Origin of the sequence: Actinomadura sp. 21ATH (assembly GCF_041951345.1) — a bacterium.
Classification (GTDB): Bacteria; Actinomycetota; Actinomycetes; order Streptosporangiales; family Streptosporangiaceae; genus Spirillospora.
Genome location: NZ_JBGNUR010000002.1, coordinates 112430 through 168859, shown reverse-complemented (window position 1 = coordinate 168859; position 56430 = coordinate 112430). Strand labels below are relative to the sequence as shown.

Annotated in this window: 53 protein-coding genes (2 of these 53 only partly in view); 34 read left to right on the top strand and 19 right to left on the bottom strand. The window is 73.2% G+C overall.

What is annotated here, in order from left to right; all coding sequences use genetic code 11:
* From ACA361_RS07440 to ACA361_RS07405, 8 genes are all read right to left on the bottom strand, one after another.
* Positions 1-516 carry the beginning of an SDR family NAD(P)-dependent oxidoreductase gene (locus ACA361_RS07440; protein WP_375011069.1) on the bottom strand. 6063 nt of this gene lie to the left of the window's left edge, so the window shows 516 of its 6579 coding nt (coding positions 1-516); the start codon lies at positions 514-516; its stop codon lies beyond the left edge, outside the window.
* Positions 513-4442: an amino acid adenylation domain-containing protein gene (locus ACA361_RS07435; protein WP_375011068.1), complete on the bottom strand. Its 3930-nt coding sequence runs from the start codon at positions 4440-4442 to the stop codon at positions 513-515. Before ACA361_RS07435 ends, ACA361_RS07440 begins: the two co-directional genes overlap by 4 nt.
* Before the next feature lie 276 nt (positions 4443-4718).
* Positions 4719-5162: a nuclear transport factor 2 family protein gene (locus ACA361_RS07430; protein ID WP_375011067.1), complete on the bottom strand. Its 444-nt coding sequence runs from the start codon at positions 5160-5162 to the stop codon at positions 4719-4721.
* A 198-nt stretch (positions 5163-5360) separates the two neighbouring features.
* Complete coding sequence (locus ACA361_RS07425) at positions 5361-6194, bottom strand: NAD(P)H-binding protein (protein WP_375011066.1); 834 nt, start codon at positions 6192-6194, stop codon at positions 5361-5363.
* Between the two features lie 191 nt (positions 6195-6385).
* Entirely contained in the window at positions 6386-6595 is a 210-nt protein-coding gene (locus ACA361_RS07420; RefSeq protein ID WP_375011065.1) for a DUF4287 domain-containing protein, read from the bottom strand.
* A gap of 30 nt (positions 6596-6625) precedes the next feature.
* Positions 6626-7459, bottom strand: a complete 834-nt coding sequence (locus tag ACA361_RS07415; RefSeq protein ID WP_375011064.1) for an alpha/beta fold hydrolase — start codon at positions 7457-7459, stop codon at positions 6626-6628.
* A gap of 48 nt (positions 7460-7507) precedes the next feature.
* Positions 7508-8185 (bottom strand): DUF998 domain-containing protein, encoded by a 678-nt coding sequence (locus ACA361_RS07410; RefSeq protein WP_375011063.1) that lies wholly within the window; start codon positions 8183-8185, stop codon positions 7508-7510.
* Between the two features lie 42 nt (positions 8186-8227).
* Positions 8228-8782, bottom strand: a complete 555-nt coding sequence (locus ACA361_RS07405; protein ID WP_375011062.1) for a dihydrofolate reductase family protein — start codon at positions 8780-8782, stop codon at positions 8228-8230.
* Positions 8783-8894: 112 nt separating this feature from the next.
* Here ACA361_RS07405 and ACA361_RS07400 point away from each other — a divergent pair, with 112 nt between their 5' ends.
* Positions 8895-9542: a winged helix-turn-helix transcriptional regulator gene (locus tag ACA361_RS07400; protein WP_375011061.1), complete on the top strand. Its 648-nt coding sequence runs from the start codon at positions 8895-8897 to the stop codon at positions 9540-9542.
* A 169-nt stretch (positions 9543-9711) separates the two neighbouring features.
* On the opposite strand, the gene ACA361_RS07395 is transcribed toward ACA361_RS07400, so the two are convergent.
* Positions 9712-11193: an MFS transporter gene (locus tag ACA361_RS07395; RefSeq protein WP_375011060.1), complete on the bottom strand. Its 1482-nt coding sequence runs from the start codon at positions 11191-11193 to the stop codon at positions 9712-9714.
* 58 nt (positions 11194-11251) lie between these two features.
* Here ACA361_RS07395 and ACA361_RS07390 point away from each other — a divergent pair, with 58 nt between their 5' ends.
* The 13 genes from ACA361_RS07390 to ACA361_RS07330 all read left to right on the top strand — a co-directional run bounded on the left by ACA361_RS07390 (position 11252) and on the right by ACA361_RS07330 (position 23934).
* Positions 11252-12223: a helix-turn-helix transcriptional regulator gene (locus ACA361_RS07390; protein ID WP_375011059.1), complete on the top strand. Its 972-nt coding sequence runs from the start codon at positions 11252-11254 to the stop codon at positions 12221-12223.
* A 242-nt stretch (positions 12224-12465) separates the two neighbouring features.
* Positions 12466-12783 carry a hypothetical protein gene (locus tag ACA361_RS07385; RefSeq protein ID WP_375011058.1) on the top strand — a complete coding sequence of 106 codons (318 nt, stop codon included), beginning with the start codon at positions 12466-12468 and terminating at the stop codon, positions 12781-12783.
* Between the two features lie 461 nt (positions 12784-13244).
* Complete coding sequence (locus tag ACA361_RS07380; protein WP_375011057.1) at positions 13245-13571, top strand: ArsR/SmtB family transcription factor; 327 nt, start codon at positions 13245-13247, stop codon at positions 13569-13571.
* Positions 13568-14518, top strand: a complete 951-nt coding sequence (locus ACA361_RS07375; RefSeq protein ID WP_375011056.1) for an SRPBCC family protein — start codon at positions 13568-13570, stop codon at positions 14516-14518. Before ACA361_RS07380 ends, ACA361_RS07375 begins: the two co-directional genes overlap by 4 nt.
* Positions 14519-14860: 342 nt before the next feature.
* Entirely contained in the window at positions 14861-15751 is an 891-nt protein-coding gene (locus tag ACA361_RS07370; RefSeq protein ID WP_375011055.1) for a phosphotransferase enzyme family protein, read from the top strand.
* A 158-nt stretch (positions 15752-15909) separates the two neighbouring features.
* Entirely contained in the window at positions 15910-16338 is a 429-nt protein-coding gene (locus ACA361_RS07365; RefSeq protein WP_375011981.1) for an NAD(P)-binding domain-containing protein, read from the top strand.
* Positions 16308-16556 carry a hypothetical protein gene (locus ACA361_RS07360; protein ID WP_375011054.1) on the top strand — a complete coding sequence of 83 codons (249 nt, stop codon included), beginning with the start codon at positions 16308-16310 and terminating at the stop codon, positions 16554-16556. The genes ACA361_RS07365 and ACA361_RS07360 overlap by 31 nt, the downstream gene beginning before the upstream one ends.
* 434 nt (positions 16557-16990) lie before the next feature.
* Entirely contained in the window at positions 16991-18217 is a 1227-nt protein-coding gene (locus ACA361_RS07355; RefSeq protein WP_375011053.1) for a PP2C family protein-serine/threonine phosphatase, read from the top strand.
* A 386-nt stretch (positions 18218-18603) separates the two neighbouring features.
* Entirely contained in the window at positions 18604-19080 is a 477-nt protein-coding gene (locus tag ACA361_RS07350; protein WP_375011052.1) for an RrF2 family transcriptional regulator, read from the top strand.
* Between the two features lie 43 nt (positions 19081-19123).
* The gene (locus ACA361_RS07345; RefSeq protein WP_375011051.1) at positions 19124-20335 is read left to right on the top strand and encodes an MFS transporter; all 1212 of its coding nucleotides are present in this window, start codon (positions 19124-19126) and stop codon (positions 20333-20335) included.
* A gap of 284 nt (positions 20336-20619) precedes the next feature.
* On the top strand, positions 20620-21036 hold the full coding sequence (locus tag ACA361_RS07340; protein WP_375011050.1) for a hypothetical protein: 417 nt from the start codon (positions 20620-20622) through the stop codon (positions 21034-21036).
* A gap of 321 nt (positions 21037-21357) precedes the next feature.
* Entirely contained in the window at positions 21358-22383 is a 1026-nt protein-coding gene (locus ACA361_RS07335) for a hypothetical protein (protein WP_375011049.1), read from the top strand.
* A 474-nt stretch (positions 22384-22857) separates the two neighbouring features.
* Positions 22858-23934 (top strand): tartrate dehydrogenase, encoded by a 1077-nt coding sequence (locus ACA361_RS07330; RefSeq protein WP_375011048.1) that lies wholly within the window; start codon positions 22858-22860, stop codon positions 23932-23934.
* On the opposite strand, the gene ACA361_RS07325 is transcribed toward ACA361_RS07330, so the two are convergent.
* Together ACA361_RS07325 and ACA361_RS07320 are read right to left on the bottom strand one after the other, a co-directional pair.
* A complete protein-coding gene (locus ACA361_RS07325) occupies positions 23918-24472 on the bottom strand; it encodes a LysR substrate-binding domain-containing protein (RefSeq protein WP_375011047.1) in 555 nt (184 codons plus the stop codon). The two genes, ACA361_RS07330 and ACA361_RS07325, sit on opposite strands and share 17 nt — an antisense overlap.
* A gap of 33 nt (positions 24473-24505) precedes the next feature.
* Entirely contained in the window at positions 24506-24847 is a 342-nt protein-coding gene (locus ACA361_RS07320) for a DUF5713 family protein (RefSeq protein WP_375011046.1), read from the bottom strand.
* Between the two features lie 219 nt (positions 24848-25066).
* On the opposite strand from ACA361_RS07320, the gene ACA361_RS07315 reads away from it, so the two are divergent.
* The 3 genes from ACA361_RS07315 (at position 25067) to ACA361_RS07305 (ending at position 27954) form a co-directional block, all read left to right on the top strand.
* Positions 25067-25549 (top strand): PH domain-containing protein, encoded by a 483-nt coding sequence (locus tag ACA361_RS07315; RefSeq protein WP_375011045.1) that lies wholly within the window; start codon positions 25067-25069, stop codon positions 25547-25549.
* A gap of 220 nt (positions 25550-25769) precedes the next feature.
* On the top strand, positions 25770-26993 hold the full coding sequence (locus tag ACA361_RS07310; RefSeq protein ID WP_375011044.1) for an NAD(P)/FAD-dependent oxidoreductase: 1224 nt from the start codon (positions 25770-25772) through the stop codon (positions 26991-26993).
* Between the two features lie 10 nt (positions 26994-27003).
* Positions 27004-27954: a sigma-70 family RNA polymerase sigma factor gene (locus ACA361_RS07305; protein WP_375011043.1), complete on the top strand. Its 951-nt coding sequence runs from the start codon at positions 27004-27006 to the stop codon at positions 27952-27954.
* A gap of 47 nt (positions 27955-28001) precedes the next feature.
* Here ACA361_RS07305 and ACA361_RS07300 read toward each other — a convergent pair whose 3' ends face one another.
* Complete coding sequence (locus tag ACA361_RS07300) at positions 28002-29639, bottom strand: amidohydrolase (protein WP_375011042.1); 1638 nt, start codon at positions 29637-29639, stop codon at positions 28002-28004.
* Positions 29640-29803: 164 nt separating this feature from the next.
* Between ACA361_RS07300 and ACA361_RS07295 the strand changes: the two genes are divergently transcribed.
* The 6 genes from ACA361_RS07295 to ACA361_RS07270 are packed head-to-tail and all read left to right on the top strand — an operon-like array spanning position 29804 to position 36317.
* Positions 29804-31288 (top strand): amidohydrolase, encoded by a 1485-nt coding sequence (locus ACA361_RS07295; RefSeq protein WP_375011041.1) that lies wholly within the window; start codon positions 29804-29806, stop codon positions 31286-31288.
* Positions 31285-31644, top strand: coding sequence for a hypothetical protein (locus ACA361_RS07290; RefSeq protein ID WP_375011040.1), 360 nt, complete (start codon positions 31285-31287; stop codon positions 31642-31644). The genes ACA361_RS07295 and ACA361_RS07290 overlap by 4 nt, the downstream gene beginning before the upstream one ends.
* Entirely contained in the window at positions 31641-32330 is a 690-nt protein-coding gene (locus ACA361_RS07285) for an ABC transporter permease (RefSeq protein WP_375011039.1), read from the top strand. Before ACA361_RS07290 ends, ACA361_RS07285 begins: the two co-directional genes overlap by 4 nt.
* The gene (locus tag ACA361_RS07280) at positions 32327-34261 is read left to right on the top strand and encodes a dipeptide/oligopeptide/nickel ABC transporter permease/ATP-binding protein (RefSeq protein ID WP_375011038.1); all 1935 of its coding nucleotides are present in this window, start codon (positions 32327-32329) and stop codon (positions 34259-34261) included. Before ACA361_RS07285 ends, ACA361_RS07280 begins: the two co-directional genes overlap by 4 nt.
* Positions 34258-35040, top strand: a complete 783-nt coding sequence (locus tag ACA361_RS07275; protein ID WP_375011037.1) for an ATP-binding cassette domain-containing protein — start codon at positions 34258-34260, stop codon at positions 35038-35040. The genes ACA361_RS07280 and ACA361_RS07275 overlap by 4 nt, the downstream gene beginning before the upstream one ends.
* A gap of 11 nt (positions 35041-35051) precedes the next feature.
* Positions 35052-36317, top strand: coding sequence for an alkyl sulfatase dimerization domain-containing protein (locus ACA361_RS07270; protein ID WP_375011036.1), 1266 nt, complete (start codon positions 35052-35054; stop codon positions 36315-36317).
* A 464-nt stretch (positions 36318-36781) separates the two neighbouring features.
* On the opposite strand, the gene ACA361_RS07265 is transcribed toward ACA361_RS07270, so the two are convergent.
* Both ACA361_RS07265 and ACA361_RS07260 read right to left on the bottom strand, forming a co-directional pair.
* Positions 36782-38281, bottom strand: a complete 1500-nt coding sequence (locus ACA361_RS07265) for a hypothetical protein (RefSeq protein ID WP_375011035.1) — start codon at positions 38279-38281, stop codon at positions 36782-36784.
* A gap of 6 nt (positions 38282-38287) precedes the next feature.
* A complete protein-coding gene (locus tag ACA361_RS07260) occupies positions 38288-39526 on the bottom strand; it encodes a cation:proton antiporter (RefSeq protein ID WP_375011033.1) in 1239 nt (412 codons plus the stop codon).
* Positions 39527-40086: 560 nt separating this feature from the next.
* On the opposite strand from ACA361_RS07260, the gene ACA361_RS07255 reads away from it, so the two are divergent.
* Complete coding sequence (locus ACA361_RS07255; protein ID WP_375011032.1) at positions 40087-40452, top strand: DUF1330 domain-containing protein; 366 nt, start codon at positions 40087-40089, stop codon at positions 40450-40452.
* On the opposite strand, the gene ACA361_RS07250 is transcribed toward ACA361_RS07255, so the two are convergent.
* A complete protein-coding gene (locus ACA361_RS07250) occupies positions 40449-40670 on the bottom strand; it encodes a DUF4396 domain-containing protein (protein ID WP_375011031.1) in 222 nt (73 codons plus the stop codon). The two genes, ACA361_RS07255 and ACA361_RS07250, sit on opposite strands and share 4 nt — an antisense overlap.
* Before the next feature lie 207 nt (positions 40671-40877).
* Between ACA361_RS07250 and ACA361_RS07245 the strand changes: the two genes are divergently transcribed.
* The 5 genes from ACA361_RS07245 (at position 40878) to ACA361_RS07225 (ending at position 45305) form a co-directional block, all read left to right on the top strand.
* Positions 40878-41318 (top strand): STAS domain-containing protein, encoded by a 441-nt coding sequence (locus ACA361_RS07245; RefSeq protein ID WP_375011030.1) that lies wholly within the window; start codon positions 40878-40880, stop codon positions 41316-41318.
* Positions 41319-41591: 273 nt separating this feature from the next.
* Positions 41592-43079: a protein kinase gene (locus tag ACA361_RS07240; RefSeq protein WP_375011029.1), complete on the top strand. Its 1488-nt coding sequence runs from the start codon at positions 41592-41594 to the stop codon at positions 43077-43079.
* Positions 43080-43274: 195 nt separating this feature from the next.
* Positions 43275-44393, top strand: a complete 1119-nt coding sequence (locus ACA361_RS07235) for a zinc metalloprotease (protein ID WP_375011028.1) — start codon at positions 43275-43277, stop codon at positions 44391-44393.
* Between the two features lie 14 nt (positions 44394-44407).
* Positions 44408-44692, top strand: coding sequence for a hypothetical protein (locus tag ACA361_RS07230; protein WP_375011027.1), 285 nt, complete (start codon positions 44408-44410; stop codon positions 44690-44692).
* Positions 44693-44822: 130 nt separating this feature from the next.
* On the top strand, positions 44823-45305 hold the full coding sequence (locus ACA361_RS07225; protein ID WP_375011026.1) for a peptidoglycan-binding protein: 483 nt from the start codon (positions 44823-44825) through the stop codon (positions 45303-45305).
* Between the two features lie 22 nt (positions 45306-45327).
* Here the strand turns inward: ACA361_RS07225 and ACA361_RS07220 are convergent, their stop codons facing one another.
* Positions 45328-47262 (bottom strand): DNA/RNA non-specific endonuclease, encoded by a 1935-nt coding sequence (locus ACA361_RS07220; RefSeq protein ID WP_375011025.1) that lies wholly within the window; start codon positions 47260-47262, stop codon positions 45328-45330.
* A gap of 150 nt (positions 47263-47412) precedes the next feature.
* Between ACA361_RS07220 and ACA361_RS07215 the strand changes: the two genes are divergently transcribed.
* Positions 47413-48300: a hypothetical protein gene (locus ACA361_RS07215; RefSeq protein WP_375011024.1), complete on the top strand. Its 888-nt coding sequence runs from the start codon at positions 47413-47415 to the stop codon at positions 48298-48300.
* A 13-nt stretch (positions 48301-48313) separates the two neighbouring features.
* Here ACA361_RS07215 and ACA361_RS07210 read toward each other — a convergent pair whose 3' ends face one another.
* Positions 48314-49408, bottom strand: a complete 1095-nt coding sequence (locus ACA361_RS07210) for a hypothetical protein (protein WP_375011023.1) — start codon at positions 49406-49408, stop codon at positions 48314-48316.
* Positions 49409-49854: 446 nt separating this feature from the next.
* Here ACA361_RS07210 and ACA361_RS07205 point away from each other — a divergent pair, with 446 nt between their 5' ends.
* The 3 genes from ACA361_RS07205 to ACA361_RS07195 are packed head-to-tail and all read left to right on the top strand — an operon-like array spanning position 49855 to position 54177.
* Complete coding sequence (locus tag ACA361_RS07205; protein ID WP_375011022.1) at positions 49855-52614, top strand: AAA family ATPase; 2760 nt, start codon at positions 49855-49857, stop codon at positions 52612-52614.
* Between the two features lie 48 nt (positions 52615-52662).
* Positions 52663-53556 (top strand): polysaccharide deacetylase, encoded by an 894-nt coding sequence (locus ACA361_RS07200; protein WP_375011021.1) that lies wholly within the window; start codon positions 52663-52665, stop codon positions 53554-53556.
* A gap of 30 nt (positions 53557-53586) precedes the next feature.
* Positions 53587-54177 (top strand): hypothetical protein, encoded by a 591-nt coding sequence (locus tag ACA361_RS07195; protein WP_375011020.1) that lies wholly within the window; start codon positions 53587-53589, stop codon positions 54175-54177.
* On the opposite strand, the gene ACA361_RS07190 is transcribed toward ACA361_RS07195, so the two are convergent.
* Positions 54156-55658, bottom strand: coding sequence for an FAD-dependent oxidoreductase (locus tag ACA361_RS07190; protein WP_375011019.1), 1503 nt, complete (start codon positions 55656-55658; stop codon positions 54156-54158). The genes ACA361_RS07195 and ACA361_RS07190 overlap by 22 nt on opposite strands.
* 149 nt (positions 55659-55807) lie before the next feature.
* Between ACA361_RS07190 and ACA361_RS07185 the strand changes: the two genes are divergently transcribed.
* Positions 55808-56170 carry an ArsR/SmtB family transcription factor gene (locus ACA361_RS07185; protein WP_375011018.1) on the top strand — a complete coding sequence of 121 codons (363 nt, stop codon included), beginning with the start codon at positions 55808-55810 and terminating at the stop codon, positions 56168-56170.
* A 7-nt stretch (positions 56171-56177) separates the two neighbouring features.
* On the opposite strand, the gene ACA361_RS07180 is transcribed toward ACA361_RS07185, so the two are convergent.
* Positions 56178-56430, bottom strand: partial view of a flavin-containing monooxygenase gene (locus ACA361_RS07180; RefSeq protein ID WP_375011017.1) — the final stretch only. The gene runs 842 nt beyond the window's last position; only the last 253 of its 1095 coding nucleotides appear in the window; the start codon falls outside the window, past its right edge; it ends in the stop codon at positions 56178-56180.

Here is a 56430-nt window from a genome sequence, read left to right as displayed (position 1 = left end):
GTCCGTCTGCGTCGCGATCGCCGCCTGGAGGCTGCCCGCCGGATCGGCGCCGCCGCCGGTCGGGTCCCACCGGTCCCACAGGTTGGAGGCCAGGTAGGAGCTCTGCGCCGCACCCGCGAACACGCCGACCGCGCCCGCTCCCCGGCCGCCGCCGTGACCGGCCTGCTCCAGCGCGTGCCAGGCGCACTCGAGGAAGAGGCGGTGCTGCGGGTCGAGCAGCGCGGCCTCGGCGCCGGTGAACCCGAACGGCCCGGGATCGAACAGGTCCTGCCCGTCGATCAGCCCGGCGACCGGGACGTAGGCCGGATCGCGGCGCAGCGCCCGGGGCACGCCGCGTTCGGCGAGATCGTCGTCGGTGAGACGGGTGAGACCCTCGCGCCCCTCGGTGAGCAGCCGCCAGAACGCGTCGGCGTCCGGGGCGCCCGGGAAGCGGCAGGACAGGCCGGTGACGGCGACGACCGTGTCCCGGTCCGGTGACAGGTCATGAGCCGGCGTCGTGTCCGGAGTGAAGGTCATCGGGCGACCTCCGCGGCCCGCCGGCGCGCGTGGCGCCGGCCGTCCGCGCGCCGCGCCGCGGAATCGGAGGGCGGTGCGGGCTCGGCGGACGCGGGTCCGCCTCCTCTCCGCCCGGCGATCCACGCCGCCAGCTCCCGGACCGTCGGCCTGGTGAACAGGTCCACCACCGACAGTTCGGGGTCGAGCCGTTCGACGAGCCGGGCATGCGCTCGTACGAGGGTCAGCGACGTCGCGCCCAGGCGGAGGAACGGTGTGTCGACCGCTACGGGGGCACCGTCGAGCAGCTCGCCGAGGGTCCGCGCGATGATCCGTTCGATCTCCGGATCCGGTGCTGCCGGAGGCTCCGGCTCGGAGGCCGGCACGCGAGGGGACACCGGCTCCCGTTCGGGCTCCGGCACGGTCGCGACCACCGGCGGCGGAACCGGCGCGGAGCCGGGGACGACGTTCAGCTCGATCAGCCCGTCCATCGGCAACCGCTGCTGAAGGGAGAGCCCGCGCCGCTCGGCGGTGCCGGCCAGACGTGCGGCCCACTCACCCGCGGCCGCCAGCGCCCGCACCGGGGCCAGGGCACCGCCGGAGACGCGCACCGCCACGTCCAGGCCCAGCTCGGCGGCCTGGCCCAGCAGCACGGCCAGATCGTCGCCCGCGGGAGCGGGCGCCGGCACGGCGGTGACCGCCTCAGGGGCGGTGGCCCGCGCGGAGGCGGCGGGCGGCGGGTCCGGCGGCGCCTCCTCGGCCGGACGGCGGTAGGGATCGGGCAGCGCCCTGTAATCGATCTTCCCGTTGTCGGTGACCGGGAACTCCTCCAGCCAGAGGACGCGGCTGGGCACCATGTAGTCCGGCACCCGCTCGCGCAGATGGACGATGAGCTCCTCGTCCGACGGCCGCTTCCCGCCTCCGGCCGCCACGAGGTAGGCGACCAGCCGCGGCCGGTCGTCGGGGCCGCGGACCGACAGCGCCACCGACTGGCGGACACCGGGCGCGCGGTTGAGCGCCGACTCGACCTCGCCCAGCTCGATGCGGTGCCCGCGGATCTTCACCTGGCGGTCCAGCCGCCCCAGGAACTCGATGTTCCCGTCGGTCCGCCACCGTCCCAGGTCACCGGTCTTGTAGAGGCGCCGCCGCAGGACCGGGTGGGTGACGAACCGCTCGCGCGTCTGCTCCTCGTCCCCGATGTACCCGCGGGCCAGGCCGTCGCCGCCGATGTGCAGCTCGCCCACCTCGCCGACCGCGCACGGCCCGCCCCGCTCGTCCAGGATGTGGAACGACTGCCCGCGGAGCGCGCGGCCGTACGGGATGCTCGCCCACTCCGGGCGGACCTCGCCGATCGGGTAGCAGATCGACCAGATCGAGCCCTCGGTGGCGCCGCCGAGGCTCACCAGCGTCGCGTCCGGCGCCAGCGCCCGGATCCGGTCCGGCAGCGTCACCGGGATCCAGTCGGCCGACAGGAACACCAGCCGCAGCGGTGCCAGCACCGCGCGGGCCCGTTCCGGCTCGATCTCGGCGTACTCGACCAGCATCTCCATCAGCGCGGGCGCGGTGTTCCAGACCGTGACGCGGTGCCGTTCCATCAGATCGAGCCAGTGCCCCGGATCGCGCTGCCGCCCCGGATCGGGCAGCACCAGGCCGGCGCCGGTGCCCATGACGCCGAAGACGTCGTGCACCGACAGATCGAAGCTGAACGCCGACAGCCCCAGCACCCGGTCGTCCGGGCCGACCGGGAAGCGGTCGATCAGATCGTCGATGGTCGTGCGGGCCGCCCGGTGCTCGATGGCCACCCCCTTGGGGCGGCCGGTCGATCCGGAGGTGAAGATGACGTACGCCAGCTCGTCGGGAGCCGGAACGCGCGGCTCCGCCTCGCCGCCGCCGAGCGAGCCGGACGCCGGCAGCCGGTGCACGTCCACGCCCGGCGGCCAGATGACGTCCGAGGACTCGGGGACCACGGCCCGGCGCACCCCGGCCTGCTCGCACACCGACGCGATCCGCGCCGCGGGCCAGGACGGCTCGACCGGAACGTAACCGGCGCCGCTCGCGCCGACCCCGAGCAGTGCCGTGACCTGCTCGATCCCCTTCTCGAACGCCACCGCGACCAGGTCGCCCGGCCCGGCGCCCGTTCCGGCCAGCTCCCGGCCGATCCGGGCCACCCGCTCGGCCAGTTCGGCGTGCGTCACCTCCCGCGCACCGTCCAGGAGGGCCGGGTTCCCCGGATGCTTCTCCGCGGCCCGGCGGAGCGGATCGTCCAGCAGCGGCCCGGCGTCACCGAACGGGCGGCGTTCCAGGGGCTCGTCCGGTAGGAAGGCCGGGTCCCAGCCGAGCCCCGGATCGGTCCACGCGCCGGGATCGTCGGCCAGGCGCCGCAGCAGCCGCAGGTGCGCGTCGCGCATCCCGGCCACGTGGCCCTCGGCGAACGCGCCGTCCGCCGCGTCCCACGCGATCCGCAGCCGCCCGCCCTCGTCGTGGACGATGTGGTCCAGCGCCACCTGCGGGGTCTGGGAGATGCCGAAGACCTCCTCGCCCAGCCACCCGGCCGGTGGACGGTCCTGGTCGGACAGGCCGAGCCCGCTGGTGAAGACGACCGGATGGGACGGCGTCAGGTCCGTGGCACCGGTCTCGCGCAGGACCTCGACTCCCGACACGGTCCGGTGGTCCATGTCGGTCCAGAAGCGCCGGTTCACCCTTTCGGCGAACTCGCCGAACCCCTCGGCGGGCTGCGGGCGCGGCACCTCGACCAGGATCGTCGAGGTGAAGTCGCCGACCAGATGCTCCAGCTCCGGATCGTCGGGCCGGTCGAACAGCGTGGTGTTCAGGCTGAACGGCGCCGCCGCGCCCCACCGGTCCAGCACGAGGCCGAACGCGGCCAGCAGCACGCCGGTCGGACTCAGGCCGTTCCCGGCCGCACGCTCCCGCAGCGCCCGCCACTGCTCGGCGGAGAGCTCGGCGGCCTCCCGGGAGAACCGGTGGCCGCGCAGCTCCGCCAGGTCGGTGGCCCACGGCAGGCGAGGGCCCGGCGGCAGGCCGGAGGCCCGTCGAGCCCAGTACTCCCGGTCCCGCTCGCGCCGCACTCGCTCCTCAGGATCGGCGGCGCGGCGCCGCATCACCTCGGCGAACGTCAGGGAGGCCCGGGGAAGCGCCGCCGACGGATCGACCACCAGCTCGCCCCACTCGGCCAGGATCTGCATCCAGCCGGCCAGGTCCAGGGCCAGCACGTCGATGCCCAGGAAGATCCTCGTCCGCCCGTCCGGCAGGAAGGCCGCGCGCACGTCGAACAGCGGCCAGCGTGCGGGATCGCGCACCTGGTGCGAGCACTCGTGACGCATCCGCTCCAGCACGGCGTCCGCGTCCACCGCGCCGCGCAGATCGGTCACGGCGATCTCGTAGCCGCCGACCTCGGGCAGCACGTGCTGCCGCCCCTCCGCGTCCACGATCATCCGGAGCATCGGATGGTGCGCCACCAGCCGGTTCCAGGCGGCTCCGAGCCGAGCGAGATCGTGCTCCGGGCCGGCCGGACCCGGCCACCGGTCGTACTCGCGGTAGTAGAACGTGGCCACTCCGCCCAGCGGGAACGCCGGATTCCGGCCGATCCAGTACGCGCTCTGCAACGGCGTCAGAGGAAAGGCCGCCTGCGGCCCTTCCTCCTCCGTCTCCCCGGCCGTGACCGGTGCCGGTGTTCCGGCCTCGTCCTCCTCGCCGCCGGACCGGGCCGCGACGCTGCGCACGGTGGCGGGCCCGAGGAACGTTGGTAGCGGCAGGTCGATGCCCAGGTCGCGCAGCCGCCGCCGCAGCCGTACGGCGGTGAACGACTCCAGGCCGAGCACGGTCAGCGCGGTATCGGGGTCGACGGCGGCGGGATCGAGCCCGAGGACTTCGGCGACCATCTCGCCTACCTCGTCGACCATCGCGGGCGAGGACGGCAGCACGTCACGCATGGGTCTCCCAAGAGCCGGACGAGTACGGACTTACGTGATAATGATTATCACAACCGTTTTCGAGAGAACAGTCCGTCTTGCCGCGATCGTGCGTGTGGAGGTCGGCTCTTGCGCGAGGAGGGCGCCCGCCGTGGTCCGCGCGAGGCCAGCGGGGCTGCCCGGCTTTGGGACGCGCGCGGTCGCGCACACTGAGCCTGAGGCCCGCAGCGTGGACGGGCTGAGGCCGGTTGTGCGCGACCGCGCGGCTTCTCGGTGGTTCGGTGGATGTGTTGCGTCTCAGGTGCGGGCGGCGGCGAGTGCGGGGAGGTTCTGGTTGCCGTCGGCCCAGGTGGCGGTCATGACGACGCCGGTGATCCGCCATCCTCCGGTGGTGTGGACCAGGTCGAAGCGGTAGGTGCCGCCGAGCGTCCACAGCGGGGAGCCGTGCGGGTTGGCCAGGCGGTGGGTGGCCTGGAACGCGGCGGTGCAGACGGCGCGGTCGCCGTCGATGTCGACGAGGTGGTTGGTGACCAGGTGCTGGGTGGCGTCGAAGCCGCCGAGCGTGGCCGACCACGCCTCGATGATCTGGCGCGGGGTCAGCACGGCCGGCTCGCCGCCGTTGAGGCTGGTGTAGTCGAGCGTGACCTCGTCGGCGAACACGGTCTCGAGCCGGTCCCACTCGCGCTGGTCGGCGTGCCAGGCCATGCGCGTGCAGGTCTCGATGATCTCCAGGGTGGACATGGGGTCCTCTCGTTGCTTCGGGGTGCAGGTGAACGGGGCGAGCGCGCGGTGGTACGTGCGGGGGACGGTCAGAGGGTGGCGGCGAAGGCGACCTGGGGTTCCCGGTCTAGAAGTCGGACTGGGCCCCGTCCGTCCACACGAGGTTCTCGGGACGGACCAGCCGCCGCAGACGCGGAGCCGGGGAGTCCAAGGACGCGGTCACCGGCGGAAGTCGGCGGCGTGCGCGTTCGCCCAGTCCGCGAACGTGCGGGGTGCGCGTCCGGTGACCTCCAGCACGGTCGGGCGGACGATCGACTCGTCGAGGGAGCCGTTGACGTAGAAGTCGAAGAACGCGTCGACGTACTCCACCGGCATGGCCGCGGCCATCTCGGCGCGGGCCTCCTCGTCCGACAGGCCCACGGCGCGCAGGTCGCGCCCGAGCACCCCGGCGAGGACGGCGACCTGGTCGGCGGGCAGCAGCGCCTCCGGCCCGGTCGGCCAGAGGATCTCGCCCCGGTACCCGCCGTCGAGCAGTGCCCGCGCCGCGACCTCGCCCAGATCGAACGGGTCCACGAACGCCACCGGCACGTTCGGGAACGTGACCCGGACCCGGTCGCCCGCCTGGATCTGCGGCAGCCACCGCAGCGCGTTGGACATGAAGCCGCTGGGCCGCAGGAACGTCCACGGCACTCCGGACTCCCGGACGGCCGCCTCGGACAGCACCATGTACCGCGTGACCGCGTTGGTCATGTCGCCGCTCGCGGCCGAGCCTCCCGACAGCAGCACGACGTGTTCGACGCCGGCCCGGCGGACCTCGGCCAGCAAGCCGGGCATGTCGGCGTACCCGGGCAGCAGGAACGCGGCGCGCACGCCCTCCAGCGCGCCCGTCAGCGTGTCCGGCCGATCGAGGTCTCCGGACACCGCCTCGACCCGCTCGGGCAGCCGGGCCTTCTCGGGGTCGCGTACCAGTGCCCGGACCGGCGCGCCGGCGGCGGCCAGTGCGCGCACGACCTCCGAACCCACGTTCCCGGTGGCGCCCGCAACAAAGATCATTTCGATTCCTTCCCGGTCCCCGTCCCGGCGGCCGGCACGAGGTCCCTTGCGGCGGCGTTCCGATGCGAAGCGCCGCTCGCCTCGATCATTACCGTGCCCAGGACCTCCGCTCCGCCCTTTTAGGCGGCCGGAGGCTCCGCGGGTCCCGTGGGCTTCCGATGTGTCGGGGGCCCACGGGAGGGACCGGTGGGCTATTTCCTGGCGGCGAGGGTGTGGGCGACCAGGGCGTTGGCGTGGCCGTGCCCGAGGCCGTGCTCGGTCTTGAGCCAGCCGACGAGTTCCATGTGCCTGGTCAGGGGCGAGGAGTCGATCAGGTCGATCCAGTCCTGGACGGGGCGGCCGTACCTGGCCTCGATCGCGGGGAAGTAGCTGGCGGGGTCGCCCTTGGCCGGTGCGGTCATGGTCTGGGCTCCGTTCTCGTGGTGGCGGGTTCAGGAGAGGGCGGTGTGGACGATGTCGGCGCAGGCTGCGGCGTCGGTCGCGAGACCCTGGTGGTCACCGGGGAACGTGACCGGCGCGACGCCGAGCCGCTCGGCCAGCACCCGGGCCGACTGGGCGGGGACTCCGTCGCCCGAGAACGCCCCGGCACCGACGGTGATCGGCATGGAACGCGAGCGCAGCGTGGCGATGTCGGGGGAGTAGCGCAGCACGGGCAGCAGCACGTGGGACAGGAAGTGATCGAGGTTGCCCTGGATGCGGCCCATCATCTCCAGCGCCTCGGGCGGCATGTGGGAGGGGTCGGGCATCGCCGGGGGCGCGCTGTCCTCCCCGTCGACCGTGGTGATGAACCTTCCCATCGCCGCGCCCGCCCCGTGGGCGCGGTAGGTGTCGTACACGTCCTGGAAGGCGGCGCGCCAGTGCTCGCGGTCGGGCAGCAGTTCGGGCAGCGGCGGCTCGTGGACGACCAGCGCGCGCACCTGCTCGGGATGGCGGGCCGCCAGGTCCAGGGCGGTGAGCGCGCCGCCGCTGTTGCCCAGCACGTGGGCCGGCTCGTCGTCCAGGGCGGCCAGCAGCCGGTGGGCGTCGTCGGCGAAGACCGCGACGCCGGTGTCGGCGGGCGGTCCGGTCAGGACGCTGCGGGACAGGCCGCGCTGGTCATAGGTGACGACGGTGTAGCGGTCGGCCAGGCACGCCGCCAGGGCGGTCAGCGCCCCGGCGTCGGCGGGCGCGCCGGGGATCATCAGCAGCAGCGGGCCCGTCCCGCGTACCTCGTAGTGCAGGGACGCGCCGGGAACCTGAAGCGTTCTGATCTCAGTGGTGTGCATCGGTGTTTCCGTTCTGGTGATGTGGGGTGGCGGTGGAAGGATCGGCGGTCACTGTCCGGCCGGCGGTGCGGTGGCGAGCCGCGCGGTGGTCGCGGTGAGCCACACCAGGCCCAGCGCCGCGCCCGCGAAGAAGATCAGCACGCTGGCGGCGGAGCCGGCGAAACCGGCCAGGACGGCCACCGGAACGATCCGGGAGGCGGCGGCCCAGCCGCGCCGGCCCTGGACCGAGAAGCGCCGGGCCAGCACCAGGAACGCCGCGCACAGCGCCAGGTAGCCGACCATGCCGCCGAGCATGTGGACGGCGCCGCTGGTGCTGAGCGAGGCGGCCGGGCCCTCGGCGGCGCCGGGCGGGAAGCCGGCGCCGGGATCGGCCGGGAACACCGCGCTGACCAGGAACGAGACCCCGAACACGGCGATGAGCCTGGGCGCCCAGGTGCCGCCGGGCCCGCCGTCCAGCGCGCGCCGCACACCGGCCGCGCCGGCGATGATCAGCACTCCGGTGAGCACGAAGCTGGTCTCCTGGATCCAGCCCAGGTCACCGAGGCTGAGCTGGCTGATGGCGTTGCGGGTGAAGTCGTAGCCGTCACGCAGCAGCCCCTGGGTGACGCCCACTGCGAGGAACAGCGGGCCCGCGGCCATCGCGCAGCCCAGCAGCGGCCGGGCCGCCGGACGGGCGGTGCGCGCGGGACTGACGGCCGCGGCCGGGGGACGGATCGTGTGGGTCATGGAAAGCTCCTTGATCGGTGGATTGCGCTCGCGGGAACGGGATCAGGCCGGCCGGTAGGTCAGATCGAGCACGCCGGTGGCGAAGGCGGCCGACCGGACCAGCTTCAGCGGCACGGGTGCGGTGCCGTCGGGGAACAGGCGCCGGCCCGTCCCCACCACCAGCGGGTGGACCAGCAGCCGCAGCTCGTCCAGCAGGCCGGCCGCCAGCAGGGTGCGGACCAGGCTGATGCTCCCCGCGATCGTGATCGTGCCGCCGGGCCGCTCCTTGAGCTCCTTGACCGCCGCGACCAGCTCGCCCTCGATGAGGGTGGAGTCGCTCCAGCCGAGCCGGGTCAGCGTCGTGGAGGCCACGACCTTGCCGATGCCGTTGATCGCGTCGGCCAGCTCACCGGTCCGCCGCGGCCACACCGCGGCGAACGCCTCGTAGGTCGCCCGTCCCAGCAGCAGCGTGTCGGCCTCGGCGTACATCGAGCCGACCGCCGCGCCCATCTCCTCGCTCAGGTACGGGAAGTGCCACCGCTCCGGGGCCTCCACCACACCGTCCAGCGAGACGAACAGCCCCGCCACGATCTTCCGCCCTGTCAGGCCGTCGGACATGCGATCACTCCTCACCCAGCACCCGCGAGCCCGGCCGGATGGCCGAACGAGAAGTGAGCTTGTCTTTTGCAAGCATGCTTTGTCAAGTGAAGTTCGCTGTAGGATGTGCTCCATGACGGCACGCGAGTACGGACAGTTCTGCGGCCTGGCCCGCGCGTTGGAGATGATCGGCGAACGCTGGACACTGCTGATCGTCCGCAACCTGCTATCGGGGCCCCAGCGCTACACCGACCTGCGCAAGGGCCTGCCCAGCATCCCGACCAACATCCTGTCGGCCCGCCTCAAGCAGCTCGAGGAAGCGGGCCTGGCCACCCGCCGCGCGCTGCCCCACCCCGAACGCGCGACCGTCTACGAGCTCACCGACTACGGCCGCGACCTGGAACCGGCACTGATCGCACTCGGCCGCTGGGGCGCCCGCACGATGACCGAGCCCCGCCCCGGCGAGACCATCACCGCCGAGTCGGTCGCCATGGCCTTCCGTACCACCTACCGCCCCGAGGCGGCCCGGGACACCACCGCCGGGTACGAGGTCCGCATGGGCGAGTTCACCCTCCGGATCCAGATCACCGCCGGAGTACTGACGGTCGGCATCGGTCCGCACCCGGCCCCGGACCTGGTCATCGAGAGGCGGAACGAGCAGGGACTCCACGCGCTGATGACCGGCGCCAAGACTCCTGAGCAAGCACTCGCCGACGGCAGCGTGCGGGTGGAGGGCGAGCCCGAGCTGCTTCCCCGGTTCGTCCAGGCGTTCCGTTTCTGACCGGCCACCCGGCGAGCGGCCCAAGGAGCGGATGGCGCCGACGATCTCACGGCGGGGAAGGGCCCGGGTCGCCCTCCGCGGGCGCCGTTGGCGGTGCGGCAGGCTCGGCCGGCCGGCCGCCGAGGGCAGGACAGCGCGCCGGATGGCGCGGTCCTGCCCTCGCACCGGTTCAGTGGTCGATGTGCTCGGCCGCGGTCTTGGGGAGCGCGAGCATCATCAGCGCGGCCACGACATAGAGCACCGCGGAGACGACGAGGACGATGCCGAGCGCGTGACCGTAGTCGGCCGGTCCGGGCGCGCCCGTCGCCGATTCGGTGACGGCGGTGAAGAAGACCGTGCCGAGGAGGGCGATGCCGATGGCGCCGCCGATCTGGTTCACGGTGGACAGCACGCCGCCCGCTGCGCCGGCGTTGCGGCCGGGGACGCCGGCGAGGACGACGTTGACGAGGATGGGCGCGGCGAGACCGAGGCCGAGGCCGCTGATGAGAAGGGCGAGGGCGAGGTGCCAGTAGCCGGGGTCGTTGCCGTCCCTGATGAACGCCCACAACAGGAGCTGGGACGCCGCGATGGTGAGCGAGCCCGCGATCAGCAGGGCCCGGCCGGCCCTGGCGGCCAGAGCGACGCCGAGTCCCGAGGTGATGATCGAGCCGAGCGCGTACGGCAGGATCACCAGGCCGGTCTCCCACGCGGTGCGGCCGGTGCCGTTCTGGAGGTAGACCGACAGGGTGAGGAAGAACGCCCCGATGCCGCCGAAGAAGAGCACGGACGTGCTCAGGCCGGCCGCGAAGGCGCGGATGCGCAGCAGAGCCGGATCGAAGACGGGTTCGTTCCCGCCCGCGGCGAGGCGGCGCTCGTAGGCGAGGAAGATCGCCAGCATGATGAGAGCGGCCGCGAGCAGGGCATGGCTGGCCCAGGTCCATCCCCAGGTCTCGGTCTGGATGATCGGGAGTAGCAGGAGCAGGATGCCCGAGGCCGCCAGCAGCGCGCCCAGCGGATCCGGCCGCGCGGTCGAGGCGGAACGGGACTCCGGCAGGACCTTCGCGCCGATGACGAGCGCCAGGATCGAGACGGGCACGTTGATCCAGAAGATGGTGCGCCAGCCCAGCCCGAACAGGTCGCCTTCGACGAGCAGCCCGCCCAGCAGCGGGCCGGCGACCGACGCCAGCCCCTGGACCGCGCCGTAGGCACCGAACGCCCTGGCGCGCTCGCCCGCGGCGAACGACGCCCGGATGATCCCGAACACCTGCGGGACCATGACTCCAGCGGTCAGTCCCTGCGCGGCGCGCATGCCGATGAGCGTTCCCGGATCGGTGGCCAGCGCGCAGAGGGCGGAGGTGAGCATGAACCCGGCCAGCCCGATCATGAACAGGCGCTTGCGGCCGTACTGGTCGCCCAGCCGCCCGCTGGTGATCAGGCCGGCCCCGAGGGCCAGGACGTAGGCGGCGATCATCCACTGGATCTGGGCGTCGCCGGCTCCCAGGTCCTGGGCTATGGCGGGGGCCGCGACGGTGACGATCGTCGCGTCGAGAAGGTCCATGAAGGAACCGAAGAGCACCACCAGCAGCGCCATGCTCGCGCCCGCGCCGGAGACGGGCGCGGAGGGAGCGGCCGGTGCACGCGTGCCCTCTTGGGGGATCTGTGAAGCGGTCATGCCGGCCACCATCACAGCTATAGTTGCCACCGAGTGACCGCTTTGTGGAGGGGGAGGGATGGCCGCCACCTCCGCGCGGGCCCTCAAGCTGCTTTCGATCTTCGGAGTCGGCGCGACCCTGACCGCCGAGGAGCTCGCCACCCGGCTCGGGGCGTCGGTGCGGACGGTGCGGCGCGACATCGACACGCTCAGGGAGCTCGGGTACGACATCGAGGCCGTGCGCGGAGCGGGCGGCGGTTACCGGCTCGGCAGCGCGACCCGGCTGCCGCCGGTCGTCTTCGACGAGGACCAGGCCGTCGCCGCGGCCGTCGCACTCCAGACCGCGCCCGCGATCCTGTCGGGCATCCGCGAGAACTCCGCCCGCGCCCTGGCCACGCTGCAGCAGGCGATGCCCGCCCGCAGCCGCGTCCACGCCGAAGCGTTCACCGTCTCCGCGGCGCGCAACTACTGGGAGTTTCCCGCCGCGCCCATCGACGCCGAGATCGTCCACCTCATCGGCGAGGCGATCAACCGGCAGCACACCGTTCGCGTCGACTACACCGGTCAAGGCGAGCCGGCGACGCTCACGCTGGAGCCGCACGACCTCGTCGTGTGGGCGGCACGGTGGTACCTCGTCGCGTTCGAACCGGCCGCGGACCGGTGGCGCGCGATGCGCATCGACCGCCTCCAACCGCGCATGCCCGCGGGCAGAGCCTTCGACCGCCGCGAGCTCCCGCACGGCGACCCGGTCGCCTTCGTCATGAGCACGCACGACCGCGGCGACACCCCGGCGGAATGGCCGTGCCGCGGATCGGCGGTCATCGCACTGCCCGCACCCGTCGTCGCACGCTTCGCCCCCGGCGGATCGACGGTCGAGCACGAGACCGACTCCAGCTGCCGGCTCACGCTCGGTGCGTGGTCATGGGCAGGGCTGGCAGGGCTGCTCCTGACGTTCGACGCCGATCTCACCGGCATCGAACCGGCGGAGCTCAGGCAGGCGCTGCGCTCCTTGCGCATCCGCATCGACCGCGGACTCGGGGACGCCAGGTGAGCCCACCGGGAGGTCCCGCAGCGCGGGGGTGCCGCACCGGCAGCGACCAAGAAGGCGGCTCATCTGGCCGACGGTAGCCGTGGCCAGCCTCCAGGCAGCCGATGTTGATCAGTGCCGCCGGGAGGGCTAGCCTGATCGCCGCCGGGGGACCGGGACGGGATGCCCGCGTCACGCGGGAAGTTGTCCCCGACTGCGGCAAGACCGCCCGATGACGCCGGCATGGGACTGGGAACCGTCTGACGATGAGCGCGGAAGAAGACTTCGAACAGGTCGGCGCCGAACTGGCCGACCTGGGTGTACGGGTCTCCAGCATGATGGGAAGGCCCGCACTCAAAGACCATGCGGGGAAGGTGTTCGCGAGCCTGCAGCGCGACCAGGCGATGGTGTTCCGGCTGGTCGAGGGCACCCCCGAGCACACTGCCGCGCTCGCGCTGCCCGGAGCGTCCCTGTTCGACCCCTCGGGGAAGGGCAGAGAGGTCAAGGACTGGGTGGTCGTGCCGCACTCCTCGGTCGAGCAATGGACGGATCTGGCCGAAGCCGCTCACAGCCGTCCCCGCTGATCGGCTGGCCGTACCCGTTCCTTCCGGGGTGGTCGGCGCTCACGGCGCGGACTCGCGCACGCGGAGGAGATGTTCCCCATCATCACCCGCGAGCACCGACCAGGCCGCGGGACGGCGGCCGCCGGCCGCCGCTGTCGGGCTGATCGCTCTTGATGGCGTGGCCCTGCTACGGGTGCGGTTCCTGCGGTATCTGAGCGGGTACTACCGCACCGTCCAAGAGGTTGCTGTGCTCCTGGAGCCGGCGGCCTGACGATGGCGCGCGTCGCGTCCATGAATACCAGCGACCGCCGGCGTGAGCCGGGGGACTGAGACCTCGGCACATGTGCGCACCTCCCAACCCTGGTCCGGTACCGTCACCGCTCCGGCCGCTGGCTGCGTGCCGAGGATGCGGCTGCCTACGCTCTCAGGAGGCCGTGCTGCTTCCGCTTGCGTCTATATTCCAAGCTAGCTATATTGCCGGTGTGGCATCAACCTTTGAAGTGCTGGCCGAGCCACGGCGCCGGGAGATCCTCGATCTGCTGCGCGACGGTGAACGGCTGGTCGGCGATCTCGTGGAGCACCTGGAGCTCACCCAGCCGACCGTGTCCAAGCACCTGAAGGTGCTGCGCGGCGCCGGGCTCGTCGAGGTCCGGCAGGACGCGCAGCGCCGCTGGTACCGGCTGCGCCCGGCGCCGCTCGCCGAGATCGACGCGTGGCTCGCGCCCTACCGGCGCATGTGGAACGCCAGCCTCGACGCACTCGAAGACCATCTGGACACCATGCCGGACGACGACGGGGGAACCCGATGACGAAGGACGCGACCCTGCGGACCATCGGCGGGGAGCCGGTGCTCCGCTTCGAGCGGCGGCTCGCCCACCCGCCCGCGAAGGTATGGCGGGCGGTGACCGACCCGGCGGAGCTGGCCCACTGGTTTCCCGCCAGGGTCGAGGCGGAGCTGCGCCCCGGCGCCCCGATGCGGTTCGTCTTCCCGGGGGAGCAGGCGACGGACGGGACGTCGGACGGCGAGGTGCTCGAGGTCGACCCGCCGAGAGTGTTCATGTTCCGCTGGAACATCGACGTGCTGCGCTTCGAGCTGATCCCGGACGGCGACGGCTGCCTGCTGGTGTTCACGCAGACCATCGGCGGCGGCCGGGTGGGCCTGCTGGGGGCCGGCCGCACCGCCGCCGGCTGGGACACGTGCCTGGCCGAGCTGGCCGGGCGGCTCGACGGCACGGCCGTGCCCGCCCGGACCGACTGGCTGGGGCCGATGGAGTACTACATCGACAGGTTCGGCCTCGCCGAGGGCACGGTCCGCGACGGCGAAGGCGGCTACGAGCTGAGCTTCGCCCGCGACCTGGTGTGGAAACCGGCCGGCGAGGTGTGGCGGCTGCTCACGGGGGACACCGCGCCGTCGATCGGCGGCGAACCGCCCGCGCCCGCGGCCAACGGTTACGTGCCGGCCGGCGACGTCACCGCGGTCGACGCGCCGCGGCTGCTGGAGTACCGGTGGCTGCAGGACGGGACGCCTGCCGGCACCGTGCGCTGGGAGATCGTCTCCGATCCCCGCCTGGGCGTCCGCGTCGAGCTGACCCAGACCCTGCCGCGGGAGCTGGCCCACCTGCGGCCGGCCGCGCTCGCCGCTTGGCACGTCCACCTGGAACGGTTCTTCGCCGTCACCCACGGCGAGCATCGCGGCCCGTGGCCGAAGGCCCGCACCGAGCGGCTGGTCGAGGAGTACGCGGCGCGGCTGGCCTAAGAGCGCGTTGAAGGACCATTGGTCTTCTGCGGATGACGCACCGATGGAGGCCGGAGACGGTGACGGTTGTCGGCCGCGCGCTGGTACGGAGTTCGGGGCGGCTTCATGGTGGTGATGTGCCCGTGACCAATGGGGGGTGCTGCCCCAGCCGTCGGGTTCGTCGCCGAGCAGTTCGGTGCCGATGCGAGCGTGTTCGGTGAGTACGGGCGGCGCGCGTAGGCGGTGTTCGAGCAGTACGCCAGCCCGGCCGCCCGCCACCGTCACCGATAGTGAGAGCGAAGGGGCGACGCGACCGACGCCAGCGCAGGTTCAACGCTGGAGTCCACCGCCTAGGCTGCCGGAATGATCTACGTTGAGACGCCCCTGTCCCGTGAGATCCGCGAAGCCGTGGCCCTGGCCTGGGGTGTCGCGGGAGAGGGCGAGGGCGAGCGGTTGCACGGCGGCGAGGAATCGGCCGCCTACCGCCTCGGCGACCACGTCGTCCGCGTCGGCCCGGCGCGGCGCACCACCGCCGAATCCGAGTGGTGCCACGCGGTCGCCCGGCACGCCGCCGCCGTCCTCCCCGAAGCCGTCGCCCCGTTGCCGACCGCCGAAGGGACGACAGTGATCATCGTGGCGGGCCGCCCGGTCTCCTGCTGGCCGCACATCGAGGGCACCTGGCCGGACTCCGACGTCCCGGCCCAACGCCAGGCCGGTGCCCGCCTGCTCGCCCGTCTGCACAAGTCACTGGCCGGCTTCCGTCCCGGCCCGCGGCCGGTGCCCGCCTTCCAGGAGTCCGGCCTGTACGGCGATCCGCCCCAGGACGCCGCCGAACTCAAGGACACCGCCCTGGACCGGTGGCTGGCCGCCTTCCACGCCGAGCACCCCGTGCGCCACCCCCTTCACGGCGACTACTACACCGGCAACACCCTGGCCAGGGACGACCGGATCGTGGCGGTGCTCGATTGGGACGAGACCTTCGTCGGCGCCCCCGAACTGGAGTTGGCCGCCGCCGCCCTGGAATGGGGTGAGGACCTGGCCGGCCCGAGCAAGGAGTTCGTGGCCGCCTACCACCAGGAGGGCGGCACGGCCGCCTTCCTGGACGAGGATTCGCTCGCCCAGCTCGCCAGGCACAAGCTCCGCAGGGAGTACGCCTACTTCCACAAGGCCGCCCGCTCGGGAGCGACACACGACCAGGAGGACATCGACTACCACCACGCCCGGATAGAGCTGTTCCACCGGTTGCGCCCCTGACAGCGGCCCAGCACGAGCTCGGGGCCCCTCGATCTGCACCCGTTTCCGCGCGGACTCAAGATCCGGGCCGGTGGGTGGGGAGACCACTGCGGCGGGAATGCAGCTCGCAGCAGTGGGGGCGCGTTCACCGATCTACCTGGGCGCGATGACCGCGTCGCATTCTCGGCAAGGGCCGGTCCCTGACGGTCTGGAACCGTACCGCCGCCAAGGCCGACGGCCTGGTGGCCGAGGGAGCGCACCGCGCGGCCACCGTCGCCGACGCCGTAACCGCGAGCCCGGTCACGATCGTGTGCCTCAACGACTACCCGACCATGTACCGGGTCTTCGAACCCGCCGGCGCACTCAGCGGGGGCACACTGGTGAGCCTCAACTCCGGAACTCCCGCGGAAGCCCGCGCGGCCGCCGGCTGGGCGGCAGAGCGCGTGCCGCCGCCTCTCATCGGGCACCCGAATCGGTTCTGCTGTACAGCGGAGCCCGCGACGTCCTCGACCGGCACCGGGAGACCCTGGCGGACCTGGGCGATCCTCGTCACCTCGGCACCGACCCGGACCTGGCGGTGCTGTTCAACACCGCGCTGCTCGGCATGATGTACGCGACCCTCAACGGTTTCCTGCACGCCGCTGCCTTGGCCGACTCGGCCGGCGTCCCCGTTGCCGCGTTCGCCGACAGCGCGCTCGGCTGGTTCATGCCCGTGGTCCTGGACCCCGCCGGCCTCGCCGAACAAGCGATCGCCCGCGGGCACGGCACCGAGAACTGTTTCGCCCTGTTCGAGATCTTGAAGAACCCAGCCGCCCAAGCGCCCTGAGAGCCATGCCAGTGCCGTCAGCAGGCTCTTGTGGGCTAGTGCGGGCCAGGCGGCGGGTCATCTGGATGATGGCCGACCAGACGACCATCGCCATCAGCTGCAGGCCGCCGCCGTCGACCACCAGGTGCCGTTCGCGGCCTTCGATCAGTCTGGCAGGGTCAAAGCCGCGGGTGCCTTTGCTGACGGTCTCGGAGCCCTGACCGTCTTGGAGTCGATGATGATGGCCACCGGGTTGGGGCAGCGGTCGCGGGCGGCGGCCTCTGCCGTTCGTGCCCGGGCGTCCGGCTCGCGTGATGTGGCCGTCCGCGATCCGTCCAGGAGCTCCTGTCGGAGCACCCTCCTCCGGATTCAGACCCAAGCGGCTTTGGGTGTTCTTTAGCTGCGGAACGGGATCCGGTGCTTCCGGCGCCAGAAACGGCACATACTGTGGTCAAGTGGAGCAGGAGGCAAGTGTCCCGGTGGATGCCGTCCGGCAGTTGGAGAACATCCGGGCGATCACCGACGAGGCGTTCATGCACATGGACGTCGAGGAGTTGCTGGACACCCTGCTCGAACGCGTGCGCCAGATCCTGCGCGTCGACACGGCGGTCGTACTGCTGCTGGACCGGCAGGCTCAGCAGCTGGTGGCGACCGCGGCGCGGGGCATCGAGGAAGAGGTCACCCAGGCCGCGCACGTGCCGGTGGGGCAGGGCTTCGCCGGGCGGGTCGCGGCGGAGCGGCAGCCGGTCTACATCGAGGACGTGCCGAGCGCCGGCGTGTTCAACCCCCTCCTGGTCCAGCGCGGCCTGCGCTCGCTCCTCGGTGTTCCGCTGGTCGCCGGCGGTGTGCTAGTGGGCGTCCTCCACGTGGGAACACTCACCACCCGCCGGTTCGACGACCAGGAGGTCGAGTTCCTCCAGATGGCCGGGGCGCGCGTCGCGCTGGCGGTCCGGTCCCTGCTGAGCCGGGCCGAGCGTGCCGGGGCGCTGGAGTTGCAGCGCAGCCTGGTGCCGGCCACGCTCCCCTCCGTCCCCGGCGCCCAGTTGGCGGCGCGCTACCGGCCCGGCGAGGCCAGCGTCGGCGGGGACTGGTACGACGTGTTCGACCTGCCGTCCGGTGAGATCGGCGTCGTCATGGGCGATGTGGCCGGGCACGGGTTCTCCGCCGCGGTGGTGATGGGCCGGATGCGCAGCGCGCTGCGGGCCTACGCCTTGGAGAGCGGCGACCCGGCCGAGGTGCTGGGCAAGCTCGACCGCAAGATGCAGCATTTCGAGCCCGATGCGACGGCGACCGTCCTGTACACGGTGTTCGATCCCGGTTTGGAGCGTGCCAGGGTGGCCTCGGCCGGGCACTTCGCCCCGGTGCTGGCGGTGCCCGGGCAGCCGGCCCGACCGGTCGAGATGAAGTCGGACGTCCTGATCGGGCTGGGCCTGGCGAACCGGCGCCCACCCACGATCGTGGAGCTTCCGCCCGGCGCCCTGCTGTGCTTCTACACCGACGGCCTGGTCGAACGGCGCGGGCAGTCGCTCAACGACGGCATCGACCGCCTGTGCGAGGTGGTGTACGCCGGTCCGCCCGAAGCGGTCAGCGCGCGGGTGATGTCGGCGCTCATCGGCCGCCAGACGACCCATGACGACGTCGCCCTCCTGCTGCTGCGCCGGGATTCCCGCGACGGGACCTGACGGCGCGCGGCAGGGCCGCTGAATCAGGCGGCACCCGCACTGGCGGCGCTCACCATGGGGGATGGAGCCGGCCAGGGCCGGATGGTCTCGGTTATCCGACCGTGGCCGCAGCGATGATCATCCGCTGCCGCCGACGGCGTGGCCCCGGGAGAGACCCCGAACTGATCACCTGGTTCCTCCGCGGTCGCCCACCGCCCCAGCCGACGAAGTCAGTGGAGGCGCGGGTGCCGGACGCGCCGGCCGCAGTGCCACCCGTTCCCCGCCGCTTGCGCGCGGGTGGCCGCGCTCTGCGCCTTCCTGCGGCTTGTGGCGCGTCGGTTGGCGGTGGCGCGTCCAGGGGCGTTTGCGCGTCCCTCACTTAACCGGGATGTGTATGATCCCGGTTCATGCGGATGGGGGAGGGTGTCGAGTGGGGCCTGCACTGCTGCGTGACGTTGGGCTGGCTGGAGGATCGGGCGCCGGTGTCGATCCGCAGGCTGGCAGCCTGGTTCGATCTCCCGCAGGAGTATCTGAAGAAGCGGCTCCAGGCGCTGGCGCGGGCCGGAATCCTGACCTCCGCCCCCGGTGTACGGGGCGGGTGGTCGCTGGCCCGGCCACCGGAGCGGATCACGGTGATGGAGGTCGTCACCGCGCTTGAGGGGCCGCTGGAGCCGTTCCAGTGCACCGAGATCCGGCGGCGCGGCGAGGGCGGTCGGGACGCCGGCGGCGAGTTCGACCAGCCCTGCGGCATCTCGAGCATGATGCGCCGTGCCGAACTGGCCTGGCGGCGTGAGCTGGCCGGCCACACGATCGCCGACCTGATGGAACGCGCTCCTGCGGGGGCCCGCCGTACCCGCCGCAATTACGACCGCCTGGTGGACTGACCGGGCTCACCGCCGCCCGCCGATTTCTACGGAAGGAACAGGGATGAAGAATATCCCGATACATCGCACGGAAGTCGAGCCCGAGTCCGGCCGGGAGGCCGCCGCCCCGCACGGGCTCGGGTCCACGTTCGTGCTGGCGCTCGGGACGTTCGCCGTCGGGACCGACGCCTATGTGGTGGCCGGATTCTTGCCCGGGATGGCGGGCTCGCTGAACGTCACCGAGGGCACGGCCGGGCAGTCGGCGACGGCGTTCGCGGTCGCGTACGCGCTGCTGTCACCGGTCCTGGCCACCGTGCTCGCCCGGATGCCGCGGCGCCCGCTGCTGGTGGGCGCCCTGGCGGTGCTCGCGCTGGCCAATCTGGGATCGGCCCTGGCGCCGAACTTCGCGGTCCTGATGGCGACCCGTGTGCTGGCCGCGGCCGGTGCCGCCGCGTTCACACCGAACGCGGGCGCGGTGGCCGCGTCGCTGGTCACGCCCGCGCAGCGTGCCCGGGCGCTGGCCGTCGTGATCGGGGGCCTGACGATGGCCACCGCCCTGGGCGTCCCGCTGGGGAACGTGGCCGCGAAGATGCTCGACTGGCGGGCCGCGCTGGGCCTGGTCGCGCTGCTGTGCGCGGTGGCCGGGGCGGGCGTGTACGCCGCGCTGCCCGCGCTGCCGGGCGGTCCGGCCGTACCGCTGAGGCGGCGGCTGGCCGCGCTGCGCCGGCCCGGCGTGGTCGCGGTGCTGCCGCTCACCGTGTTCGGGATGGCGGCCGGGTACGGCCTGTACGCCTACGCCGTCCCGATCATGCGCGCGCTCGGCACCGGAACCGCGGCGGAGACGTGGCTGCTGTTCCTGTACGGCGCCGGCGCGGTGGCCGGCAACCTGGCGTCCGGCACGTCGGTGGACCGGTACGGGCCGATCCGGGTTCAGCTCGTGGGGTTCACCGCGCTGGCCGCGACGCTCGCCGCGTTCGCCTGGGCCGCAGCGGCGGGCGCGCACCTTCTGCCGCTGACCGCGCTGCTGATGTCGGCCTGGGGCGCCGCGACGTGGTTCCAGACACCGGCGCAGCAGGTTCGGCTGATCAACGCGGCGCCGGAGGAGACGGCCGTGGTGGTCGGCCTCAACTCCGCGGCGTTGTACGCCGGGATCGCGCTCGGAACGGCGGCCGGCGGCGCCCTGCTCCCGGCCGGCGCCGCCGCGCCCCTGGGCGCCTGTGCCGTGCTGGCCCTGGGCTGCCTGCTCTACCTGGTGGCCACGCGCCGCTACCGCTGACCGACGAACACGGCGATCGGCCCGGTCCGGAACGGCGGGCGCACAGGCCAGGACCGGGCTCTTCGAGGTAAGCGGCCAGATGCTCAGGGAGTAGGACTGCACGACGCCGAAGCGGCCGTTGAGGTGGGCATCGCCCTGGTGGAGGCGGTGTCTGGTGTGGGGCCGGCTGGGCGAGACACCGTTCTGAAGCAGGTCTGAAGCATGTGGGCGGTTCACTTGCTTCTCCCAGGCATGCCTGGCGGGCGTGCCGACATAGGAACCGGAGAAGCGATATGCGAACCAGCATGTCCGGACGTTCCAAGCGCGCCGTCGTGGCAGGAACGCTGGCCACGGCGATGGCCGGCGGAGGGCTCTTCGTCACGGCGTCCGCCGCCCCGGCCAACGCGGCCCCGGCGGCCGAATACACGGTCGGCGCGGGCGTCGCCACCGACAGTGCGGCCAACTACGTCAGAGCCCAGGGCACGATCACCGATCACACCTCGGGCAACGACTCGGTGGCGGTGCAGACCTTCATCCAGCAGCTGCTGGACGTCGGCTCCTGGGTCACCGTGGCGACGGGTCCCCGCGTGACGGGCAACAACACCGCGGCCAGCGCCGTCAGCCCGCGCCCCTGCGTCAACGGCAAGTCCTACCGGGCCATGGTCAACACGAACTGGAACGGCCAGCAGAAGACCACCTACTCCGGCTCCAAAGTCTGCTGATCCAGACAATGCGAGGGGCCGCCGCGGGTTCCACGCCCCGCGGCCCCTCGCGGAGCGAGCCACGTGGCCGCCCCAGCCGTGGTGGAGACGCTCCCGACTCTCCGGGGACCAGTACGAGACCGTACGGGTCCAGCCTCCAGACGGCCGCGGGGCGGCATGCCGTTCCAGGCTGGCGGCGCCCGTCGGGTGCGCCGACGCCGCGCCGGGTGAGCGTTCCGGACAGCGACCGTGGAACGCCGCTGCGTCAGCCTTTCTTACGAACCCCGAACGTGGCGGCCGCCGCTCTGTCCGGCACGGATACCGGTCACTAGCTTCGGTCGCATGGTCCACTCCCCCCTCAGAAGACGCGTCGCGACCGGCGCCGTCGCACTCGCACTGCCCGTCGCGCTGGCGAGCCCCGTCGCCGCCGACACCACGCCCGTGGTCGCCTCGACCAGCGTCTCGCCCGCCGTCATCACCGGCGGCGACGAGACGATCCAGACCGTCCGGCTGACCGGCCCGGCGCCGGAGGGCGGGCTCGCCGTCGAGGTGATCTCCAAGGGCCACTCCGACCGCGCGTATCCCTACTCGACCGGCGGCGTGGTCAACGTTCCGGCAGGGAAGACCAGCGTCAGCTTCCCGATCCGGCTGGAGGCGTACCCGGAGCGGACGGTCGTCCCGCTGGTCGCGCGGCGGCACGCCGTGGGCGCGGAGACCGAGGTCACGGTCGTGCCGCCGGACTGGCGCGAGCAGACGGTCCACCGGATGGACCTGAACGTGCCCGGCGACGACCGGGCCGTGACCGCGGGCACGAAGGTGACCGGCACCGTGGACCTCGCCGCGCCCGCCAAGGTCGGCGGGACGTCGGTGGACCTGCGGATCGCCCACCATTCCGGGCTCCCGGACGGACCCGAGCCGAAGATCCCGCCGTACGTGGTCGTCCCGGCGGGCAGCACGCGCGGGACGTTCACGATGGAGCACCCCGGCGTGCCGGTGCAGGACATCGGGCTCACCGACATCGGCGCCGACCTCGGGCACCCCCCGCAGTGGACGGGCACGCTGCTGGTGCCGAAGGACTACACGGTCGGCGTCATCCGCAAGCTGCGCCGGGGACCGTACGCCGTGAACCTCGGGGCCGTCGGCCTCGGCAACCGCTGGCACCCGTTCGGCGCGGTCATCGAACTCACCAGCGACACTCCGGGCGTGACGGTGCAGCCGAAGGTCGAGATCCCGTCCGACGAGGTCGGGAAGCACTTCTGGATCAGGGTGGAGGAGTCCGTACCGGTGGGCACGAAGATCGGGATTTCCGCCAAGTGGGTGCTGTCCACCGCCGGGACGGTCACCACCGAGGCCGTCGTCGAGGAGTGACGCGGGCCGGCGGCGGCCGATGGGACGAGCGATGCAAGTGGCCGCTGGACGAACTTGGCCGGTGGTGTCGCAGGGCCTCGGGCGCCGTGCTCCGCCCGGGGTCCGTCCCCGCTCGAAGGAGCGCGATGGTCCGCGGCTTCGCCTGCCGGCCGCGCTCGCCGTGGACGCGACGCTGCTCGAACTCGGCACCCTCAGAGGCCACCGAAACACGAGCGTGCTCGCACACCACACCCAAGCCGGCACCGCCTTGACGGCTGGGATCCCGCCGCCGTGCGCGGCGACCTGGCCGGCCTCATGGCCGGGCGGACCCGCCCTACACAACGACGCCGCCGTGTCTGTCGGCCTGGCCTTCCGGGGATGGGACGTATAGGGGCTTCCTATGAATGGGATCGGCAGTCGGTCTTGGACGGGCGCGGTGGCGGCACGTTTGACTCGGAGGACGTTCGCTCGCCGATTCTCATTTGAGGAGCTCCCATGACACGTCAGCGCAGGTTTCGGATCGCCGCCATTCCCGCCGATGGGGTGGGAGCGGAGGTCGTCGCCGCAGGCCGCCTGGTGCTGGACGCGCTCGCCGCGGCGTCCGGCGGCACGTTCAGCTTCGAGTGGACCGAGTTCGACTGGGGCTCGGACCACTACGCCGAGCACGGTGTGATGATGCCCGGCGATGGGCTGGAGACCCTTCGGGACTTCGATGCGATCTACTTCGGGGCGGTCGGCTGGCCGAGCGTGCCCGATCACGTGAGTCTGTGGGGGCTGCGCCTGAAGATCTGCCAGGGGTTCGACCAGTGGGCCAACGTCCGGCCGGTGCACTTCCTGCCCGGGGTGGTCAGTCCGCTGCGCAAGGCCGACGACACCGAGCTGGACTGGGTGGTGGTCCGCGAGAACAGCGAGGGCGAGTACGCCGGTCTGGGCGGCCGTAACCTGTCGGCCCGTGGGGCGGGTGGCGAGGTCGCCGTCCAGTCCGCCCTGTTCACCGAGGTCGGCTGCGAGCGCATCATCCGCTTCGCCTTCGATCTCGCGCGCACCCGGGCGCATAAGAAGGTCTCCAGCGTCACCAAGAGCAACGCCCAGCAGTACGGCATGGTGCTGTGGGACGACACCTTCCGCCGCGTCGCCGGCGACTATCCGGACGTCGAGACGGAAAGCGTCCTGGTGGACGCGATGTCGGCCAAGTTCGTCCTGCGTCCTGAGGAGCTGTCGGTGGTCGTGGCCTCCAATCTCAACGCCGACATCCTCTCCGATCTGGGCAGTGCCCTGGCCGGCAGCCTGGGGCTGGCGGCCAGCGCCAACCTGAATCCCGAACGCCGTTTTCCCAGCATGTTCGAGCCCGTCCATGGTTCGGCTCCCGACATCGCAGGCCAGGGCGTGTGCAACCCCATCGGCGCGATCGGCAGCGCCGCGCTCATGCTCGACCACCTCGGCCTTCACCAGGAGGCCGCCCGCCTGAACAAGGCCATCGAGGCCACCACCGGCGCGGGCGTGCTGACCCCTGACGTCGGGGGCACCGCCACGACCGCCGACGTCACCCGGGCGGTCATCGGCCACCTGTGATCAGAGGTCGTTCGGTGCCGGGGTCCCCGTCCGGCCAGGCGGCGGCCATGTCGAGGAACGCGCGGGCGGCCGGGGTCAGGACGGCAGGTCTGCTGACGAGTGCGACGCGCAGGTGGGAGGCCGGTTCGATGTGATGGACGGCGGCGCCGGCGCGTTCGGCGAGCGGTGTCCACGACGCGGGCATGACCGCGTGCCCGAATCCGGCGAGGACCAGGGGCAGGATCGAGGTGCGGTGGGCGATCTCGACGGCGATGCGCACCTGGGTTCCGCCGGCCAGGATGTCGTCGACGAGCCGGCGCATCAGGCTGCCGCGCTGGGAGACGATCAGCCAGCGGCCGTGCAGATCGGTACGCCGCACCGTGTCCCCGGCGGGAAGGTCGTGGTCGGGGGGCGAGATGAGGATCAGTGGCTGGTCCTCGATCGGCAGGACGCGCAGCTCGGCGGCGTGCAGATCGCCCGCCGAGCCGAGCAGGCCGATCTCCGCGGCGCCGGAGCGCACGCTGTCGATGACCTCGTCCAGCGCCTCACCAAGACCCACCCGCGAGTCTCTTCGCGCGGGGCTTGGAGGAGGTCACCAGTCTCTGGTGGCGATCAGCTCTTCCCCGTCCGCCTCCGCGAAGCCGTACGCCGATGCGACGAACCAGAAGTCGTCGGCGATCAGCTCCCGTGCCACGGTCTCGATCTCGCTGTCGGCCGCGTGGAACTTCTCATCCAGCGTGTTGAACTCCTCGGTCGCGGCCTGCGTCAGCGCGTACAGGGCCGCCAGGCCCGTCGGCCGCTCGGCCTCGATCCGCTCGCACAACCGCAGCAGGATCGCCTTCCCCTCGTCGACGAGGTGGTCGGGGAAGTGGCCGTCCTCGTACAAGCCCCGCAGGAAGGCATGGTCGGCTACCTGCTGGTTGGTCGGTGACATCGTGGCCTCCTTCGGGAACGGGACTCCGATATTGCACTGCGCCACCGACAACCGGCCCGTCCAGTCCGAGGCTGAGAGACGGCCGGATCCTGCCGGCACCGGTAGGTGACGTCTCAAGCGCTTCGTCTGGTCCGGCCCTCGCACGATCGCTAGATTGGGCTGTGGATCACCGTCTGACCGCGGTCTTCGGATGGTGTGCGTAGGGCCTCGGAGGCGACCATGGCTGCTGACCCGTTCAGGCGCGAGTACCGGGCAGACCCTGGGACGTTCGTCGGCACGGCCTTCCTCATGGGTGTCTTCTTCACGGTCGTGACCGTCATCGTGGTGCGGGCGGAGAACCATCCCGCGATCAAGGTCCTCGTGCCCGGACTGCTGATCGGGATCGCCGCCCTCCGCCTGGGGACCGAGATGCGGACGCGGACCTGCGTGTCCCGAGACCGCATCCTCAAGCGCGGACTGTGGCGGACCACTGCGACACCATGGCAGGCGATCCAGGGCATCGAGACCAGGCGTGGATTCAGGAACTCGCACGTCGTGATCCGCGACTGCCAGGGCAGAGAGATCTGGCTGCCGCATCTGGGCTCCAGCGAGGTCGATGTCGACAAGGAGGCCCGCGTCCTGCGGGAGATCTGGGAGAAGCGGCGAGGCTCGCGCTGGGAGCCGATCCCCGATGTGACCACCAGCCTTCCTCGCGGAGGGTAGCCCGGGCCCCTGTGGGGAATCAGGGCACCTATCGCCCGCCGCCAGTGGAACCCGAGTCGCGCGCACGGGTGCGCGGTGCATGACGTCGCCGGCTGGGCCGGAGCCGTGTACCAGGCTGCCCAGAGTGCTCTGTGACCCACGTCATGTCCGGTGCGTGTCAGGAATCGGGTCGCTGTCCCGCTCAAGTCACCGAGAGCAGGCGAACCGACAGGAGCATCACATGAAGCACCGCATCGTCGTCCTCGGCGCCGGATATGCCGGGGCCTACGTGGCCGGGAACCTGGCCCGCCGGCTGTCCTCGGCCGACATCGAGATCACCGTGGTGAACGCGGTGCCGGACTTCGTCCAGCGGTTGCGGCTGCACCAGCTGGCGGCCGGCCAGGACGTCGACGCCCCGAAGCTCGCCGACGTCTTCGCGGGCACCGGGATCGCGCTGCGCGTGGCCCGGGTCACCGAGGTCGACCCCGAGCGGCAGGTCGTCGCCGTGGCCGACGCCGACGGCGGCGGCGAGGTCGGCTACGACACGCTCGTGTACGCGCTCGGCAGCCACGGCGCCGGCCATGCCGTCCCCGGCGCGTCCGAGCACGCCTTCGACGTCGCCGCCCGGCCCTCGGCGCGGCGCCTGCGCGAGCGGTTGGACGGCCTGGAGAGGCAAGGCGGGGGCGGGCGTGTGGTGGTCGTTGGCGACGGGCTGACCGGCATCGAGACCGCCACCGAGTTCGCCGAGTCGCGGCCCGGGCTGGCGGTGACGCTGGTGGCCCGCGGTGAACTCGGCGCCCGGCTCTCCGCCGGGGCCCGCGGCCACCTGCGCCGGGCCTGCAACCGGCTGGGCGTCACCGTCGTGGAGCACACCAGCGTCGAAGCCGTCGACGCGACGCGGGTGCTGTGCGCCGACGGGACCGTTCTGGCGTCCGACGCGACCGTGTGGACGGCCGGCTTCGCGGTCGACCCCATCGCCGCCGCCGGCGGGCTGGAGGTCACCGAGAGCGGCCGGATCATCGTCGACCGCACCATGCGGTCGGTCTCGCACCCGAACGTCTACGCCGTCGGCGACAGTGCCCACGCCATCGGCGACAACGGCCGGCCGCTGCCGATGTCCTGCGCCTCGGCCGGCTACACCGGACGGCAGGCCATCGAGGCGATCATGGGACGGCTGACCGGCCGCGAGATCGCGCACACGAAGCTGGTCTACACCTACAACCACATCAGCCTCGGGCGGCGGGACGGGATCCTGCAGCCGATCGACGACCGGGGACGGGCGAAGCCGAAGCACACCGGCGGCCGGGGAGCCGCGCGGATCAAGTCGGCTATCCTCACGACGTCGCTGTGGGCGACCTCCCACCCGACCTTCGGCATGCCCAAGCGCAGGCGCCGACTTGCCGGACCGGGCGTGCCCGCCGAGCACGCGGCCGCCCGCCGAGAAGACGGCCGCCTGGCCGCTTAGGACGGTCCGCGTGGACGACATCGCCACCGATCGCTTCGACACCGATCGGTTCGAGGCCAGCCGGGCCCGGCTGGCCTCGCTGGCCTACCGGCTGCTGGGCTCGGCCGCCGATGCCGAAGACGCCGTGCAGGACGCGTTCCTGCACTGGCAGGCCGCCGACCGGCAGCGGATCGAGGTGCCGGAGGCCTGGCTGACCAAGGTGACCACCAACCTGTGCCTCGACCGGCTCCGTTCCGCGCGGGCCCGCCGGGAACGCGCCGCCGGCGCCTGGCTGCCCGAGCCGCTCCTGGACGGCGACCCGATGCTCGGCCCGGCCGACACCTTCGAGCAGCGCGAATCGGTCTCCCTGGCCATGCTGACCCTCATGGAACGTCTGACCCCTGTTGAACGGGCGGTGTTCCTCCTGCGCGAAGCGTTCTCCTACAGCCACGCCGAGATAGCGGAGATCCTCGACATCACCCGGTCCGCGAGCCAGCAGCATCTCCACCGGGCCCGGCGCCGCGTCACCACCGCGCGGCGCCGCGGCGGCGAGGCCGACGCCGCCTCCGCCCGCAGGATCGCCGAGCAGTTCTTCGCCGCCGCCACCTCGGGCCGTACCGAACGGCTGGTGGAGCTGCTCACCGACGACGCGACCGCGATCTCCGACGGTGCCGGCCTGACCGAGAAGCTGCTGCACTACGACACCGCGCAGCGCATCGCCGGCGTCGTCCGGGCCGGCTTCAAGCCCACGCCCGCGAAACGTCGCCTGGCCGGCGGCACGCCCGCCGTCCATCACGCGCTCGTCAACGGCGGCCCCGCCCTGCTCTTCGTGCTGGGTGACCAGGTCGTCGGCGTGGTGGCGTTCGAGATCGGCAACGGCAGGATCTCGACCGTGCGCGGGATCGCCGCCCCCGCCCGGCTGGCCCGCCTCACCGAAGCCTGGCGGCGCGGGACGGGCGCACCGCTCATCGACCACTGGTGACCCGCCGCGAGCTCATACCGCCGCCGCGCGATGACCGGTGCTGCGCCTCACTCGGCGGCGGTGAAGGTCGGGTGGCCGGAGCGGTAGGTGGTCTCGACGCGCAGGTCGTAGAGGGCCTCCGGGGGGACGGCGCGGGGGTTGCCGGACACGACGACCAGGTCGGCGCGCTTGCCCGGTTCCAGGCTGCCGACGGCGTCGTCGAGATGGAGCTGCCAGGCGGCGTCGATGGTCTGGGCGCGCAGGGCCTGGTCGACGGTGAGGCGCTGTTCGGGGGCGAGGACGCGGCCCGTCCCGCGCGTACGGCGGTTGACCGCGGTGGCGATGTTGCCGAGGGGGTCGGCCGGTGAGCACTGGCCGTCGTTGTGGAGGGAGACGCGCAGGCCCGCGTCCAGCGCGGAGCGGGCCGCCATCCAGCGGGCGCCGTGCTCGGCGCCGAAGAGGTCGTCGATCAGGACGTCGCCCCAGTGGTAGAGATGCTGGATGAAGAGGCTGACCGTGGCGCCCAGGGAGGCGGCGCGGGCGAACTGGTCGGGGCGCAGCGCGCCGCAGTGCTCCAGGCGGGGGCGCCAGTCGGCGGGCGCGAAGGCGCGCGAGTGCTCGTAGGCGTCCAGGACGGCGTCGGCCGACACGTCGCCGTGGACGTGGCAGGCCAGCTGCCAGCCCTGGCGGGTGTACGCGGCGGCCAGCTCGGCCAGCTGCTCGGGCGGGTAGTTCATGCCGCCGTGGTGGCAGGGCTCCAGGCCGAGGCGGCGCGTCGCGTCGGTGTCCAGGTAGGGGAACGTGGTGGCGATGTTGCCGTGCCAGGGGGTGCCGTCCGCCCACAGCTTCATGCCGATCCGCGCGTACGGCGCATCGGCGGACACGCGGGCCGGGGCGAGGTGGCCGGGGTCGGCGGCGTTCTCGGGGGTGCCGACCTCGTACGCGCGGACGCGGAGGGGGCAGCCGGGCTCGGCGGCCAGCGCGGTGAGCGCGGGTTCGAGGGCCGGATCGAGCCCCAGTTCGGCGACCGTGGTGAGGCCGGCGGCGGCGTGCCGGGCGTACGACCAGCGCAGCCGGTCCAGGACGGTCGACCGGCTCGCCTCGACGACCGGCGTGGTCATCCGTACCACGGCGGGCGTCTCGCGGACCTCGCCGGTGAGCTCGCCGTCCGGGCCGCGGACGATCTCCGAGCCGGCCGGGGCGGGGGTGCCGCGGCCGATCCCCGCGAGGGCGAACATGGCGGTGTTGCCCCAGGCCGAGTGGCCGCTGTTGGAGAGGACGACGACCGGGTTGCGCGGCGCGATCTCGTCCAGCCACGCCATCGTGGGGCGTTCGAGGCCGCTTTGCAGGAGGACGTCGATGCCGTAGAACATCAGCGGGACGCCGGGCGCGGCGGTGCGGAGCGCGGTCCGGACGCGCCGCATGACGTCGGCTCCGGTGGGGGCCGTGAACGGGCGCACGTCCACCGCGGGCGGGGCCAGGCACAGCGCGACGGAGACCGGGTGGCCGTGCGGCTCCACGAACCCCGGCAGCAGCGCCCGGCCGGCCAGGTCGACCACCCGGGTCCAGCGGGTGCGCAGCGCCATGACGTCGGCGGCGGCGCCGACGGCGGTGATCACGCCGCCGGTGACCGCGAGCGCCTCGGCCTCGGGGGCGCCGGGCGCGAGGGTGACGACCGGGCCGCCGGTGAAGATCAGGTCTGTCATGGCGTCCAGGTACCACGGCCCGGCCGGGGCGGACCAGCGGGAGCCCGGCGGGGTGGCTCGTTCGTGCAGGGGCCCGGCCGCCGAGGCGTGTTTCGTGCAGAGCCGGGACGGCGCGCGGCGCTCTCCAGCACGATGCGAGCAAAGCGACCACCAGGAGGGCCCACATGTCCGAGTCCCTGAGCACCGCCGCGAAGGCGCTCCAGCCGGAGCTGGTACGGCTCCGCCGCGATCTGCACCGGGAGCCGGAGCTCGGCCTGGAGCTGCCGCGCACCCAGGACAAGGTGCTGAACGCGCTGGACGGGCTGCCGCTGGAGGTCACCGCCGGTGAGCGGCTCACGTCGGTGACCGCGGTGCTGCGCGGCGCGCGGCCGGGCCCGACCGTGCTGCTGCGCGGCGACATGGACGCCCTGCCGGTGACCGAGCGCGGCGACGCGGACCTGATCTCGCGGACCCCGGGCCGGATGCACGCGTGCGGGCACGACCTGCACACGGCGATGCTCGCCGGGTCCGCGCGGCTGCTGGCCGGGCGGCGCGACCGGCTGGCCGGGAACGTGGTGTTCATGTTCCAGCCGGGGGAGGAGAACGCGGGCGGGGCGCGGATCATGCTGGAGGAGGGCGTGCTGGACGCGGCGGGGGAGCGGCCCGTCGCCGCGTACGCGCTGCACGTGTCGTCGGCGGTCGTCCCGCAGGGCCTGTTCGTCAGCCGGGGCGGCCCGATCATGGCGGCAGCGGACCGGCTGCGGGTCACGGTGCGGGGGACAGGCGGGCACGGCGCGTCGCCGCACCTGGCCCGCGACCCGCTCCCGGCCGCGTGCGAGATGGTGTCCGCCCTGCAGAGCATGGTGACCCGGGCGAAGGCCGCCGACATGGCGTTCTTCACGGGCCCGGACGCCAAGAGGTTCTCCGGCGGCGCCGGGTACCGGGTGGAGACGGCGCCCGCGGTGCGCATGTTCCTGATGTTCAACGAGCGCTCCGGCCACCCCGGGGCGGACGAGAAGGTGCGGCGTGCGATCGCGCAGGCCGTCGATCCCGCGGCGTTCGGGAACGCGGCGGCGCTCGGCCGCGGCGAGCGGCTGACCAGCATCGCCGAGGCGGCCGTCCCGTGCGTCAGCAAGGACGCGTCGCTGCTGGTGAAGCCGGACGCCGCCGCGGCCAGGAAGGCGCTCTCCGGCCTCAAGGTCACCGTGGCCGGCACCAACGCGATCGCGGGCGGCGCCGGGAACACCTACGTGCAGGCGGCGCTGCGCGCGGCCGGCGCGGACGCCGAGCTCCGCAACCTCGACAACGCCACCTGGTCCACCGAGGTGCTGGGCAACCAGGGCGACTGGGACGTCAACGTGATGGCGCACCTCAACCTCACCCTCACGATGACCAACCCGGCCTCGCTGTTCGCCGGGGAGCCCGCGCCCAAGGGCCGCAACGTCGGCGGCGTGCGGAACCCCGGGATCGCGAAGGGCATGGGCGCCGCCCTGGCCACCACCGACGAGACCGCCAAGTGCGAGGCGTGGGCGCGGGCGCAGCGGGCGCTGCTGGAACGGGTCCACGCCGTCCCGCTGACGGCCGTCAACACGACCTACGTCTTCGGCGGCCGGGTCGACGCGATGCTGCCGGGCGGGCTGTTCGACATCTCGACCCTGGTCCTGAAGTGACGGCCGAGACCCTCGGCAAGGCCGGTGAGGCCGACGAGGCCGGCGGGACCGGCGCGCCGGACGCGGACGCCGGGCGGAGGCGGCGGTCCCCCTGGCTCGGCTTCGCGATGCGGCGCCTGGCCGGGCTGGGGGCGGTGCTGGCGACGCTGGTCACGGTCACGTTCCTGATCGTCCAGCTCATCCCCGGTGACCCGGCCCGGGTGCTGGCCGGGCCGGACGCCGGACCCGAGCAGATCGCCGAGGCGCGGGAACGGCTCGGCCTGGGCGAGCCGCTGGTCCAGCGGTTCGCCGCCTACGTGGGCGGGCTGTTCCGCGGCGACCTCGGCACCTCGTTCACCACCGGGGGGAGCCGGTGACCGGGATCATCACCTCACGGCTGCCGTTCACCGCCGAGCTGGCCTTCCTGGCGATCGCGGTGGTGCTGCTGGTCGCCGTCCCGCTGGGGATGGCCGTCGCGATCGCCTCCCGGGGCGGGCGGCGGCGCCGGCTCGGCACCGGGTTCACCTTCACCACCAGCCTGGCGGGCGCCGTACCGGAGTACATCCTCGGCACGCTGCTGGTGCTGGTGTTCGCGATCATGCTGGGGGCGCTGCCGGCGGCGGGCGCCGAGACGCCCAGCGCGCTGATCCTGCCGGTCCTGGCGGTGGCGGTCGCGCCGATCTGCACGCTGGCGCGGATCGTCCGCCGGGAGACCGCGGCGGTGCTGGACCAGGACTACATGCGCACCGCCCGCGGCAAGCGGCTGCCGGCGCTCACCCTCTACACCCGGCACGCGCTGCCGAACCTGCTGACCAGCACGCTGACGCTGGGCGGGCTCATCCTGGCGCACATGCTCGGCGGGACGATCATCGTGGAGAGCGTGTTCGCCTGGCCCGGCCTCGGCACCCGGGTGGTCGAGGCGATCCTGAACCGCGACTACCCGGTCATCCAGGGCGTCGTGCTCACGCTCGGCGTCATCGCCACCCTGCTCAACCTGCTGATCGACGTCCTGCTGGGCGTCCTGGACCCGCGGACCCTGACCGGAAAGGCGGACCGCACATGACCGCGCCCACCGTCGAGGCGACGACCGCCGCGGCCGCCCCTGCGGCGGTCGCGGGGCGGCGCCGCTGGAACGCGCCGCTCGCCTTCGGGCTGGCCGGGCTCGGGCTGGTCGCCGCGCTGGCGGTGCTCGGACCGGTGGTCTGGGGCGCCGAGGCCGAGCGGCTGTCGGGAACGGCGCGGGAGGGCGCCTCCGCCGCGCACTGGCTGGGCACCGACGCGCTCGGCCGGGACGTGTTCGCCCGCACGATGACCGCCACCCGGCTCACCCTCGTGATGACCGCGCTGGCCACCGGGATCGCCGTGATCGCCGGGGTGCTGCTCGGCTCGGCGGTGTGGCTGGCCGGGCACCGGGTCCGCGAGCTGGGCCTGCGGCTGATCGACATCATGGTGTCGTACCCGCCGGTCATCCTGGCGCTGGTGGTCACCGCGATCCTCGGGGCGAGCCCGGAGGCGACGGTGATCGGCATCGGCATCGCCGGCAGCCCGTCGTTCGCGCGGCTCACCGCCAACCTGGCCGCCTCCGTGGCCGGCCGCGACTTCGTGGCAATGGCCCGGCTGCTGGGCGTGCCGCGGCGGCGGCTGATGCTGCGGCACCTGATGCCCAACATGGCCGAACCGCTGCTCGTGCTGGTCTCCGTCGCCTTCGCCACCGTGCTCGTGTCGCTGTCGGGCCTGTCGTTCCTCGGACTGGGCGTCCAGGAGCCGCGGTACGACTGGGGCAGCCTCCTGAACGCGGGCCTGGCCGGCCTCTACACCAACGCCGCCGAGGCCGTCGGCCCGGCCGTCGCGATCGTCTTCACCGGGCTGTGCGCCGGCTTCGTGGGCGACGGCCTCGCCGCCTCGTTCAACCCGCACGAACGGTCACCGCGCCGCGCCGCCAGGGCGGCGGCCGCCGCGCCCCTCACGGCTCCCGCCACCGCCACCGGCGCGGAAGCGGACGCGGACGACGGCGCGGTGCTGGTCGCCGAGGACCTGTCGGTGGTCCTCCCGGACGGCACCCGGCCCGTGGACGGCCTGAGCCTCCGCCTCGCCCCCGGCGAGATCGTCGGCGTCGTCGGCGAGTCCGGCTCGGGCAAGAGCCTCACCGCGATGTCGGTGGCCCGGCTGCTCCCCGAGGGGCCGCGGGCCGAGGCCCGTACCCTGCGGCTGGGCGACCTGGACCTGCTCGACCCCGGGACCGCCGGAGCCAGGAGGCTCGCCACCGAGATCGGCGTCATCTACCAGGATCCGACCGCCTCGTTCAATCCGGCGCTGAAGCTCGGCGGCCAGCTCACCGAGGCCGTCCGCACCCACGGCGGCATGGACAGGGCGACCGCGCGCGAGGAGGCCGTCGAGCGGCTGCGCTCGGTACGGGTGAGCAGCCCCGAGATCCGCGTCCGGCAGTACCCGCACGAGCTGTCGGGCGGCATGCGGCAGCGCGCGATGATCGCCGCCGCCCTGCTCACCCGGCCCCGCCTGCTCATCGCCGACGAGCCGACCACCGCGCTGGACGTGACCGTCCAGGCCGACGTGCTGGCCCTGCTCCGCGAGACCAACGAGCGCGACGGCACCACCGTCCTGTTCATCTCCCACGACATCGGCGTGGTGACCGCGGTCTGCCACCGGGTCCTGGTGATGTACGCCGGCCGTGTCGTCGAGGAGCTCACGGCCGAGGAACTGCGGGCGGGGCGGGCGCGCCACCCGTACACCCGGGCGCTGCTCGCCGCGACCCCGCGCGTGTCGGACGATGCCGGACGCCTGGCCGCCATCCCCGGCCGGCCGCCGCGGCCCGGCGAGCGCCCGGCCGGATGCGCCTACGCGCCGCGCTGCCCGCTCGCGCGCGACGTCTGCCGGCGGGAGCGGCCCGGCCCCGTCCCGTACGGGGACGCCGGCGGGACCGCCGCCTGCCACGCCCTGACCTGGAGCGACGAGACCGTGGGAGGCGACCGATGAGTCCCGTACTGGCCGCGCACGACGTCACGGTGACGTTCGGGCACGGCGGCCGCGCGCGGACCGTCCTGCACTCGGTCGGGCTGGACCTGGACCGCGGCCGCACCCTCGGCCTGGTCGGCGAGTCCGGCTCGGGCAAGTCGACGCTCGCCCGCGCCATGATCGGCCTGACCCGGCCCCGGTCCGGCCGGATCCTGCTGGACGGTGAGGACGTCACCGCGCTGCGCGGCCGCCGCCTGACCGGCCTGCGGCGCCGCGTCCAGCTGATCCCGCAGGACCCGTACGGGTCGCTGAACCCGCGGATGACGGTCGGCGAGGCCGTCGCCGAGGCCATCGAGCCGCGCCGCGGCGGCCTGCGGCGGCACGGCGACGCGGTCGCCCGCTGGCTGGAGACGGTGGCGCTGGACGCCTCCGCGGCCACCCGCTACCCGCACGAGTTCTCCGGCGGGCAGCGGCAGCGGATCGCGATCGCCCGCGCCCTCGCCGTCGAGCCCGAGGTCGTCATCGCCGACGAGGTCACCTCCGCGCTGGACTGCTCGGTCCAGGCCGAGGTCCTCAACCTGCTGGTCGACCTGCGCGCCCGGCTCGGCCTCACCATGCTGTTCATCTCCCACGACCTGGCCGTCGTCCGGCACGTCAGCGACGAGGTGGCGGTCATGCGCCACGGCCGGATCGTGGAGCGGTCCGCGCGGGACGAGCTGTTCGAACGGCCCCGGCACCCGTACACGCGGCTGCTGCTGGACAGCGTCCCCGACGCCGTACGGCCGCCGGCCGCCACCTAGAGGAGGAACCCTTGTCCGTCACCGAACTCGCCGACCGGGTCTGGAACGGCGCCGCCGACGCCAACGGCATCGCGGGCTTCCACATCGCCGGCGGCGGCGTCCACGAGGTCGCGGACGGCGTCGGCTGGCGCCCCGGCTTCGGCAACGTGATCACGCTCCGCGGCGGCGGCGAGCTGGCGCTGTTCGACACCGGGAACCCGGCCGACGCCGGCAAGCTCCACGCCGACGTGCGCGCCTGGACCGACGCGCCGCTCACCACCGCGATCTACTCGCACGGCCACATCGACCACGTCTTCGGCGTCGGCCCGTTCGACGCCGAGGCGGACGCGGCGGGCCGCCGCCGGCCGACCGTGATCGCCCACGAGTCGGTCCCCGACCGGTTCCGCCGCTACGTCCTCACCAACGGCTACAACACCGTCGTCAACCGGCGCCAGTTCAGGCAGCCGGACCTGACGTGGCCGGCCGAGTACCGGTACCCGGACGTCACGTACCGCGAGGCGCTCACCGTCGGCCACGGCGACCTCACCCTGGAACTCTTCCACGCCAAGGGCGAGACCGACGACGCCACCGTCTGCTGGATCCCCGAACGCGGCATCGTCTGCACCGGCGACCTGTTCATCTGGGTCGCCCCCAACGCCGGCAACCCGCAGAAGGTCCAGCGCTACCCCGTCGAGTGGGCGCACGCGCTGCGCCGCATGGCCGCGCTCGGCGCGGAGGTGATGCTCCCCTCCCACGGCGTGCCGATCTTCGGCGCGGACCGGATCCGGCAGGCGCTGACCGAGACCGCCGAATGGCTGGAGAGCCTGATCGCCCAGACCCTGGAGATGCTGAACGCCGGGGCCAGGCTCGACGAGATCGTCCACACCGTTCGCCCGCCGGCCCGCCTCGCCGACCGCCCGTACCTCCAGGCCCGCTACGACGAGCCCGAGTTCATCGTGCGCAACCTGTGGCGCCGCTACGCCGGCTGGTACGACGGCAACCCGGCCACCCTCAAGCCCGCCCCCGACGCCACGCTCGCCGCCGCCGTCGCCGGCCTGGCCGGCGGCCCCGCCCGGCTCGCCGACGCCGCGATCCGCGCGGCGGCCGGCGGCGACCTGCGCCTGGCCGGCCACCTGGCCGAGATGGCCATCCTCGCCGCTCCCGACGACCCCGCCGTGCACCGCGTCCACGCCGACGTCTACGGCACCCGCGCCGCGGCCGAGGAATCCCTCATGGCCCGGGGCATCTTCGGCTGGGCCGCCGCCCGCTCCCAGAAGATCGCCGACTCCACCGGCTGACCACCCGCCGACCGCCAGTGCAGGCCGCCGATGGAAGGCTCCCAGTGCGAGCCACGCGAGCCCGGCCGACAGCTGGATCAGTACGGCCACGGCCACGGCGTTCACATCCTCCAGTGGGTACTCGCCGATGTGCTCGGACGGCGAGATCCGTACGGCGCCGCCGGGCAGGTCGAGGACCGGGGCGAAGAATCCGACGACCGTGCCGTATCCGAGGGCCGCCCACACGAGGGGGAGTGCGCGGGGAACGGCGCCGTACAGCAGCCCCGCGGCCGCCAGGACGAGCCAGGCGGCGGGCGTGTGGGCGAGGTGGCCGAGAGCCACGTCGAGGACGAGCCCGGCGTCGCCGACCCCGATCGCGGCCACGGCACCGGTGGCCGGGACGGGCTCGGTGCGTCCCGCGGACCTCGATGACGGGCAAGAGCCCGCCGGGATTCAGCGCCAGAAGACGATGAAACGTCGCCTGGTCAGGCGGTGAGAAGGGCGTCCAATGTCGCTTCCGCCGCCTTGCGCGGGTCCGTTCGGAGTCGGGGGAGGGCGCGGTTCAGTTCCTCGGCCACTTCACCGGCCGACTTCCGGAGAGCGTTCTCCAGGAGGTGCCCGGTGAAGAGCGCGGCGACGGCGACGAGCGGGCCGCCCCAGGACAGCCCCTCCACGGTCGCGGACACGGCCACCTTCCACCGTCCCCCCAGGGCCGGTCTCGCGGTGAGCGTCACGGTGGCCCGGCCCAGAGCGTGAACGGCGGTCGCGGTGATCGGGGCCGGATCGCCGGCCGAGCGGGTCGACCGCCGCCACCAGGCTTCGAGGTCCGCGCGGGCCTCGCAGGTGACGCGGGTGAGAACGGGCGAGCTGCCGCTCTCGTGCACCAGGCGGCCATGGAGGAGCACGGGGTCGCGGGCGCTGCGGAGTTCGGCCCAGCCCGTGGTGGTGTCCTGCGCGGTGCGGAACGCGGCCCGGGTGCCGCCGGCCGGATCCCAGGAGAGGACGTCCACCGTGAGCGGATCCGAAGGCGGGGCGTCGTCCTCGTCCTGATGGGCGGGAAGGACGCGGTAACGGGCGCCGGCCTCGATGTGCCGTCCCTCCAGCAGCCGGACGTCCAGCGCGGGCCCGTCGCCTGACCGGAGCAGGCCGTCGCGGAAGCGCAGTGCCTCGACGGCTTCGTGGAGCGCCCGGACGTACTCTCCGAATGCCTCGCGCGGCACGGCCGCGACCGTGACCTGATGGCGGAGCACGAGCCGTTCCTGGAGGCCCCGGGCGGCCATGGCGGTAACGGCCTCGTTCCAGTGGGTCCCGGCCGTGGCGAGCGCTTGACCGAGGACGCGCCGGACACGCCGCCGGACGACCAGGAGGCCGACCGCGGCGATCGGGCGCGCCGCCGTGCGTCCGCGGAGCCCGACCGTGACGGTGTGCGGCCGCCGGCCGCGCCCGCTCCCGCCCTGGGCCACCGCGACGGCCGCCTCGGCGAACGGGTGCCGGACGCGCACGGCGAGCCGGGGCGTCCGGCTCCGCGCGGGCCCGCCGGCCGGCCGGTCGGCGAGGCGCATCTCGGCGGTCACGGTCGCGCGCTGCAGGAAACGCGGGAACGCCGGGCCCCGGTACGAGCCGTCGATCCGCAGGACGTCCAGGCCCTCTCCCCGCAGGTCCGCCTTGAGCCGCGCGGTGAACGTATGCCCGCCGGCGGTCACGAGGACGTCGAGGGCGGTCCGGCCCGTCCGGTCCCAGCCGGCCACGGTGATGTCGACCGTCCGGGTCTCGCCGGCGTCCAGCCCGATCCGGTAGCGAGCGCCCGCGGCGAGGTGCCGGCCCGAGATCAGGCGAGCCGCGCCGAGCGTGCCGTCCCCCAGGCGCAGCTCGCCGCCGTCGTCGAAGGTCATTCCCTCGGCGGCGTCGAGGACGGCCTGCACGATCTCGTCCGGCAGCGGCCGCGGCAGCGCGGCGAGCCTGGTGCGGAAGCGGAAGCGCGCCATGGACGCTCACGCCTCGCTCTGGGACGCGCCTGCCTGGCGGCCGCGGGCCTGGTCGGGCGTGGGGCCGTGCCAGGCGGGTACCTCGCGTTCGTCGTCGAAGCCGCGGGCCACGACGATGTCGGTGGAGGAGTGGGCGAGGATGGACAGGACGATGGTGGCGGCGACCAGGTGGAAGATCTGGTCGGCGGCGCCGATGCCCGACTCCAGCACCAGCAGCCCGTACACCACCGAGGCGAAGCCTTTGGGGCCGAACCACATCACCGCGCCCTGCTCGCGGGCGGTCAGTCCCGAGCGCAGGAACGAGATCCAGATCGCCACGGGCCGGGCCACGATCAGCGCCAGCACCGCGAACACCCACCCGGCCGCGCCGACCTCGCCGAGGAACGCCGGTGTCAGCAGCGCGCCGAACACCAGCAGCGCCGCCAGCTTGAGCAGTTCGGCGACCAGCCCGCCGAACTCCTCGAACGCCTTGCGGTGCCGGTCGCCGATGGTGGCCACGGTGATCCCGGCGGCGAACGCGGCCAGGAACAGGTTGCCGTGCGTGGCCTTGCCCAGCGCCAGCACCAGCAGCCCGATCGCGACCGCGTTGAGCGGCTCGTACTTGGGCGAGATGGCGAACAGCCGGGTGCGCTCCAGCATGATCGCGGCCCACGGCACGGCCACGCCGATGAGCAGTCCCAGCCCCAGCTCGGTGCCCAGCTCGCCCAGGTGCAGGTCGTGCGAGCCCTGGGCGATGGCCAGGAACAGCACCACGAACGGCAGGATCAGGCCGTCGTTGACGCCCGACTCCACGTTCAGCAGGTGCCGCAGCCGCGGCGGCACGCGGTCGTTGCCGACCAGCGCGGCCGCGAACACCGGGTCGGTCGGGGTGAGCACGGCGGCGATCAGCAGCGCCTCGATCCAGCCGAGGCCGACCACGTAGTGCGCCAGCAGCGCGGTGATCGCCAGGGTCAGCGGCAGGCCCCAGCCCAGCGCCCGCCCGGGCAGCCGCCACGCGCTGCGCAGATCCTTCCAGCCGGCGTGCATGCCGTCGGTGAACAGCACCGCGAACAGCGCCAGCTCCGCCAGCCCGTAGACCAGCGGGTCGCCCGGCCGGATCGATACGACGCCGGTCATGCCGTCCCCGAGCAGGAAACCGCCGATCAGGAACAGCGCCGCCGTCGACAGGATCGTGCGGTTGGCCAGGCTCGACAGCAGGACGGCGAGCAGGAGCAGGGCCGCGAAGGCGGTGAGCAGGGCCGTCATCAACGCGCCTCCGGGAATGGCGGACAGGACCGCCGACCAGACTTCCCGGCACACCAAGCGACGACATTAACGGCCTTCCACCACGAGCGCCACCCGCCCGGAGCGCGGCCGCGGCCGGCGCTGGCGGCCGGCGCCACCGGCATGACCAGGACGATGTTGAGGGCCAGCAGCAGGAGCAGGGCGGCGGGCCCTCCTTCGCCGCCGGGGCCGCGCCGAGCAGGAGCAGCCAGGCCGCGGTCACCGCGAACTCCGCCAGGACGATCGGCCGAAGAGCAGGAACCCGCCCGCGGCGTCGATCTGCATGAGCTCGGTCTGGGAACCGGACCGGTCAGGGGTGATGCCCAAGGCCGCGGGCTTGCCGCCCAGCGCGGTGTCCGGACCCGTGACGAACAGGGCGGGGAAATCCGGCGCTAGGCCCGGCCTTGCGGCCCCGTTGGCCGGGGGCACAACCGGCACGTGCCTAAGTCGATGAAGGAACACATCCTCCTCCTTGCCGCCGGTTCGCCCAGCCCGGTTAAAGTCACTGCGACACGGTCGCGCGAAGCGGAGGAGCTGGCCCGATGGCGGTAGATCCGAGTGGAGACGGGCTGAAGCGGCTTCTGGCCGAAGATCCCGGTGGTCCTGTCGTGATGCTGAACCTGCTGCGTTTTCGTGAAGGCGGGCAGGCGAGCTACGCCCGCTACTCCAAGGCGCTCGGTGAGACGATCCTCGAACGGTACGGCGCCGAGGTCCTCTATTACGGCAAGGGCTCCACCGCCCTGGTCGCCGAGGACGGCCAGGCATGGGACGCCGTCCTCCTGGTCCGCTACCCGTCCCGCACCGCGTTCTCCCAGATGGTCGCCGACCCTGACTTCCAGGCGGTCGCGCACCATCGCACCGAGGCCCTCAGCGAAGCGGTGCTCCAGGCCACCATCCCCCGAGCCTAGGGGCGCCCCAGACCACCACGATCGTGCACGGTGCGGGGGACCGGGTGCATTTCATGCGTCGTGGGGGATGGAGAGGGCTTCGCGTACAGGTGCGTGCTGACGGTGCGGTGGGAGATGTACAGCCGCTGGTCGCCCCAGCCCAGTGCGGTGCCGATCGTCATCCCGAGGATCTCGCCGATGGCGCAGCCGGTCAGGCAGTGCGGGGTCAAAACGATCAACCACCCCGCTCAACCTGGCTGATCGGCCGCGGCAGGGGCCACGCGCTCGCCCGTTTCTGACCGCCGCACCACGGGCGTTCCCACGGGCCTGGAACCTCCTCCGGGAGGTTCCAGGCCGCTGTCGCGCCGACGCGGGCCCATGCCCGTCCGGGAGCTGGTGATCAACTGAGTGTGGTGGTCGCTGCCGGATGCGTGACCGTCGCATTTATGGGGATACTCGCCGGGCATCTGCTGGTTTGGGCGAAAGGTACGTGGGTGTCCACGGCGCTGGATGATCCGGATGACGGACTGAAGCTGCGTATGAGGATCGCGTCCTCCCGGACGTGGGTGGTGGTCCAGATGGACGGGGAGCTGGACCTCGCGACCGCGGCGGCGTTCGCCGACCGGGTGGGTGAGCTGATCAGCGTGGGGCGCGCGCCGCGGATCGCCCTGGAGGTCTCGCGGTTGAGGTTCTGCGACTCCTCGGGGATCAACGCGCTGATCCGGTTGTGGAAGCGCGCCGCCGCCGCCGGTGGGCAGGTGGTGCTGGTGCGTCCGCCGCAGACGTTGGTGACCGTGCTGGCCACCACCGGCCTGGATCGCTTCTTGCGGATCCGCGACGTCCTCCCCGGCTCCTGCGAGGCGCCGATGGCGGCGGAACCGGCCTGAGGGGGACTTCCGCGGTGTCGTCAGGAGATTCTGCGGCGGCCGGTGGCGCGGGTGTGACATTCAGGGGGAATCCGGCGCTGGAGTGGATGGCGGCCGCGGAGCACCCCACCGTGGCCGGGCGCCCCACGTCCCGTCGCGGCGGGACATGGTGTGGCGCCGGCCCTGTCTTCTTCGCCCCGGCGGGGGCGAGGTCCCCTGTTCGGAGGGGGCGTCGGCCCCGGCGTGTCGGAGGTTCGATCCGGGTGGGGTGATGTCGGTGAAGGGGACGAAGCGGTGGGCAGGCATGGGCGGTCGGCCGGGGACGTGGTGGTGCTGGCGGGCCGGTACCGGCTGATCGAGCCGGTCGGCCGGGGCGGGATGGCCCAGGTGTGGCGGGCCCACGACATGTCGCTGGACCGTCCGGTGGCGGTGAAGGTGCTGGACCCCGTACCGCCCGCCGACGCGGGGGCGACCCGGGACGAGGGGCCGGGTGACCTTTACGAGGGGGTCTGGCGGGAGGCCCGCGGTGCCGCGCGGCTGGTGCATCCGAACGTGGTGCAGGTCTACGATGTCGCCGCCGACGCCGGCCGGGTGTTCATGGTGATGGAGCTGGTGGCCGGCCGTGACCTGGCCGCCGTGCTGCACGAGCGGGGGCCGCTGCCGCCCGCGCGGGTGGCCGCGCTGGGGGCGCAGGCGGCCCGCGCGCTGGCCGCCGCGCATGAGGCGGGCCTGGTGCACGGCGATGTGAAACCCGGCAACCTGCTGCTGGCCGGCGACGGCACGCTCAAGCTCACCGACTTCGGCATCGCCCGCCCGCTGGACGTGCCGGTGCCCGGCCAGATGCCCGGAACGGTCATGGGCACCGCCGGCTACCTGGCCCCCGAACTGGCCCTGGGACACCCCGCCGGCCGGGCCGGCGACCTGTACGCACTGGGCTGCGTGCTCTACGAGCTGGCCACCGGGCAGCCCCCGTTCACCGCCGGCACCCCCCTCGCCCTCCTGGAACGCCACCTGCACGACACCCCGCCCCCGCCAGGCCGCCTGCGCCCCGAGCTGCCGCCGGAACTGGAACAGGCGATCCTGCACCTGCTGGCCAAGCACCCCGACGCCCGCCCGGCCGAGGCGACCCGCGTCGCCCAGGTACTGGAGACCATCGGCGGCGCACACGGGCACGTCGCAATGCCCGACCGGCCGAACAATCCGACACAGGTCCTGCCCTCCCTGGCCCCTGCCGGAGCCCGGCACGCCCGCCCGCGAACCACCGTTCCCGCACCGCCGCCCGGGACCCCGTCGTCGCCGGTGGCCTGGCTGACGCAGCGCCCGCTGCCGGCCGCCACCGCCGGGGCGGTGCTACTGCTGGTCATCGTGGCCGCCGTCGTCGCGATCGACGGCTCGGACGACCACCGCGTGGCGGGCCCTCCTCCGGCCACCACACCGACCGCCCAGGAACAGGCCACCCCGCCCCTGAACCCCAAGCGCACGTCCTCGCCCGGGCCCGCGCGTACCCGGCCGGTGGCCACCAGCCCGGCCGCCACGGTGGCCGAACTCCGGCAACGCATCGCCCAGCAGGCCGGTAGCGGGCGCCTGGACCCCGACACCGCCGGCAAGGTCAACGACCAGCTCCAGAAGATCGCCGAGCACCTGCGCGAGGGCAAGCGCGGCGAGACCGCCGGCAAGGTCACCGAAATCCGCCGCAAGCTGACCGAGGCGTCCGGCAAGGGCCGCTGGACCCCCGACCCCACCACCCTGCGACTCCTGGACCAACTGGCCGCCGCGCGGTGACGCCGAGGGACATGCGGTCTCGCGAATGCTCGACAGCCGCGCCCCAAAGGGCCCCATCACCCGGCGCGATCACTTAAACAACCACCCAAACAGTCAAATAGTTCTCTGTGCCGCTGGCGGAGACCTCCCTTCGGGAGCATCGTGAGAAGAGGGCGGAGAGGCCGCCGTCCATTTCGATTCGGGGGGAAGATCTACATGTCCGAGATTGATTCATTAACGTCGGCGTCGCGCGATCTGTGCGGCACGATGCTCGTGCACCGGCGGCTTCTCAACGAGAGCATGTCCTACCGCTCTCATCGCCAGGCCATCGAGAACCGGGCGATGCAGTACGAGGCCGGGCGGTTCACCCCGGTGACGTCGCACGTGGTGACGATCCCTGTGGTCGTCCATGTGGTCCACCGCCCGGATGTGCCGGAGCAGAACATCTCCGACGAGCAGATCCAGAGTCAGCTGCACGTGCTCAACGAGGACTTCCGCGCCACCAACAGCGATGTGCGACAGGTCCCGGAAGTGTGGCGAGGGCTCGTGGCGGACGCGAAGATCCTGTTCCGGCTCGCCGACCGCGACCCGGAGGGCGAGCCCACCGACGGGATCGTGCGGGTCGCGACCGACCGGCCCGGGTTCAGCTGGGACGACGGAGTGAAGTCGGGACGGAGCGGCGGTTCCGACGCGTGGCCCACCGACCGCTACCTCAACATGTGGGTCTGCGCGCTGACCGGGGGGCTGCTGGGGTACGCGCAGTTCCCGGGCGGACCGCCGGACACCGACGGCGTGGTGATCCTGAACACGGCGTTCGGCACCACCGGGCTGGCGGCGCCGCCGTTCGACGGCGGCCGGACCGCGACGCACGAGGTCGGCCACTGGCTGGATCTGTACCATATCTGGGGCGACGACGACGGGGCCTGTTCCAGTGACGACAAGGTCGACGACACGCCGAAGCAGGGCGGCGCGAACACCGGCCGGCCCGCGTTCCCGCACATCAGCTGCGGGAACGGCCCGCACGGCGACATGTTCATGAACTACATGGACTACACCGACGATGCCGCGATGTTCATGTTCACGCAGGGGCAGAGCACGCGCATGCGAGCCTGCCTGGAAGGGGCGCGGGCCTCGTTCTCGATCACGGGCGAGCAGAGGCCGGCGGAGCCGCTCCTGGAGGCGACCGGCGGGGCGGGCCCGTCGACGCGCCCGTCCGTGCAGGACGGTGAGGTGGAGCGGCTCCTGCTCGACGGCGAGCGGCTCACCAGGGAACTGCTGGGGGAGATCCATGCCGCCCTGGGCCTGGTGAACGAGCGGCCGGCCGGGCGAGGCTGAGCGTGCCGGCGGGAGTGACCGGCAGATGGCTGCATTCGCGCGAGGAGGACACCGCGAGCGCGGACGTGTACCGCCGCGAGGACCACGCGTTCCCGCCCGCGCGGCGGCCCCGGCGGGGACTGGAGTTCCGGGCGGACGGAACGTTCCTGGACCTGCGCCCAGGCCCGGACGACCGGCCGCGGGAGGTCGCCGGCCACTGGGAGGACGCGGGTGCGGGAGTCCTTCGTGTCGTCTTCCCGGACGGCCGCCTGCTGGTCCTTTCCCGGAGCGGGGACAGGCTCCTGCTCGCCCGGGACTGAAGGGCTTTCTGAAATTCTTGCGTTGAAGGCCGAACGAGGCTTTGACGTGCCCTCGGTTTGGCTTTTCTCGACTCTTCTCCTGCTTGGCTGGAAGCAGACCGTGAGAAGTACCAGAGAAGAGGGAGGCGTCATGCCCGCACCACCGTTCCAGCCGCCGATGATGAAACACCCGCCCGGTACCAGCGGCGCGGCCGTCAAGGAATGGCAGCGGCAGATGAGGGAACGCGGATGGAACCTCGTCGCCGACGGCCACTACGGCCCGATCAGCAAGCGGATCTGCATGAACTTCCAGCGAGAGCACCAGCTGGCCGTCGACGGGGTCGTCGGCCCGAACACCTGGAAGGCCGCCTGGGAGGCGCCCGGCACGATCCCGCCGCACGGCCCGGGTGTGATCCTGCACTTCGGCTCCGTCGGCGAGCACGTCCTCGCCTGGGAACGCCAGGTCGACAGCCGGGGCTGGCGGATCGACGCCATCGACGGCGCCTTCGACGCCGCGACCGAGAGTGCCTGCAGGGCGCTGCAGACCTTCAAGGGCCTGCACGTCACCGGGCGGATCGACCACGAGACCTGGAACGCCGCCTGGCAGGAGAAGGTGCCGGTGGCGGCATCCTGACGCGGCCGTGCCGTCCCGCTCCTCAGAGCAGGAGGTCTTCGGGGCGGTCGACCTCGCGGGGCGCCGGAACGGCCTCCAGCCGTTCGAGCGGATCGGCCTGGACGTGCGTGTCGACGTTCAGGCCGGTCAGCGCGGCGATGCTGCGGACCGGGACCTGGAAGGTCCGGTACGCCCCGTACGAGAAGGACTCCTCGCCGGCGAGACCGGCGATCAGGGCCGCCTGGCTGAGCAGGTAGCCCGTCACCGAGAGCGCGCCCGACGCTCCGGTCATCGCGACGATCTTCCAGAACTGGCGGGGGAGGAGGACGCCCCGGTAGACGTCGTCGTCGGGCGCCAGGACCGGCCCGGTGAAGACGCTGACGGCGAGGTCGTGGTTGTCGGCACTGTTGAGCACGTAGTCCTCCAGTCCGAGCCACAGCGTCCGGCCGGCGTTGAAGTCGTGGTGCTGCGGGGTGGCGTTGGTGAAGTGGAAGGTGTCGTCGTTGGCGGCCTCTGCCTGCGCTCGGGTGCCCCAGGCGGGATCGAGCCGGCGGACCAGGTGCCCGCGGTCCAGATCGTTGTCGGCGTAGACCCGCTCGCCGGTCTGCTCGCCTTCCGGCAGCCGGGGATCGAGGATCCAGCGGTCGCTCGCGCGGCGGGGGCGCTGGGCGAGGCGGCCATCGATGTTGCAGGCGGTGAAGAGCGCAAGCGCGCGCCGCCGGTGCATGACGACGCTGAAGTGGTGGTACCGCAGTTCCGCGGAGGCGACGGCGGCCAGCTCGGGCGACGGTACGGGGAGCGGCAGCGGGCTCGCCAGGAAGGCGGGATCGTAGCCCTCCCTTCCGCTGTAGTCGGGGTCGATCGCCTCCGGTTCACTCGCGCCCGCCGGCCGTACCGTGATCTCCAGGGGGACCGAGACCGTGACGGTCCGTTCCGCCGTGGCGGCCGGCGCCGGGACCGGGGCCGGCGGGACGTGCGGTGCCGTCGCCGGGCCCATGGGCGCGGGCCGCGTCGACGCGGCCTGTTCGGTCCGCGCGGGTGTGAAGAGTTCGTCGACGAGCGCGCGCTGGGCGTCCGGCAGCGGTGCCTCGCGCAGCAGCCGGCAGATCCTGCTGATGCGGACGCCCTCGTTGACGAAGCCGCCGTCCTCCTCGCGGTCCGGCACCGGAACGCTCGCGTGGTGCAGTGCGACGACCTCCCACTGGTCGTTGAACACCGGGGAGCCGGACGAGCCGGGTTCGGTGTCGGTGGCGTAGTGCAGGAACCGCTCGGGGATGTCGACGATCCGGTTCTCCCGCAGCGCGACCTGCTTCTTGTCGCCGCGCGGGTGCTGGACGATCGTGACGAACTCTCCGATGATCGCCTTGCCCTCCGCCTCGATCAGCCGGTTGTACCCGAACGCCGCCAGCCCGCCGGCCGGGGCGCGGACGGCGACCAGGGCGAAGTCCAGGTCGGCGTCGGCGAGGAAGAACCGGTCGGGGTCGAGCGGGTACGCCGTCGTCTCCAGCGGGCGGCCGTCGGCACCGTCCTGGTAGTCGAACTCGATCAGGCTGCCACGGGCGGTGCCGGCGTCGGGTAGCACGTGGTGGTTGGTCAGCAGCAGGGCCGGGGACACCAGCGAGCCGGTCCCGTACCCGGCCGGCCTGCCGCTCTCGTCCCGGATGTTGACCCGCCCGACGGTGCGCGCCGCGGCGACCCCGGCGTCCAGGTAGCGCACGCCGACGTAGTCAACGGTGTTGATGATCTTTTCGAGCCGGGTCCCGGGCAGGGCCGCTCCCGGTTCCGGCAGGGCTCCGTCGCCGTAGAAGCGGCTGAGCCGGTCGACCCGCTTGGCGATCCGCTCAGGGGTGTCGGCCGCCGCCACGCCGCCCGGTGACGCCAGCACGCTCTCGTTCCCGCGCCGTTCCGGCACGCGTTCGGCCACCCGGCGCGCGGCCGCCTCCCGCTGGTGCTCCTGTTCCTGCTCGTAGAATTCCATTCAATCCACCTCCAGATGAATTTCGACCTATAAAGCACCTACTCCTCCTAATTACTCCGGTTTTCGCCCGTTTTCGCCAGTGTCGGGTTGTGCTCTTTACCCCGGACCGGGAAACGTTTGACGGGACGGACGTACCGGAGGTGAGATGCCATGACGGGGACGGTCGTGTTCGTGCACGGCCGCGGCCAGGAGTTCCGCGCCCCGGAGGAGCTGGCGCGCGAATGGCTGGCGGGCCTCAACGCCGGGCTGACCAGCGCGGGGCTGCCCGCGCTCACCCCCGAACGGACGGTGCTGCCGTTCTATGGCAACGTCCTCTACCAGGCCGCCTCGCGGCCGGACGCCGGCCGGCCCCACCTGGAGGGACTCCCGAGCGATCCCGACGTGCCGGGCCCGCTGCATCCGTACCTGCCCGCCGACGCGGGGGAGGTCGAGCGGCGGCTCGTCGCCGACATGGCGGCGGCTCTGGACGTGGACGACGTCGCCGAGCCCGAGCTGTTCGGATGGGCGCCGGACCGGCTGCTGTCATGGGACGCGACCCGCCGGCTCCTACTGCGGATCGCCGACCGGACCCGGGCGGACCAGGAGATCATCACCGCACATCTGCGCGACGTCGCGGTCTACCTCACCCGCGCCCGCGACGAGGTGCTGGACGCGGTCCGCCGCGCGGTGCCGGAGTCCGGCGCGCTGGTGCTGGTCACCCACAGCCTGGGCACCGTGGTCGGCCGTGACCTGCTCGAAGACCCGGCCGTGCGGGACCGTACCGGAACGTGGATCACGGTCGGCTCCCCCCTCGGCCTGGAGGCGGTGCAGCGCAACCTGCGCCCGCCCGGGGCCCGGCATCCCGGCCCCGGCGTCGAGTGGACCAGCGCGTACGACGTCCGGGACATCGTGGCGCTGGGCCATCCGCTGCGCCCGATCTACGGCGATCCCCTCACGGACGTGCGGGTGCTGAACGGCGACCGGCCGCACGGCATCGAGCGCTACCTCGCGCACGCCGAGGTCGCGGGCCCGATCGGCCGCGCGCTGGCGCGCGGCTGAGCGGGCCGGATGTTCACGACTTGCCGGCCTCCGGTGCGGGTGCGGGGCCGCTCGGCCCGCGGATGCCGTCCAGGACGTCCTGTCCCCGCCGGTCCACGAACTTCGTGAACAGCTCCTGCGAGTAGCCGAAGATGATGGCCCAGCCGATGATCTGCGCCGACGAGTCCAGGGCGCTCAGTCCCGGTACGAAACCGCCGCGCATGAGAAGCAGGCCGAGCACCGCGGTGAGAGCCCCCGTGGGCAGCTTCAGCATGGCCAGGGCGACCGGGATGCCGAACGCGGTAGAGGTGCCCCTGATCCTGCGCAGAGCCGAGGCCGCCGCGACCCCGGCGGCCACGAGTCCGGCGAACTCCACGACGATGTAGTCCCTGCGCGTCACGACGTTCGCGGTCTCCTGGCCGGTGTCGCGCTCGGCGACGGGATCCGCCGCCTCGCCGGTCGGGCAGACCACCCCGAACCTCGGCTGGCCGCCCGCCTCGGGGGCGGTCGGGTGGAAGCACAGCGGCACGGTCGTCTTGAAGATCGCCGACAGCACCGCGACGGTGAGCGCCAGCGCGAGCAGGAAGGCGGCCACCCAGCGCACGATGACGACGAAGCTCCCGGCGCGCAGGCGCTCGCGCAGTTCGGCCTGGCGGGCCGCGTGCACCGCGCCGACGAGCGCCGCCCGCTGGGACGGCCGCAGATCGAAGGGCTGCCCGGCGTCCCGCGCGGCGCGCATGTCGCGCGCCAGCCCCTCCACGGCCCTCCGGCGCTCGTCCTCGGCGGCCAGATGCTCCTTGACCATCGCGAGCATGTCCGGCAGGCGGGCCTCGATCTCCGCGGGCGCGAGCGTGCGGAGCCAGAGCGACCGCGCCGTGTCGAGGTGCACCTGCGCCGCCGTCACATGGGACGCCGACGCGGCCCTGCGATGGGTGTCGAAATCGATGACGTCGCGGGCCTTGTCCAGTTCCTCGCGGGCCCCGTCCAGCAGCTCGGCACTGCCGGCGGCGGTGCCCGGCCCGTCCGGCTCGGCGTCAAGGAGGGCGCGCAGCTCGCGCACCTGCGCCCGGATCTCCTCGCAGAGCACCCACGAGCCCCGCTCGCGCCTCCATTCGGCGTACTTCTTCACCAGCGCCCCAGGCCCTCGACGACACGCGACGCAGCAGCGTACGACGGTGAGCCCGGGGGAACACGCCCGCCGCACGGGAGGCAGGCCGAGCCTTTGCCTTTCCGGCCCGGCATCAGACCGGCAGCGGGTGCCGCTTCCCGTGCCTCTCGATCCGGCGGCGAGGCCATCTACGCCGAGTTCCTCCGGCAGGCCAAGCGCCACGAGTGGTCGGAGCCGTTCCGCCATGATTGGCGGCACAGATTCCGCCGGGCGTTCGTCGAGCGCACGGGCTGAGCGGTGGATGGCCGAGCCGCTGTAGCGCAACGTGTCATCCCTGCACGGGAGGCCGGCGGTCGGGTGCGTGGGCCTTGATCGGGACGTGGCGGGAATGGGATCCTGGCGAGGCTCCCGCCAGCCAATGACTTGGTCACGCCGACGTAGGGGCACTGAACGGAGGCGTTAGGGGCATGGGGCCGCTGTCTGGGGACACGCCGCTGCTGGATCGGCAGCGCGAGCGTGCCGAGCTGGACGGCCTCCTGGGGGATGTGCGTTCCGGACGCGGGCGGGCCCTGGTGCTGCGCGGGGAGGCGGGGGTGGGCAAGTCGGCCCTGCTGCGGCACACGGTGGGGCAGGCGGCCGATATGCGGGTGGTCCGCGCGGTCGGGGCGGAAGCGGAGATGGAGCTGGCGTACGCCAGCCTGCATCTGCTGGTGGCGCCGCTGCTGGATCGGATCGAGAAGCTGCCCGGCCCGCAGCGGGACGCGCTCGCGGTGGCGTTCGGGTTGCAGGAGGGGCCGGCGCCCGACCGGTTCATGGTCGGGCTGGCGGTGCTGACCCTGCTGGCGGAGGCGGCGGAGGAGCGTGCCCTGCTCTGCGTGGTCGATGACGCTCAGTGGCTGGACCAGTCGTCGGCGCAGGTGCTGTCGTTCGTGGCCCGGCGGCTGCTGGCCGAGCCGGTGGGGCTGATCTTCGCGGCGCGCACGCCGGGCGAGCAGTTCCAGGGGCTGGGGGACCTGGAGGTGCGCGGCCTGCCCAAGCAGGAGGCGCAGGCGCTGCTGCGCTCGGTGGTGCGCTTCCCGCTGGACGAGCAGGTCAGGGACCGGATCCTGACCGAGACGAACGGCAACCCGCTGGCGCTGCTGGAGCTGCCGCGCGGGCTGAGCCCCACGCAGCTGGCGGGCGGGTTCGGGCTGGTGGAGGCCCAGGCGGTCCCGGAGCGGGTCGAAGAGGGGTTCCGCCGGCGGCTGGCGGCGCTGCCGGCCGAGACCCGGACGCTGATGCTGGTCGCGGCGGCCGAGCCGACCGGCGACCCGGTGCTGATCTGGAACGCCGCCGGGCGTCTCGGGGTCCCCGCGTCGGCGGTGGAGCCGGCGCAGGCCGACGGGCTGCTGGAGATCGCGACGTGGGCGCGGTTCCGGCATCCGCTGGTGCGGTCGGCGGTGTACTCGGCCGCGTCGTGGTCGGAGCGGCGGGCGGCGCACGGGGCGCTGGCCGAGGCGACCGATCCCGATTCCGCGCCCGACCGCCGGGCCTGGCACCGCGCGCACGCGGCGCTGGAGGCGGACGAGTCCGTGGCCGGCGAGCTGGAGCGGCTGGCCGGCCGGGCCCAGGCGCGCGGCGGCATCGCGGCGGCGGCCGCGTTCCTGCGGCGGGCGACCGAGCTGACGCCCGATCCGGCCCGGCGCGGAGCGAGGGCGCTGGCCGCGGCGCAGACGGCCGTCGGCGCCGGCGCCCCGGACATGGCGCTGAAGCTGCTCGCCTCCGCGGAGATGGGCCCGCTGACCGAACTCCAGAGCGGGCAGGTGGCCTGGCTGCGCGCCCAGATCGTCCTGGCGCGCAGGCGCGGCGGCGAGGCCCTGCGGCCGCTGCTGGAGGCGGCCGGCCGGATGGCCCCCGTCGACATCGGACGGGCACGGGAGGCGTACGTCGACGCCATCGGATCGGCGGTCTTCGCGGGGAGGCTGGGCGAACCCGGCCTCCTGCGGACGGTGGCCGAGGCCGCCCGCACCGCGTCCGCGGGACCGCTGTCGGAACGACCGGTCGAGGTGCTGCTGGACGGGCTGGTGGCGCGGTTCGCCGAGGGTTTCGCCGAGTCGGCGCCGCGGCTGGAGCGCGTTCTGGAGGCGTTCCGCCGGGCGGCCCGGAGCGACCCGGACGACAACATGCGCTGGCTCTGGCTGACCTACCTGGTCGCCGCGGACATGTGGGACGACCGCACCCTGCACGATCTGGCCGCGTACGCCGTCCGGTCGGCCCGCGAGATCGGCGCGCTCCACTTCCTGCCGCAGGCCCTCACCTACCGCGCCGCCGTGCACGTCTACGCCGGCCAGTTCGACGCGGCCGCCACCCTGGTCGAGGAGTCCACCGCGATCCTGAAGGTGACCGGCCACGCGTACTTCGGCTTCGCCGCCAACCTGCTCGTGGGCTGGCGCGGCGGGGCGGAGGCGCCGGCGAAGTTCGACGCCGAGGCCGAATGGGCGAGCGGCTGGAACGAGGGGCGGGCGATCGGCGGGTGCCTGTTCATGACCGCGCTGGTGTACAACGGGCGCGGCCGGTACCAGGACGCCCTGGCCTATGCGGAGCGGGCGTACGAGCACGACGATCTCGGGCTCACCGGGTTCGTCCTCTTCGAGCTGGTCGAGGCGGCCGTGTACGGCAACGCCCCCGAATCGGCCGCGAAAGCTTTGCGTGAGCTGGAGAAGCGCACCACCGCCGCCGGCACCGACTGGGCCCTCGGCGTGCTCGCCCGGTCGAAGGCGCTGGTCTCCGAAGGCGAGGCCGCCGACCTGCTGTACCGCGAGGCCATCGAACGCCTTGAGCGCACCCGGGTCGCCGTGTACCTCGCCCGCACCCATCTGGTGTACGGCGAGTGGCTGCGCCGCGAGAACCGGCGCCAGGAGGCCGGCGAGCACCTGCGCACCGCGCATGAGATGCTGCAGGGTTTCGGCGCCCACGCCTTCGCCGAGCGCGCCCGCCGCGAGCTGCTGGCCACCGGCGAGACCGCCCGCAAGCGCGCCGAGGGCACGCCCGACGGCCTCACCCCCCAGGAGGGCCAGATCGCCCGGCTGGCGCGGGAGGGCCTGTCGAACCCGGAGATCGGCGCCCAGCTGTTCCTCAGCCCCCGCACCGTCGAGTACCACCTGAGCAAGGTGTTCACCAAGCTCGCCATCACCTCCCGCCACCAGCTCGCGCAGGCCCTGCCCGACGGGGGCCATGACGGAGCGTGAGCCGCCCGCCCGATCCATCCGGCGAACTCCTCCGAACGGAGCCTCACGATGACCGAACGGCAGCCCTGGCAGTGGGACGAGCGGACCTGGCGCGGCCATGTGGCGCGGGTCCGCGCCGGCCGTTCCCTGCGCCCCGCCTCCTGGCCCGGCGGCGCCCGCGTCGCGGTCGCGCTCTCCTTCGACTCCGACCACGAGACGATCTGGTTGCGCGGCGGCGCGACCGGGCCGGGCGGCCTCGCGCAGGGCGAGTACGGCTCCCGCGTCGGCGCCCCCCGCGTGCTCCGCCTGCTGGACCGCTTCGGCATCCCGGCCTCGTTCTTCATGCCGGCGGTCTCGGCGCTGCTGCACCCGGACGAGGTGCGCGACTACGCCGCCGCCGGCCACGAGGTGGGCATGCACGGCTGGATCCATGAGAGCAACGCGCTGCTGGACCCGGCCGACGAGCGCGAGCTGGCCCTGCGCGCCGCCGACACCCTGGAGAAGCTGTCGGGCACCCGCCCGGTCGGCATCCGCACCCCCGCGTGGGAGTTCTCCGACCACACCCTGGAGATCACGCGCGAGCTGGGCCTGCTCTACGACTCCTCCCTCATGGCCGACGACGAGCCGTACGAGCTGCTGGCCGACGGGGAGCCGACCGGCGTCGTGGAGATCCCGGTCGAGTGGATCAGGGACGACGTGCCGTACCTGCTGCTGGAGTACGGCGGCATGCTGCGGGCGTGCCCGCCGCCGCGGGACGTGGCGGGGATCTGGCGCGACGAGTTCGACGCCGCGCTCGAGGAGGGCGGGCTGTTCCAGCTCACGATGCACCCGCACGTCATCGGCCACCGCTCCCGCATGGCCGTGCTGCGCGAGCTGCTGGAGCACATCGACGCGCAGCAGGGCGTCTGGTACGCCACCCACGCCCAGGTCGCCGAGTACGTCCTGGAGCAGGCCTCGCGATAGTCACCGGGGACCGGACGAGGGGAGGGAACGATGCTGTTCAGGCGGGAGGTCCTGGAGGGGATCGCGGGCGGGCGGATCGACCGGGTGTTCCGGGTGTGGGCCGAGCCCCGGGTCCGCGCGGGGAGCACCCAGCGGACCTGGGCGGGGATCGTCGTCATCGACTCGGTCACGGCCGTGACACCCGAGGAGATCACCGAGGAGGACGCGCTCCGTTCGGGTTTCGCGAGCCGCGCGGCGCTGCTCACCGCCCTGTCCAAGAGCACCAAGGAGGGCGGCTACCACCGGGTCATGCTCCGTCTGGGCGGCCCCGACCCCCGATCGGTGCTTGCCGGGAACGCCGACCTGACCGACCGGGAGCTGGCCGGCCTCGCGGCCGAGCTGGACGCCATCGACGCCCGCAGCCGCCGCGCCCCCTGGACCCGCGAGGTCCTCCGCCTCATCGAGGAGCACCCCGGCCTGCGCGCCGTGGACCTGGCCGAACGGCTGGACCGCGACAGGCTCCCGTTCAAGGCCGACGTCCGCCGCCTCAAGGCCCTCGGCCTCACCGAGAGCCTGGAGACCGGCTACCGTCTCTCCCCGCGCGGCGAGGCCCTCATGGCCTACCTGCGCTCGCCGGAGTAGCCGTGCTCCCGTCCCGTGGCGAAGCCCACCGGGGCGCCGAGGGACAGCGGTTCCGGCGCGCTGGAGCCGCAGCATCCGGCGGCCGCCGCCTCGTCCTCGGCGGGCGGGTCGGTGGAGCACACGCCGGTCTCGGGCAGGTCGAGCCGGACGGTGTCGGCGGCGGCGCGGTCCCCGGCGAGGGCGGCGGCGATGGAACGGACCTGCTCGTAGCCGGTGGCCATCAGGAAGGTGGGGGCGCGGCCGTAGCTCTTCATGCCGGCGATGTAGAGGCCGGTCTCGGGGTGGGCGAGGACGCGTTCGCCGTGCGGGGGCACGGTGCCGCAGCTGTGGAAGTTGGGGTCGATCATCGGGGCGAGCCTGACGGGGGCCTCGGTGGCGGGGTCGAGCTCGGTGTGGACTTCGCGGAGCAGGTCCAGGTCGGGGCGGAAGCCGGTGGCGGCCACCACGGTGTCGGCGCTCACGGTCCGCTCGCCCGCGGGAGTGGCGCCGGTGACCCGCACCGTTCCGTCGGCGGGGGAATCGAGGGAATCGAGCCGGGTGACGGCGAACGAGTGCACGAGCCTGATCGCGCCGGCGTCGACCGCCTCCTTCAGCCGGGCGCCGAGCGCGCCGCGGGCGGGGAGCCCGTCGGCGTCGCCGCCGCCGTACAGGCGGGCGGCCGAGCCGCCGCGCACCGCCCAGGTGATGCGGGTGCCGGGCGCCTCCCCGGCGAGGCGGGTGAGGGAGAGCAGGGTGTTGGCGGCGGAGTGGCCCGCGCCGACGACGAGGGTGTGCTTGCCGGCGAAGCGGCCGCGGTCGCGGCCGAGCACGTCGGGCAGCGGGCCGGTGATGACCGCCGCGGCCTCGGTCTCGCCGGGGGCGGGCAGGCCGGAGTGGCCCAGCGGGTTGGTGTTGCGCCAGGTGCCGGAGGCGTCGATGACGGCGCGGGCGCGCACGTCGCGGATCTCGCCGGCGGTGTCGCGGGTGCGGACCAGCAGCGGGTGCTCGTCGCGGCCGACGGTGCGGGTGGCGTCCAGGCCGTCGCGGGTGACGGCCAGGACCTCGGTTCCGGTACGGATGTTCGCGGCCAGCGCGGGCACCCGGGCGAGCGGCGCGAGGTAGTCGCGGACGAGTTCGGCGCCGGTGGGCAGGGCGTCGGCGGGCGGGGCGGTCCAGCCGGCGGCCTCCAGAAGGCGGCGGGCGGCGGCGTCGATGTCGTGGCGCCAGGGCGAGAAGAGCCGGACGTGGCCCCATTCGGAGACGGCGGCGCCGGCGCGTTCGCCGGCTTCCAGGACCAGGAAGGGCAGGCCGCGCTCGGCCAGGTGCGCGGCGGCGGCCAGCCCGACCGGCCCGGCACCGATCACCACGACCGGCGGCTCCTGGCCGCTGCCGTCGCCGCCGGTGCCGGTGCCGAGGACGGCGGTGGCCTGCTCGGCGGCGTCGGCGCCGGTGGCGGGCGCGCTGCCGCAGCAGCCGCCGGGCCGGGGGGTGTGGTCGTTCATCGATGCTCCTGTGCTCGAAAGGATCGGCGTGGCCGACGATGCGGTGAGGCGTGCGCGCACGGGCCGGTCGGCGCACGCTCCTTGGTTAGAGATTCTTCGAAGCAAGGCCCAGCTTGCAACCTTGCCTAGATGGATGTCAAATTAGAGGCATGTCGAAATCGCTCGAGATCTCGGACGTGTCCACTCCCTGCTGCACCCCGTTGAGCGACTCGGCGCTGTCCGAGGCCGAGGCGGCGGATCTGGCCAGGGTCTTCAAGGCGCTGTCCGACCCCGTGCGGCTCCGGCTGCTGAACATGATCGCCTCGGCCGAGGGCGGCGAGGCGTGCGTGTGCGACCTGACCGTGCCGTTCGAGCTGACCGCTCCGACCATCTCCCACCACCTCAAGGTGCTGCGGCAGGCCGGGGTGATCGAAGGGGAACGGCGCGGCACCTGGGTGTACTATCGAGCGATCCCCGAGGCGCTCACCCGCCTGTCGGGCCTGTTCGCGCTGCCGTCCGGGGTCCCGGCCTGATCCGGGCTCACCGGCGGGCGCGCTCGGCGGCGCGTACCGGCCCCGGGCCCTTGCGCAGCCGGTCCAGGACGTGGCGGGCGTCGGCGCCGACACCGCGCAGCGTGGCCGAGGCGAACGAGCGCTGCCATTCGAGCCCGGCGAAGCCCAGGCCGGGGCACGCCGGGGAGACGCCGCCGCGGTGGCGCGGCCGCCCTCCGGTGTCCAGCGCGCCGTCGAGGCCGGCCAGGTAGTCGACGCCCGGCCGGTAGCCGGTGGCCAGC

What these genes read in the sequence shown, in the direction of transcription:
- ACA361_RS07435 (WP_375011068.1), bottom strand. Translation starts at nt 4,442, where the DNA reads ATGCGTGACGTGCTGCCGTCCTCGCCCGCGATGGTCGACGAGGTAGGC.
- ACA361_RS07430 (WP_375011067.1), bottom strand. Translation starts at nt 5,162, where the DNA reads ATGTCCACCCTGGAGATCATCGAGACCTGCACGCGCATGGCCTGGCAC.
- ACA361_RS07425 (WP_375011066.1), bottom strand. Translation starts at nt 6,194, where the DNA reads ATGATCTTTGTTGCGGGCGCCACCGGGAACGTGGGTTCGGAGGTCGTG.
- ACA361_RS07420 (WP_375011065.1), bottom strand. Translation starts at nt 6,595, where the DNA reads ATGACCGCACCGGCCAAGGGCGACCCCGCCAGCTACTTCCCCGCGATC.
- ACA361_RS07415 (WP_375011064.1), bottom strand. Translation starts at nt 7,459, where the DNA reads ATGCACACCACTGAGATCAGAACGCTTCAGGTTCCCGGCGCGTCCCTG.
- ACA361_RS07410 (WP_375011063.1), bottom strand. Translation starts at nt 8,185, where the DNA reads ATGACCCACACGATCCGTCCCCCGGCCGCGGCCGTCAGTCCCGCGCGC.
- ACA361_RS07405 (WP_375011062.1), bottom strand. Translation starts at nt 8,782, where the DNA reads ATGTCCGACGGCCTGACAGGGCGGAAGATCGTGGCGGGGCTGTTCGTC.
- ACA361_RS07400 (WP_375011061.1), top strand. Translation starts at nt 8,895, where the DNA reads ATGACGGCACGCGAGTACGGACAGTTCTGCGGCCTGGCCCGCGCGTTG.
- ACA361_RS07395 (WP_375011060.1), bottom strand. Translation starts at nt 11,193, where the DNA reads ATGACCGCTTCACAGATCCCCCAAGAGGGCACGCGTGCACCGGCCGCT.
- ACA361_RS07390 (WP_375011059.1), top strand. Translation starts at nt 11,252, where the DNA reads ATGGCCGCCACCTCCGCGCGGGCCCTCAAGCTGCTTTCGATCTTCGGA.
- ACA361_RS07385 (WP_375011058.1), top strand. Translation starts at nt 12,466, where the DNA reads ATGAGCGCGGAAGAAGACTTCGAACAGGTCGGCGCCGAACTGGCCGAC.
- ACA361_RS07375 (WP_375011056.1), top strand. Translation starts at nt 13,568, where the DNA reads ATGACGAAGGACGCGACCCTGCGGACCATCGGCGGGGAGCCGGTGCTC.
- ACA361_RS07370 (WP_375011055.1), top strand. Translation starts at nt 14,861, where the DNA reads ATGATCTACGTTGAGACGCCCCTGTCCCGTGAGATCCGCGAAGCCGTG.
- ACA361_RS07350 (WP_375011052.1), top strand. Translation starts at nt 18,604, where the DNA reads ATGCGGATGGGGGAGGGTGTCGAGTGGGGCCTGCACTGCTGCGTGACG.
- ACA361_RS07345 (WP_375011051.1), top strand. Translation starts at nt 19,124, where the DNA reads ATGAAGAATATCCCGATACATCGCACGGAAGTCGAGCCCGAGTCCGGC.
- ACA361_RS07340 (WP_375011050.1), top strand. Translation starts at nt 20,620, where the DNA reads ATGTCCGGACGTTCCAAGCGCGCCGTCGTGGCAGGAACGCTGGCCACG.
- ACA361_RS07335 (WP_375011049.1), top strand. Translation starts at nt 21,358, where the DNA reads ATGGTCCACTCCCCCCTCAGAAGACGCGTCGCGACCGGCGCCGTCGCA.
- ACA361_RS07330 (WP_375011048.1), top strand. Translation starts at nt 22,858, where the DNA reads ATGACACGTCAGCGCAGGTTTCGGATCGCCGCCATTCCCGCCGATGGG.
- ACA361_RS07320 (WP_375011046.1), bottom strand. Translation starts at nt 24,847, where the DNA reads ATGTCACCGACCAACCAGCAGGTAGCCGACCATGCCTTCCTGCGGGGC.
- ACA361_RS07315 (WP_375011045.1), top strand. Translation starts at nt 25,067, where the DNA reads ATGGCTGCTGACCCGTTCAGGCGCGAGTACCGGGCAGACCCTGGGACG.
- ACA361_RS07310 (WP_375011044.1), top strand. Translation starts at nt 25,770, where the DNA reads ATGAAGCACCGCATCGTCGTCCTCGGCGCCGGATATGCCGGGGCCTAC.
- ACA361_RS07300 (WP_375011042.1), bottom strand. Translation starts at nt 29,639, where the DNA reads ATGACAGACCTGATCTTCACCGGCGGCCCGGTCGTCACCCTCGCGCCC.
- ACA361_RS07295 (WP_375011041.1), top strand. Translation starts at nt 29,804, where the DNA reads ATGTCCGAGTCCCTGAGCACCGCCGCGAAGGCGCTCCAGCCGGAGCTG.
- ACA361_RS07280 (WP_375011038.1), top strand. Translation starts at nt 32,327, where the DNA reads ATGACCGCGCCCACCGTCGAGGCGACGACCGCCGCGGCCGCCCCTGCG.
- ACA361_RS07275 (WP_375011037.1), top strand. Translation starts at nt 34,258, where the DNA reads ATGAGTCCCGTACTGGCCGCGCACGACGTCACGGTGACGTTCGGGCAC.
- ACA361_RS07265 (WP_375011035.1), bottom strand. Translation starts at nt 38,281, where the DNA reads ATGGCGCGCTTCCGCTTCCGCACCAGGCTCGCCGCGCTGCCGCGGCCG.
- ACA361_RS07260 (WP_375011033.1), bottom strand. Translation starts at nt 39,526, where the DNA reads ATGACGGCCCTGCTCACCGCCTTCGCGGCCCTGCTCCTGCTCGCCGTC.
- ACA361_RS07255 (WP_375011032.1), top strand. Translation starts at nt 40,087, where the DNA reads ATGGCGGTAGATCCGAGTGGAGACGGGCTGAAGCGGCTTCTGGCCGAA.
- ACA361_RS07245 (WP_375011030.1), top strand. Translation starts at nt 40,878, where the DNA reads ATGGGGATACTCGCCGGGCATCTGCTGGTTTGGGCGAAAGGTACGTGG.
- ACA361_RS07235 (WP_375011028.1), top strand. Translation starts at nt 43,275, where the DNA reads ATGTCCGAGATTGATTCATTAACGTCGGCGTCGCGCGATCTGTGCGGC.
- ACA361_RS07225 (WP_375011026.1), top strand. Translation starts at nt 44,823, where the DNA reads ATGCCCGCACCACCGTTCCAGCCGCCGATGATGAAACACCCGCCCGGT.
- ACA361_RS07220 (WP_375011025.1), bottom strand. Translation starts at nt 47,262, where the DNA reads ATGGAATTCTACGAGCAGGAACAGGAGCACCAGCGGGAGGCGGCCGCG.
- ACA361_RS07215 (WP_375011024.1), top strand. Translation starts at nt 47,413, where the DNA reads ATGACGGGGACGGTCGTGTTCGTGCACGGCCGCGGCCAGGAGTTCCGC.
- ACA361_RS07205 (WP_375011022.1), top strand. Translation starts at nt 49,855, where the DNA reads ATGGGGCCGCTGTCTGGGGACACGCCGCTGCTGGATCGGCAGCGCGAG.
- ACA361_RS07200 (WP_375011021.1), top strand. Translation starts at nt 52,663, where the DNA reads ATGACCGAACGGCAGCCCTGGCAGTGGGACGAGCGGACCTGGCGCGGC.
- ACA361_RS07195 (WP_375011020.1), top strand. Translation starts at nt 53,587, where the DNA reads ATGCTGTTCAGGCGGGAGGTCCTGGAGGGGATCGCGGGCGGGCGGATC.
- ACA361_RS07190 (WP_375011019.1), bottom strand. Translation starts at nt 55,658, where the DNA reads ATGAACGACCACACCCCCCGGCCCGGCGGCTGCTGCGGCAGCGCGCCC.
- ACA361_RS07185 (WP_375011018.1), top strand. Translation starts at nt 55,808, where the DNA reads ATGTCGAAATCGCTCGAGATCTCGGACGTGTCCACTCCCTGCTGCACC.